The organism is Spirochaeta thermophila DSM 6192, assembly GCF_000147075.1.
In the GTDB taxonomy this organism is placed as follows: domain Bacteria; phylum Spirochaetota; class Spirochaetia; order Winmispirales; family Winmispiraceae; genus Winmispira; species Winmispira thermophila_A.
In genome coordinates this window covers 517,985-574,789 of record NC_014484.1, presented here as the reverse complement: position 1 = coordinate 574,789, position 56,805 = coordinate 517,985, and the positions used below count along the sequence as shown (strand labels likewise).

Here is a 56,805-nt window from a genome sequence, read left to right as displayed (position 1 = left end):
TTATTGATATATAGCTTCGTTCCCGTCTCTCCATGGGTAATGGAGCCGGACGCCTCTATGCGTGCATCCGCATCGAAGAGGAGCTTGCTCGAGCCGAAGGCGAGATCGGCCCCGAGCCCACCGCTCACATTGAGGATGAGCACCCTCATCCCGGTGGACACCTCCAACGGGATGGCCACGGTACCGGTCTGAACCCCCACCTCCACTGTCGGGACAGCGGTGAGGGTCACGGTGCCTGTCTCGAGGTAACCCCCATTATCGATGTCTTTATTTATCTCTTGTTCATACGACACGGGGTCCACATCGGCCTTGTACCTCACCTCAAGGCCCTGGTACACAAGGCCTGAGCCGATGTTCACGCCCCTCCATCGGATGAGCATCAGATCTACCGGCTTCACGAGCTGATAGCTGGCGAGCACACCTACCACCGAGAGAGAGCCCGAGAGCCCCTCGGGGAGGGCGTCCCCCATGCTCTCGGCGAGGGAGGTGAGGTCCATGCGGCCGAAGCGCAGCCCGAGAAAGAGCCCCTCCTTGAGGAACGAGGCGTTAAGGCCCACCTGCCCGCCCGCCTGAACCCCCACACCAGCGAACACATCCCCTCCTTCAGCCATGGCCTGGCCTATACCTTCGACATCGAAGGGATTGGCCGTGGGTGACTGGAACCCTATCGCGATCCCCGCCCCTACCTGGAGGAAGCCATACTCGAACCGCGAGCGCATCACGCCCACATGCGAGGCGAAGATGCCGGCGTTCGCCATGCCTTCTACGAACGAGGGCTGCTCAAAGGCCCCGATCTCCTCGTTGAGTTGTGACTCCGCCTGCTGAGCAAGGGCTTTAAGCACACCGTTCACATAGGCGTCAATGAGATCATACGAGGAGTTCGAGCCGAAATCCACGGTCGGCGGTGTGATCTTCACCTCTGCCCCCACGGCTGCTCCCGCCACAAAGAGCAGAGCCGTGCAGATTGCCAGTATCCTTCGCATGCATGCCTCCATAATAAATAAAATTTCTCTGTTCTATCAGTATAGCCCATCCTCCCCTGCGCTTCCACTTTTTCCATGAAAAAACCGCCCTCGTGAGAGGGCGGTTTCTCTCCCGGATGTCCATCAGAACATCGTCGCGATCGTGATACCGCCGGAAAAACCGCTCCCCTCATTGAAGTAGAGAAGGAGACTGGTTTCCAGTACCACCGGCCCCAAAAACCACCCCGTGCCCATGATGAGCTTGGGATTGAGGGTCACCGGAGCCGTGGTCACCGAACCCTTCACCTCCACGCTGCCCTCTGAAGCGACGAACGAGGAGAGGTCCTCTCCCGTTGCATCTATGTATCCTTTTACTTCAAAATTGGGATCAGCAGAGAGCCGGAGTTCGGAGGAGCCAAAGGCCAGATCCATCCCCAACCCGCCATAGACGTGCATGAACACTGCTTTTACTCCTGTGATCACTTCCAGAGGCACAACCACCTGCGAGCTTTCCATCTCAAGATGCACTGAAGGTCTCGCTTCCAGACTTTCTATCGTTACATAGTCTCCGGAAAAGGAACTCGGTTCATAGTAGTACCTGAAATCCCGTGAATACACACTCGAGAGGCTCTCGTATATCGCCCCTGCACCTATGGAGACACCCGACCATCCTGTACCGGCGGTTTCCACCCCTTTGAGTATCGGATAAGAGAAGACGAGCCCTACCATGGTGAGATCATGATCGAGAGAGACACTCTCTGCGAGCGGTACGGAGACCGCGAACTTCCCCAGTCTTATCGCGCCGTGCAGCCCAGGAAGGAGAAACGAGAGATTGATCCCCACCTGGGCCCCGAGCTGGATACCTCCCCCTGCGAGGACGTCGAACGTCTCCTCGGCCGCCTCGTAGAGGCTTCCTATATTGAAGGGCACACTTGTGGGATTCTGGAACCCGAACGATGCGCCGAGGCTCACCTGCATGAACCCATAGTCGAGCACCGATCGGATGCTCCCGGCGTGGGAGGCGAAGGCATTCGCCGTGGCGAACCCCTTCACGAGCGACACCGCTTGGATATCGGCATCTTCGAGTTCGGAAACGAACTCCGCTTCGATACTCTCCACGAGGGTTTCGAGCTCAGCGTTCACAGCCCCGTCTTCCGGCGTCCCCGAAACCTTCGGAGGATGTACCGTGATGTCGAAAGCCCCAAGGGAGAAGGGGAAGACGATCGAGCACACGATCACACACCATATGATGTTTCCTTTCATGTCACACCTCCTTATCCTGATGCCTTTACGTATTATACCACACAATTGGAAATCGACAAGAGGCCTCCTCGAAAGACGAGGAGGCCTCTTTTCTTTAGAGAACATCCAGATGCAGGCGATGAGGCATGGGATCCTATCGGGGACTTTCCCTCACCGCCTCACCGGGACGATGCCCGGGGTGTAGTCCTCGGGGGAGATGAAGCCCAGAAGCTCTATGCACGTGGTCCCGATGGAGCTTATCCCCAGCCCTTCCCTCAGGGTGGTATCGTAGTCACCCTGGTACTCGGGGTCGTAGATGATGAAGGGGACCGGGTTGAGGGTGTGCGAGGTCTTGGCCTTGGGCGTGCCGTCGGGGTTCCTCACCAGGTTTCCCTTCTTGTCATGCTCGTACATCTCCTCGCAGTTGCCGTGGTCCGCGGTGACCAGCAGGATACCGCCCGCCTCCTCCACGGCCTTGCGGATGCGGCCGAGCTGGATGTCCACCGCCTCCATGGCGCACACCGCTGCCTGGAAGACCCCCGTGTGCCCCACCATGTCCCCGTTGGGGAAGTTGGCCCGGATGAACCGGAACCGGTTCTCCTTCACCGCCTTGATCACCTCCTCGGCGATCTCGGCCCCCTTCATCCAGGGCCGCCACTCGAAGGGCACGATGTCGGAGGGGATCTCTATGTACTCCTCGAGCTCCTCGCTGAACTTGCCGGTGCGGTTCCCGTTGAAGAAATACGTGACGTGGCCGAACTTCTGGGTCTCGGAGACCGCCATCTGGGTGACGCCGCTCGCTGCGAGGTACTCCCCCACCGTGCGGTCGATGGAGGGCGGGGCCACGAGGTACTGTCTGGGGATGTGCTTGTCGCCGTCGTACTCCATCATGCCCGCGTACTCCACCTTGGGCCGGCGCTTCCTGTCGAAGTAGGGGAAGTCGTCCATTTCGAAGGCCATGCTCATCTCTATGGCCCTGTCCCCTCTGAAGTTGAAGAAGATGACCGAATCGCCATCCTGGATGGGTCCCACAGGTTTCCCGTCTTCGGCAATGACAAAGGGAGGAAGGTCCTGGTCGATGGCACCGGTCTCCTTCCGCAGGGTCTCGATGGCCTCGTGGGCCGAGGAGAACTGTCGTCCCTCTCCGAGGACGTGGATCTCCCACCCCCTGCGCACCATGTCCCAGTTGGCGCCATAGCGGTCCATGGTGATGACCATGCGCCCCCCACCCGAGGCGATGCGGTAGTCCACCCCCTCCTTGTTGAGCTGGGCGAGGAATTCCTCGAAGGGGTCCACGTACTCGAGGGCGCTCGTCTCGCCCACGTCGCGGCCGTCGAGCAGGATGTGGATCCGGGCTCGCTTCACCCCTTCTCTCTTGGCCTGCTCGAGCATGGCCTTGAGGTGGGCGATGTTGCTGTGCACGTTACCGTCGGAGAAGAGCCCGATGAAGTGGAGAGTGGACTCGTTCTTCTTCACATTGTCGATAAGCTTGCGCCACACAGGCCCCTCAAAGAGCCTGCCCGAGGCGATGGCCTCGTCCACGAGCTTTGCCCCCTGGGAGTAGACCCTTCCGCACCCTATGGCGTTGTGGCCCACCTCACTGTTTCCCATGTCACCGTCACTGGGAAGTCCCACCGCCGTCCCGTGCGCCTTGAGCGTGGTGTGCGGACAGTGCTCCCAGAGCCAGTCGAAGTGGGGGGTGAGGGCTCGCCTGAAGGCATCCCCCTCCTCGTATCGGCTAAAACCCACCCCGTCGAGGATGAGCAACACCAGCGGTCCCCGTCTTGGGGTGAACGCCGGATTCTTCTTGAGCGGATCGACCTTGATCTCCATACCGTGTGTACTCCTCTCTCAATGATCTATCCAAACCTACGTATCGTCATCTCAGGCGGCGCGCAGGGCGCCCCTGGTTCACTCCACGTACCACTCCGCCGGGGGAAGCGCCCCACCCACCGAGCCGGGCGCGTACTCCAGGAGCACCCCCAGGTAGGCCTCCACGGCCTGGCGGGCCTCCCGTGCCGGCACGAAGCTCAGCCTGCACCGCGGGATCGCCGCCCTGGCAATCTCAGAGGTGAGTCCGAGCTTCTCCACCACCGGCGAGGAGGTCGCCCCATCCGGGTCTGCCACCACCTGGTGGATCGACTCCTCGATGGCGCGCCGCACCTCCTTCCAGAACACGGGATACTCCTGGAGGAACTCGCCCTTCACCACGATGCACGTCTGGGTGAGGGGGGTTCCCACCTCGCGCTCCCACTCGGCCTGGAGATCGAACGCCACCACGAGATCCTCCCGCAGGGCGAGCACCCTGCTCACGAACGGCTCGGGGAGGAGGGCATAGTCCACCTTGCCGGCCGCCACTGCCTGGGCGAGCCCTGCAGGTGGCAGGCTGTAGTCGAGCTCCACCCCCTCTACCCCCCGCTTCTCGAGCAGAAACCGAAACACAAGATCGGGCGTCGCTCCCTTACCCGGCACGTAGACCCGCCTGCCGGCGAGCCCCTCGAGGGTGACCGGCTCAGGCGCCACCAGGTAGAGGAGGCCCCACAGGTACATCGCCGCCATGCGGTAGTCGGCTCCCCCGTTGTAGAGGCGCGCCGCGAGGTTCACCGGGAGCGCCGCCACGTCCGTCTCGCCTGCGAGTATGCGGGAGACCGCCACATCCGGCTGGGGCACGAGCTCGTAGGAGAGCGGCACCCCCGCCACCTCCCCTGCTTCAAGGAGGGGGATGAATCCCAAGGCGGTCGGCCCCAGGAAAAGGGTGAGGCGCACCTCATCTGGTACCGCCTCATGTTCAGATGCCCCACCCGCAGGAAGCAGCCCTGCAGCGAGGACACCTACGAGTACGACCAGGGCACCTCGTCTCCACATCACACACCTCCCCTCAAAACGTACCCGTAACGCACGGAAACGTCAATCGATACAAAAGGAATTATGAGAAAAAAGATCATCAAAGGACGCCCTCATCCCCCCTCCCCTTCCCGGCCCGTTTGTGGTATCACTCACCCATGGACATCGTACGACAGAGGATACGGGATCTCTTTCGCCTCCCTCCGGAAGGCCAACGGCTCGAGGTCTACGGCTGGATCCGCTCGGTGCGCGAGTCGAAGCAGGTGGCCTTCCTCCATCTCTCCGACGGATCCACCACCGCTCCCCTCCAGGTGGTGGTGGACACCCAACGACCGGACCTCGCCTCGGTGCTGAAGGAGCTACGGACCGGCGCAGCGGTAAAGGTGGAAGGCACCCTCCGGCCCTCGCCCGGGACCAAGCAGCCGGTCGAGGTACACGCAGAGGCGCTCACCGTGCTCGGCCCTGCGCCCGAGGACTACCCCCTCCAGAAGAAGCGCCACAGCTTCGAGTTCCTCAGGGAGATCGCCCACCTGCGCCCCCGCACCAACACCATAGGGGCGGTGATGCGCGTACGCAACACCCTCGCGTGGGAGATCCACCGCTTCTTCCAGGAACGTGGGTTCCTCTACGTCCACACCCCCATCATCACCACCGGCGACGCCGAGGGAGCGGGCGCCCTCTTCCGGGTGACCACCCTCCCCCCGGATGCGCCTTACGACCCGACCGAGGACTTCTTCGGCGCCCCGGCCTTCCTCACGGTGAGCGGCCAGCTCGAGGCAGAGGCCTACGCCCTCGCCTTCGTGAACGTCTACACCTTCGGCCCCACCTTCAGGGCCGAGAACTCCCACACCCCCCGCCACCTCGCCGAGTTCTGGATGGTGGAACCCGAGATGGCCTTCTGCGACCTCGAGGGAGACATGCACCTCGCGCAGGAGTTCATCACCCACCTCCTCAAGGCCGTGCTGGAGCGCCACCCCGAGGAGATGGCCTTCTTCGAACAGTGGATCGCACCGGGTATCACGGACCAGCTCGAGGCCGTGGTGAACACCCCCTTCACCCACATGACCTACACCGAGGCCGTCGAACACCTCAGGAAGGCACCGGTCTCCTTCACCTTCCCGCCGGAGTGGGGCATGGACCTCCAGACCGAACACGAGCGCTACCTCACCGAGGAACTGGTGAAGGGGCCTGTGATCGTCACCGACTATCCGAAGGAGATCAAGGCCTTCTACATGAAACAGAACCCCGACGGCAGGACGGTGCGGGCCATGGACGTGCTCGTGCCCAGGCTGGGCGAGATCATCGGCGGAAGCCAGAGGGAGGACGACTACGAGCGGCTCCTCGCGCGCATGCAGGAGCTCGGGATGCGCATCGAGGCCTACCAGTGGTACCTCGACCTCAGGCGGTACGGCGGAGCCCCGCACGCGGGCTTCGGGCTCGGATTCGACCGGCTGGTGCAGTACGTGAGCGGTATGCAGAACATCCGCGACGTCATCCCCTTCCCCCGCACGCCGGGAAACGCGGCCTTCTGAGCCTCGACCCCCCGCCGCACCCCCTTCTTCGGGCCTCTTCCGGTAAAAAAGCGGCGGCCTCCACGGCCGCCGCATCCGCATCATCCCTTCTCTAGGCCGACGTGCGCGCCCGCTCGCGCACCTTCTCCACGAAGGCGGCCACCTCGCGCTTGAGGCGGGAGAGGTCCTCGGCGGTGGGATTACCCCGGAAGTCGGCCTTGCCCACCACCTCCCAGCCGAGCTTGTGCCGCTCTGCGAGCTCGTTGAACTCGCGCTCGGCCCCGCCCGACCATCCGAACGAACCGTACCAGAAGACCGTCCTGCCCCGTACGTGCTTCCTGCCGAGGATGTCGATGGTGTGGGCCATAGGCGGGAACATGTGGTACTCGTAGGTGGGCATCCCCAGGATGAGGCCCTGGGACTTCCACGCGTGGGCGAGGATGTGGGAGAAGTCCTGCTCCGGCACCCGATACTCGTGGAAGGTGATCCCGCTCTCGAGGAGGGCCTCACGCACCGCATCCGTGGCCGCCGCGGTGTTGTCGTACATGGAGCCCCAAATGAGCGTCACCTCGGGCTCGGCGGGACCCTTGTAGTACGAGGCATAGCGGGCATACCGCTCCACGATCCGCTCCGGGTGGCGCCGCCAGATGATCCCGTGCGAGGGACAGATCGCCGAGATCTCGAGGCCTTCCAGGGCCTTGATCGCCCGCTCCACGAAGGGTGAGAAGCTCGCCACGATATTGGCGTAGTACCTGAGGCTCTCGAACTCGTAGAAGGCGTGTTCCTCCTCGGAGAGCTGATCGTCGAAGATCCGATCGCCTATCTTCCCGAACGAGCCGAAGGCATCGCAGGGGAAGAGGGCCTTGCTCGAAACCTCATAGGTGGCCATGGTCTCGGGCCAGTGGACGTTGGGGATCTCGTAGAACCGGAGGACCTTGCCGCCTCCGAGGTCGATCGAGTCGCCGGTCTTCACCACCCGCACGTTGTCGGTGATATGGTAGAAGGTATCGACGAGTTCCGCCCCCTTCTTGGTGGTCACGATCTCCACACCCGGGTTCCGCTGCTTGAACCCGGGCACCCATCCGGTGTGATCGGGCTCGAGGTGGTTGAGCACCAGGTACCTGATCCTCTGGATATCCACCCCCAGCTGGCCGAGCTGCTTCTCTATCTCACCGGGGGCATCCTCCCAGTCCCTCACCAGATCGATGAGCGCGATGTCCTTGCCCTCCACGAGGTAGGAGTTGAGGGAGACCCCATGGGGGATGGGCCACATACCCTCGAAGAGGTTGTCCTTGGATATGTTGGCACCGAGGTGCCAGATTCCCGGGAAGAGTTCGGTGGCATTCATGACAGGCTCCTTATTCTTTATCTTTTTGATAAAGATAGTACGATTCACCATAGCTGTCAACGTCTTCTCTCGGTCTTGACAAAGAGGGGATTTTACGCACATCTTTTACATGCTCCGGGCCTATAGCTCAGTTGGTTAGAGCAGCTGACTCATAATCAGCGGGTCGCAGGTTCAAGTCCTGCTGGGCCCATCCCTTCCCCACGTGGCCCCCGAAAGGGGGCTTTTTCTTGCCTCCCGTGGAAACAGAGAGCCTCGGGGATCGTGGTCCCTCGCTACACAGAATCCTCCTCACGCGGTATCCTTCTCCTAGATGCACCAGCTAAGGAGGCGCTATGGCGTTCTACGACCTTCCGCTCGAACAGCTCCTCACCTATGATCCAGGAGAAGAGGCACCAGAGGACTTCCTCGCCTTCTGGGAGTCCACCCTCGAGGAAAAGGCCCCCGAGGGCGGGAAGATCCTCTCCCTGGAGGAGCGACCGGACTTCCACCTCCAGGTCTTCCGCGTCTTCGACCTTGCCTTCTCGGGGTACGGGGGACAGCCGGTGAGGGCCTGGTACATCCTCCCCAGGGATGCGGGGAAGAGGCTCCCCTGCGTGGTGGAGTACATAGGCTACGGCGGAGGAAGGGGGTATCCCTACCACTGGCTCACCTTTCCCTCCGCCGGGTACGCCTACCTGGTGATGGACACCCGGGGACAGGGGAGCAGCTGGATCCATGGGGACACACCCGATCTTCCCGATGAGGGTAGCAATCCCTCCCGCCCGGGATTCATGACCCAGGGGATCCTCTCGCGGGAGACCTACTACTACCGCAGGCTCATGACCGACGCCGTGTGTGCAGTGGAGGCGGCCGCCCGCCTCGAGGAGGTCGACCCGGACAGAATCGCCGTCACGGGGGGAAGCCAGGGCGGAGGCCTCGCCCTCGCCGCGGCCGGGCTCTCCCGACGCGTGGCCCTCTGCCTCCCCGACGTACCCTTCCTCTGCCACTACCGTCGTGCCGTCACGATCACCGACCGGGAGCCTTACTCCGAGATCAGGGACTTCCTCAAGGTGCACCGCCACCGCGAGGAGCAGGTTCTCACCACCCTCTCCTACTTCGATGGGATACACTTTGCCTCGCACGCCAGGGCCCGTGCCTACTTCTCGGTGGCCCTCATGGACACCATCTGTCCACCGAGTACGGTCTTCGCCGCCTACAACCGTTACGCAGGTCCCAAGAAGATCGAGGTGTACACCTACAACGATCACGAGGGCGGCCAGCAACACCACCTTTACAGGAAGCTCGCATTTCTGAGAGAATCTCTGTGAAAAAAACATAGGAGAGGGGAATCATGCCTGAGAAAGAAGGAAAGCTCTCCGTCCTCGTCCTCTGCACCGGCAACTCCTGCCGGAGCCAGATGGCGGAGGCCTGGATACGCCACTTCCACGGGGACCGCATCTCGGTCCACTCGGCCGGGATTGAGGCCCATGGGCTCAACCCCTATGCGGTGAAGGTGATGGAGGAGGCGGGGGTCCCGCTTTCGGGACACACGAGCAAGACCATGGACGAGCTCCCGGTGAAGGAATTCGACTACGTCATCACGGTGTGCGACCATGCGAGGGAGGCGTGTCCCTATTTCCCGGCGCGGGTGAAGGTCCTCCATCGCGGATTCGACGATCCCCCCTCCCTCACCAGGGACGAGACCGACGAGGAGAGGCGCCTTGCTGTCTACCGAAGGGTGAGGGATGAGATACGGGAGTTCGCCCGCACCCTGCCGGCCTTTCTGGGCCTCTCCGACCAGGGAGCGTAAGACCATAAGAAGGGGCTGCGTACGCAGCCCCTTCTTTTTTCTTAGCTCACTCCTCGTAGGGAGAGAAGTCCTCCTTGGGCGCCCCACACATGGGGCACACCCAGTCGTCTGGGAGATCTTCGAACGCGGTTCCCGGATCCACTCCGTTGTCCGGATCTCCTTCGGCGGGATCGTAGATATACCCGCACACATCGCACACGTATTTCTTCATCGTACCGCTCCTTGGTGGAGAGTTTCACGGCGCATCGCACGCCGTCCTGTCCTCAATCCTAGCCCATACGGGAACGTGCTTCCAGCCCCTCCTCACCAGTTCTCGCCCAGAAGCTCGAAGTAGGCCTGGGGATGGGCACAGGCGGGACACTGCTTCGGCGCCTCCTCGGCCTCCACGATGTAGCCGCAGTTGATACACCGCCACATCACCGGCTTCTCCCTCTTGAAGACCCTTCCCTTCTCGATGTTCTCGAGCAGATCCCTGTAGCGCTTCTCGTGCTGCTTCTCGGCCACGCTCACGTGTTCGAAGAGCTTCGCGATACCCTCGAACCCCTCCTCACGCGCCACCCGGGCGAACTCGGGGTACATGGAGGACCACTCGTGGTGCTCTCCCTCGGCGGCCATCCTCAGGTTCTCCGCAGTGGTCCCGATCCTGCCGGCGGGGTAGGAGGCCGTGATCTCGAGATCCCCCCCTTCGAGGAAGGAGAAGAACCGCTTGGCGTGTTCCTTCTCCTGATTGGCCGTCTCCTCGAAGATGAGGGCGATCTGCACATACCCCTCCTTCTTCGCCTGGCTCGCGAAGTAGGTGTAGCGCATCCTCGCCTGGGACTCTCCGGCGAAGGCGATGAGCAGGTTCTTCTCGGTCCGGGTTCCTCTCACGCTTTTCATACACCCTCCTGGAATCGGTTGTAGTGTGTAGGATGTGTCACTATGTACTTAGTGTAATATGCTTCTCCCTGTTTTGGGAACAAAACTCGCCTCCACCCCCATGCTCCATCGGGTGAGGGCGAAGTCGTACCTGAGGGGGTCGCGAGGAGAGAGGGACCGAAAGAAGGAAGTGATCCGCTCTGCCGCACGAAACGAGGGGGAGGCAGACAGCCCCGCCACCCCGAGCCGCCGCGAGACCCTGAGGATGTGGACGTCCACCGGCATGAGGAGCGACTCCGGAGGGAACGAGGACCACAGCCCCAGATCCACCGCATCACGCCTCACCATCCAGCGGAGGAAGAGACACACCCGCTTCCAGGGCCCTCCGCTGCGGGGCAGGGGGAGGAGAATCCCGATATCCCCGGGCGCACATTCCCGGAACAAGGCGCTCATGAGCCGGAAGGTCTTCCTCATGTCCCCTTCCGCACGGTTACGGCACGAAGCCGCCCAGGTCTCCAGGTCGCCCCACTCCCGGAGGATCTCACCCGTGGCCGCAAGGAACGAGGCGAGCATCTCCGAGGAGAAGAAACGGTGAGAGAGGCCCCGGAGGCGCCTGAGGGCATCCCGGTACGAGAGGCGCGTCACCTCGCCGGGATGAATCCTCTCGAAGAGGATCCCCAGGCTCCTGTGTATGGCCTCCACCTTCCCCACCGCGAGCGAGGCCGCGACCCATCCGGCCACCTCCTGCTCCCCGCGGTCCCGGTACCGGTGGACCCACCAGACTGGGTCCGTGGGGAGGAGGTCCTCCTTCGTGTAGGCGGCATAGAGCGACTCGAGAAACTCGGAGAGGTCGCGCCCGCGGAGGTCCTGCGTTTCTTTGAACTTTACCTTCGCATCCATTATACTCTACCTTGAGCACCACTCTACTACAGGAGCATTCCGCAGTGAAGCAGGTGGCGGTGGTAATCGTGGAAGACGAGGCGGTCATCGCGCTCGACATCAAGCGACGGCTGGAAGACCTCGGGTATCGGGTGGAGGGAGTGTTCCAGAACGCGGATGAGTGTCTCGAGAAAATAGGGAATCTCCACCCCGACGTAGTCCTCATGGACATCCTCCTGGAAGAAGGTCAGGACGGGCTGGTACTTGCGCAGCGGATCTACGATGAGTACGGCGTTCCGAGCATATTCCTCACCGCCTACTCGGACTCCACTACCGTAGAACGCATAAAACAGGTCCGGGGGGCCATCGGGTACCTCCTCAAACCCTTCAACGAGAGGGAGATGGCCGTCACCATAGAACTCAGCCTCTTCCGACATCACCTCCACAGGGAGCTGGAAATTCAGCGCACCTGGCTTTCCTCGCTCTTCTCATCGATCGGGGAGGCCATCATCCTCCTCGACGAAGATGGAGGGATCCTCTTCCTCAATCCGGGAGCCGAGGAGCTCATCGACGCCACCTCCAATGAAGCCGTCGGGAAACCACTCGTCGAGTTCATCAGGTTCTACGATGTGGATACGGGGGAAGAGATCCCCTTTCTCTCCCTGGCCCAGGAGAGCCGAGGACGAGAGGGGGGGATCATCTTCGATCACATATACCTCCTCACCTCCACAGGGGAGCGCATCTTCGTCCAGGGGACCATCTCCAACCTCACGGGAGGGCTCCAGACAGGGAATCGAGGAGGAAGCGGACGAACCGAGGATGAAGAGCACCCCTACCCCCTCCCCTTCCCCTCGGTTTCGAGCGGGGGCTTCGTCCTCGTCCTCAGGAACATCACCGAGGTGCGGCGGCTCTCCACCATCGTACGGTACCAGAGCGTCCACGACCCACTCACCGGCCTCCTCAACCGCTCCCAGCTCCTCACCTCTCTCCAGGAGTCCCTGAGACAGGCCGATCCGGACACCCCCCTCGATACCTTCGCGTTCCTCGACATCGACCAGTTCAAGGTGGTCAACGACGTGTTCGGACACATAGGGGGAGACGTGCTCCTCAAGGAGACCGCCGATCTCCTCAGGAAGAAGCTCCCGGATGAGAGCACCATCGCCCGCATAGGAGACGACGAGTTCGGCATCATCCTCAGGGGAGTGAAGAGCGGCGATGCGGAGAGAATCCTGCGCCGGCTCGTCACCTCCCTGAGGAGATCTTTCATCTGGGAGGACAAGACCCTGCCCGTCACCGTGAGCATAGGGGCGGTGGCGATCACCCCCCGCCATGGAGATATCTACCGAGTGCTCGCCGCGGCCGACGCCGCCTGTGCAGTGGCCAAAGAAGAGGGAGGGAACAGGCTCAGGATCGTCTCCCCCGAGGACACCGACGTGCAGCACCGCCTGGGCGAACTCCACTGGATCGCCCGACTCCAGCAGGCCATCAGGGAGGAACGGCTCACCCTCTACGCCCAGGACATCATCCCCCTGGGAGCGCACAACGGATTCCCCAAGAAAGAGATACTCGTGAGGCTCAAGGAAGAGGAGACCCTCATCCTCCCCGGCGAGTTCATCCCGGTGGCGGAGCGGTACAACCTCATGCCCCTCATAGACCGATGGATCATCGAGGCGGTGCTCCAGTACGGCACCTCCACTCCGGACCACAGGGACACGGTGTTCGCGGTCAATCTTTCGAGCGCCACCCTCTTGGACGAGGGATTTCCGGACTTCTTCCTCAGACGGCTGAAGGAGACACAATTCCCTCCCTCACGGCTGTGTCTCGAAATCACGGAGACCACCGCGATACGGAACTTCAGGAAGGCATCGCTTTTCATACGTCGGTTCAGGGAGATGGGCTGTTCCTTCGCCCTCGACGACTTCGGGATGGGGTTTTCCTCGTTCGCCTACCTCAAACACCTTCCGGTGGACTTCCTCAAGATCGACGGCTCCTTTGTCCAGACCATCGTGGAGAACGAGGTGGACTACCAGCTCGTGAAGAGCATCCACACCATGGGGAAGATAATGGGCAAGAAGACCATCGCCGAGTTCGTCTCGAGCAGGGAGATCTACGAGAAACTCGCCACCATACCGGTGGACTACGTACAAGGATTCTTCGTGGGGGAACCGCACCCCCTCACCCCCTGAAGCCTCCGCTCCCACCCCACCACCACCCCCAGCACCCGCACCCACACATCCTCCCCTTCCGCTCCCACCCCCTCCCCCCACCACTCCCCCAGCCGCCCATCCACCCCCCTCACCCACTCCCACACCTCCCCCACATCCCCCCTCTCCACCCCGAACCCCAACCCCACCATGGATGCGAGCGCCGAGGCGAGCCGTTCCCCCTCGAACCGCACCCCCCACACGACCCCCCACCGCCTCCCCGCCGCCTCCACCTCCCTCCGCACCTCTCCCAGCACCCCCATCCCCGGCCGATCCCCCCCCACCTCCGCCCACTCCCCTGCGTGATGCAGCGCCGAAGCGAGACGCTGCACACCCACACGGAACCCCACCGCCCCCGTCGTCCACACCTCCGCCTCCCTCACATCCCGGGCCGCCTCGATCACCCTCCCGATCACCTCCGGTGTGGTGAACCGCCTCCGGTAGCCACACTGACGCTCCCAGGCCCTCCGTGCCGCCCGCTCCCGCACCCCCTCCAAGGCCCCTTCCACCCCTTCCCCGCCCACCTCACCCTCCTCCACGAGCGCCTCCCTCAGGAACCGCACCCCATACTCCCACTCACGCCCCTCCTCACCACGGAGACAGTGCACATAGGCGAACACCACACGAGCGGCCGCGAAAACGCAGAGCCTCGAGACATCCCTCTCTACCGAAGAAACCACGAACAAAGACTAGCCCACCAGGTGCGAAATCGCAACATCCCGCATCGGGTGCCCCAGGAGAAACCCCTGCACATAGTCGCACCCGCTCTCCCGCAGGATCTCGAGCTGCGCCTCCCGTTCCACCCCCTCCACCACCACCTCCAACCCGAGCCCGTGCGCCATGTGCGTCATCCCCTCGAGGATCGCCCGATCCCGCTCCGACTCCTCCACCCCGTGCAGGAACCGCCGATCCAGCTTTATCACATCCACCGGCATCCGCTTGAGGGACGCGAACGACGAGTACCCCGTACCGAAATCGTCCACCGCCACGCGGATCCCCTCGTCCCTCAAGGCGGAGAGGACCTGCACGGTCCGGTCCACATCCCCCACGAGGGAAGACTCGGTGACCTCGAGCATGAGGAGTTCCGGGGGAAACCCCGATGCATCCAGGACCTCCCGTACCACGTCCACGAACTCCGGATGGAGGAACTCCTGAGGAGAGATATTCACCGAGACGAAGAGCCCCCTCGCCTTCCAGAGCTCCCCCTGGAGCACGGCAAGAGCGAGCACCTTCCTCCCCAGGAGATGGATCACCTTCCCCTCCTCCAGGATGGGAACGAACTCCTCAGGGAGGACCAGCGCCCCATCCTCTCCACGGAGACGGGAGAGGGCCTCCACCCCTGCGAGCATCCCTGAAGTCACCCGGACGATAGGCTGGTAGAAGAGGTGGATGCGTCCCTCACGAACCTGATCGAGGACCTGCCGCTCCATATCCCATCGGTGCATTATTCTGCGCCGGACCTCTGGAGTACAGAACCACACGGTATCCCTATGTGCCTTGGCTGTGAGAAGGGCGGCGTCCGCGGCCGCCACGAGCTCCTCGAGGGAGAGGCCGTCCCGTGGAAACACGCCGGCACCGATGCTCGCGGAGAGGGAGAGGGCATGCCCTCCCACCACCATCCTCTCCCTGATCGAAGCGAGGACCCGGCGGGCGATCCCTGCAGGATCCGCCACGTCGCGGAGGAGGACGGCGAACTCGTCGCTCCCCGTTCGGGAGACCATGTCCTCGGCCCTGAGGTGACCGGTGATCCTCCTCGCCACGATCCTCAGCACCTCGTCCCCCACCTCCGGACCATAGAGATCGTTGATCCGCTTGAAACCGTCCAGATCGATCACCATGAGGACAAAGGAAGTCCCCTCGAACCTCGCACCCGCGAGGAGCGAACCCGCCTCTCTGAAGAACCATTCACGCCCCAGGAGTCCGGTGAGACTGTCGCGAGAGGAGAGCACCCCCTTCGGATCGGCGACAAGACGTTCAAAGGACCAGACTACTTTCTTCCCGTCGTGGAAGGACCAGCGCGTGAGTATCCGGAGAGAGAGCTGACCATCGGCCCCTTTCACGAACACCTCGGGCCGATCCTCTGCGAACATGAGGAGAAACTGTCGGATGAGCATGGACGAGGAAGTACGACCGTATCCTGTAAGGAGTGAGAAAGCCTCGTTCGCCCACAGAATCCTTCCTCCCTCGTCGGTGATGGCCACCTCCATGGGAAGAGAGGAGAGGACCTCGGAAAACAGCTCAGGCTCCATACCACCTGCTCCTGGCCCCCTTATGAAACCCCTTTCTAATAGCGAGTATATATCCAAAATCTCTAAAATGTCAAATATCTCTAACCGATGGAGAGAGGTTACCCGTCAAGGATCACCCTCCGGATCGCTCCCCGAACGGATCCCCCGGCAGAGCGAACGACCCGTCTCCGGCCGGGACGAGCCCCCTATTCAGGCTTTTTCGTGAGGAAGAGGACCTTCTGGCCCGTATCGTCCGCCACCAGCACCGCCTGTCTCGGTTTTCCGAGTTTCTCCCAGAGAGCCCTGGAGATCTCCACCGTCCCCTGCTTGCAGTTATGATCCAGAAAGAGCTGGGCCTGTATCCCGTCTCCCTCCCCCCGCGCGAACGCATCCAGGGAGACGTTCACGTAGAACCTCACGGAATAGCAGGCGCTGATGTACCCAAGATCCACCCCCTCATGCGGGGATATCACCACCTTGGAGAAGGGAAAACTGAAATCCGGAACGATCCTCAAAGGACCCGAGTGACGCATCACACACTCCTTCCCGGCACGTATCCTAATAGAACATAACCATTATACGATGAATCCTGCTTCCGGGGAAAGTGGGAAAATCGAACGGGGAGTCACCACATTCCCTGCTTCACGGTCACAAGGTGCTCCTCCATTTCTTGGGCTATATTCCCATATATTGTTAAAGAAAGATTCTCGCCTTGAGCACGCTTCATACGGCTCTCTCAAGGGAGTACCCACGATCCCGACGATCTTTACACCTCACAAGAGGCGAGAAGGGTTTTCATGTAATTTTCACCTTCCCCTCATCACCGTCACATCACCTCACGGTACAGACTCACCGGGAGGTATCCATGAAACGCATAGACCTGCACGTACATTCCATACATTCCGAACACCCTTCCGAGTGGTTCATGCAACGGCTCGGGGCAAAGGAGTCGTACACCGACCCGGAGACGGTCTTCAGGATGGCCCTCGAGAGGGGCATGGACTTCGTCACCATCACCGACCACAACCGCATCGAGGGGGCGCTCCTCCTCAAGGCGCGGTACCCGGACAGGGTCATCGTAGGGGTGGAGACCACCACCTACTTCCCCGAGGACGGGTGCAAGATACACCTGCTCCTCTACGGGCTCGACGAACACCGGTTCCGCATGGTCGAGAAGCTCAGGCCCAATATCTACCGGCTCAGGGACTACATCAGGGAAGAGGGGATCGCCCACTCGGTGGCTCACGCCACCTATCCGGTGAACAACAGGCTCACCGTGGCGCATCTGGAGAAGCTCATCCTCCTCTTCGACGTCTTCGAGGTGATCAACGGGGGGAGGAACAGCTACTTCAACAACGCATGGAAGGAGGTGCTCCTCAGCCTCACCCCGGCCCACATAGAAAGACTCCAGAGGAAGCACCACATCGCACCCTTCAGTAGCACCCCCTGGGTGAAGGGGTTCACGGCCGGCTCGGACGATCACGGGGGGCTCTTCATCGGGAACACGTACACCCTCGTGGAGGCCCATACCCCCGAGGAGGTCCTCGACCATATCAGGGAGAAGCGGACGCAGGCCGCCGGGGCCCACGGTTCCTATCGCTCCCTCGTCTTCTCGGTCTACAAGGTGGCCTACGACTTCCTCACGTCCGGAGGAGGAGGCGGGGGCCGCTCGCTCTTCCTCTCCCTCTCCCGACAGATATTCGAGGGAGCACGCCCCTCGCTCAGGGAACGGGCGCTGTACTCCCACCTCAGACGGAAGCTTCGCGGTCAAAAGATGGGGGAGATCCTCGACGAGCTCGTGAGAGACATCTCCGGGAAGGAGACGGCCCTCTCCGAAGCACGTCTGGAACGCGTCTTCCTCCACGTGCGGAGGGTCTCCGACGCCTTCCTCAGGATGCTCGCCGGCAGGGTGGCGGGCGCCCTCCTCGACGGTGATCTCGTCGACCTCCTCGTGGGCCTCTCCTCATCCCTGCCCGGTCTCTACCTCATCGCACCCTTCTTCTCCAGCCTCAGACACATGTATGCCCACAGGGACCTGGTCGAGGGCATCCGTTCATCCCTGGGGATCCAGAATTCCCCGTCCGCGGCCTCCCGGGTCCTCTGGTTCTCCGAGGACGGCCGACCCGATCCCTCGGTGATCCGGATCCTGGCCCCCCGGGCCCATGTCCTGCCCGTGACACCCTCGGCCTCCCTCCCGGGGACATCCCTCCCGATCGTTGCCGAGATCCCCCTCGACCCGGGCTTCAGCCTCCCCCTCCCCTCTCCCCTCGGCGCGGCCGAGCTCCTCTCTCGGGAACAGCCCGACCACCTGGTGTTCACCGCAGCCGACCCCGTGGCCCTCGTGTGCCTGTTCCTCGGCCGCCTCATCGGCGCCTCCACCACCTTCGTCTTCGATCCCCGCGGGGAAGGCCATCCGGTGGCGCACACCCTCACCACCCACCTCCTCCGCCACACCGAGCGCATCGTGGTCCACACGGAGGAAGCCGCGGCCCGGGCCGAAGGAGAGGGAGCGGATCCTGCCAAAATACACCTCGCTCCCCCCGCCGCCGAGCCGGTGGGGGTGTGAAGGAGCAGCCTAGAGGTAGCGGCCGAGGATGGTGAGGATCTTCTCCTTCCCCACGGTGAGGATGAAGCTCGCCGCCCGAGGCCCCCTGTCCTTGCCGAGGAGCACCCGGTAGAGCGAGGGGAAGAACTCTCGTGCCGCGATCCCCTCTTCCTCACAGAAGGCATATATGGCCTCCCCGAGCTTCACCTCGTCGAGGGAGTCCCACCCATCCGCAAGGAGGTGGTAGAGCCGTTGCACCACCCTCCTGTGGGCAACGGGGAGGTCCTCTATGCTCTCATCCCCCACCCTGAGGCTGAACCGGAACTCCTCCGGGGCGTAGGTGGTCACCCAATTCCACGCGCACTGCGCCCGCCTTCGAAGCCGCCGGGCCTCCTCCCCCGAGACCGAGGGGAACTCCTGCGCCATGAGGGCATCGAGATCGCCCTCGTAGATCTGCACCAGGGTGGTCATGTGCCGGAACGGGACCTGGAGGGGCATGGAGGCAGGAGCGCGTTCCACCTGGGAAAACTCGTACGTCCTCCGTTCCCGCTCGAGCTTCTTGGGGTCGACCTGTTCCTTCCCGAAGTAGATCCGCTCGCACTTGTCGTAGTCCTCGTAGATCTTTATCACATCGAGATCGAAGGAGATGGCGAACTCGGTATCGGGCCTGGTCCCTGCGAAGAGGTAGCGGACCACCTCGGGCTGGTACACCTCGAGCACGTCTTTGAGGCTTATCACGTTCCCGGTGGAGGACGAGATCTTCCCCCCTTGCCCCTTGATCCCTATGAAGTCGTACTTAAAGGTGACAGGCGGCTCGTGGTCGTACACCTCACGCACGATCTGTTTCGCAGTGTCGAAGGACCCACCGTCCGAGTGGTGCTCCTTACCGGCCGGTTCGAAGTCCACCTGCTCCTCGCGCCACCGCATGGGCCAGTCCACCCTCCAGCGCAGCTTCACGTTCCCCTGTCTCCTGAAGTCCAGGGCCTCCTTGAACCCGCAGGAACTGCAGGTGTACGAGAGCCCGTAGGTGCCGTCCCAATGCTCCACGGTGGTGGTGTCCTTATGACACGAGGCGCAGAAGATCACCACCGGCCACCACGAGTCCGGAAGCGGCTCTGCGCGGTACTTGTCGAGGATACGGCGGATCACATCACGTCGTTCGAGGGCCCGACGGATCCCCTCGGCATACCGGCAGGAGGTGTATTCCTTCGCCTGATAGATGTACTCAGGGAAGATCCCCACCTCGGGGAGGATCGCCTCCACCTCCTTCTCGTTGGCACGCGCGTAGCTCTCCTCCTTACCCCACGGATCTGGCACCATGGTGATGGGCATGCGGAGGTACGTCTCGAGGTCCTCCCTGTTGGGCATGTTCTTGGGCACCTTGCGGAATACGTCGTACTCGTCCCAGGAGTAGATGAAACGTACGTCCTTCCCCAGATCACGGAGGGCGCGCACCACCAGCTCCACGCTGATGATCTCCCTGAAGTTCCCTATATGGACCGTGCCGGAGGGGGTGATCCCCGAGGCACAGACGTATCGGGGCTTGTCCCCCTTCTCCTTGATGATCCTGAAGGCGGTGACGTCCGCCCAGTGGGAGCTCTTCGGCTTCTGTGGTATACTCATGGCGAGGCATTATAGCGGCCCGGGGAGGAATGTGCAATGCAGAACACCCTGTGTGTCACCTGGCTGGGAAGACAGCCCTACCGCCCGGTGTGGGAGCTCCAGCACGCGCTCCGAAGGAAACGGGCGGCCGGTACCATACCCGACGTGCTCCTCCTCCTCGAACACGACCCGGTGATCACCATGGGCACGAGGGAAACATCCCACGAAATCCTTCTCCCCCCCGAGGAGCTCGCCTCACGAGGGGTAGCGGTCTTACAGGTGGAACGGGGGGGCGAGGTCACCTACCACGGGCCGGGACAGCTCGTCGCCTACCCCATCCTCTCCCTCCGCCACCACCCCCGGTCGGTGAAGAAGCTGGTGCACCATCTGGAAGAGGTGGGGATCCGTGTGGTGGCCCGCTACGGCATACGGGCGGAGCGCGATCCGCGCTATCCCGGCCTCTGGGTCGAAGACCGGAAGATCATGGCCATCGGCATCGCCATACGGGAGGGGATCACCTTTCACGGAATCGCCCTCAACGTGCACACCGACCTCGAGGCCTTCTCGTGGATCGTTCCATGCGGGATCCGTGACAGGGGGGTGACCTCCATCGCACGGGAGACGGGAAAGCAGCTCTCAGTGGAAGAGATCGCCCGGGCCTGGGAAGAGACATTCCTCGAGGTCTTCGGGTACAGGGGGGAGCGAGTCTCCCTTCAGGAGCTCCTGGAGGGGGAGGTGCAGCCCGCGGAGGAGTGAGGGCTCATTCCACGGGTATCGTGAAATAGGAGCAGGCATTCCGATAGCACACCCCCTCCACGATGGTACGGAGGGTCTCCCTGTCGTACGGGTATTCTCCGGCCTCCACCCAGCCCCCCAGGAGGTTGCAGAAGATCCGCCTGAAGTACTCGTGGCGGGGGAACGAGAGGAAGCTCCTGGAGTCGGTGAGCATCCCCACGAAGGTGGACAGCACTCCGAGATTGGCGAGGGCCCGGAGGTGCGCTTCCATACCGTCCCGCTGGTCGTTGAACCACCAGGCCGAGCCGAACTGCATCTTGCCGGGCATGCTTCCGTCCTGGAAGTTGCCGATCATGGTCCCGATCACATAGTTGTCGCGGGGATTGAGGACGTAGAGGATGGTCCGCGGCAGTCGTCCCTCACGATCCAGACTGTCGAGGAACCGGGAGAGAGGCTCCGCGATGGCCCGGTCCGCGATGGAGTCGAAGCCCGTATCTGGTCCCAGTGTCTGGAACATCCTGGTGCTGTTGTTCCGCAGCGCTCCCATGTGGATCTGCATGGCCCATTCCCGTTCGGCATAGAGTCTCCCCAGGAACCGCATGGTGTGGGTATAGAGGGCCTCCTGATCCTCGCGCTCGAGGGCGCGCCCCTCTCTGAGGCGTACGAAGGCCGCACGTATCGTGCTCTCGGGCGCCTCCCGGTACACCGGGGCCACCATGGCGTGGTCGGAGATCCTGCACCCCACCGAGTGGAAGAACGCAACCCGCCGCTCGAGGGCCTCCAGATAATCCTGGAGGTTGGCAATCCGCATCCCTGCGGCATGAGCGAGCTCCTCGATGTAGGCGTTCCAGCGGCCGGGGTCGCCGTAGTCGAGGGCCTTGTCGGGCCTGAAGGTGGGGAGCACCTTCACCTCGAAGCCCTCCTCGGCGAGGGCCCTGTGCGGGGCGAGGTCGCTCACCGGATCGTCGGTGGTGCACACCACCTTCACCCCCATCTTTCGGAGGAGGTTACGCACCGAGAACTCCGGGGTTCTGAGGAGGGAAGTGGCCTCCTGATAGATCCTCTCGGCCGTCTGCGGGGAAAGGACATCCTCGATACCGAAGTAGCGCTTGAGCTCCAGGTGGGTCCAGTGATAGAGGGGATTGCCCACGAGGAAGGGGACGGTCCTCGCCCAGGCCAGGTATTTCTCCTTGAAGGAGGCGGAGCCGGTCACCAGGTCCTCGGGTATCCCGAAGGACCTCATCGCCCGCCACTTGTAGTGGTCCCCGCCGAGCCAGACCTCCCCCAGATCCTCGAATATCCTGTCCTCGAGGATGGCCTCGGGAGGCAGGTGCGTGTGATAGTCGTAGATGGGCAGGGAGGCCGCCGTCTCGTGGTAGAGTTCCCTCGCCACCTCACCCTGGAGCATGAAGTTCTCGTCCATGAAGGCTCTCATGGCATTCCGCCTCCTTCCCTAGATGTTGTCCACCAGGAAGCCGCCGTCCACGGGGATGGTGACGCCTGTAACGAAGCCCGAAGCCTTCCGGCTCGCGAGGAAGATCACCGCGCCGTAGAGGTCCTCCTCCTCGCCGAAGCGTCCGAAGGGAGTCCGGGCGATGATCTGCCGTCCCCGGTCGGAGAGCTTACCTGCCTGGTAATCGTCGTAGAGGAGCTCCCTGTTCTGGTGGCCCACGAAGAACCCGGGAGCGATGGCGTTCACCCTGATGCCGTGTGGTGCGAGTTCCTTCGCAAGCCCCATGGTGAGGTTCATCACCGCGGCCTTGGCTGCGGCATAGGCGTAGACCCCGGAGAGGGGCTTGTACGAGGCCATGGAGGCGATGTTCACCACGCTCCCCTGCACCTTCTTCTCCACCCACCTGCGACCGAAGACCTGGGTGGGGATCACCATGCCACTCATCAGGTTGAGCCGGAAGACGTCCTCGAACCAGGAGACATCCATCTCGAGGAAGCCCGCCTTACCACGGTTCCCTCCCACGCCATTGATGAGCACCGTGGGAGTGCCGAGCCTCTCCTCGACCTCCTGGAAGCCTCGCTCCACGGCCTCCATGTCTCCCGTGTCCACGGCGCATCCGATGACCTCTCCCTCCCCTTCGAGGCGCTCCTTCACCTCCTCCACCGATGCCTCCACGGGTACGGTCTTACCCCGTCCCCATATCGCCACCTTCGCTCCCGAGCCTGCGAGGGCCACGGCAAAGGCCTTACCGATCATGCCGGTACCGCCGGTGATCACCACCACCTCGTCGGAGAGATCCCAGAGGGGCTGCATCTTCATCGTACACCTCCACACCACATGACACAGTCGGACTCGGTCCGCTGTTAGATATTAGATATTACAGTAGAGAAGGTACCACGCAACCACGGACCAGTGCAACCATCCGGTGCGGGCTCCTTCTAAGATCCTCCTGCCGATGAGAGGTGGGCACACTCAAGGCGAAGCGGGCACTCCCCGCAGAGGGGCCGTTTCCTGCAGAACCGCTTGGCGTGCTCCACCAGGAGGGCGTGAAACTCGTTGTAGCACACGTGATCGGGCGGTACGGCCTCCTCCACCGCGGAGCGTACTTCCTCGTAGGGGGTATCGTCTGAGGCGAGCAGACCGAGCCGGGAGAAGATGCGCCGGGTATAGGCGTCCACCACGAACACCGGCACCCCGTAGCCGTAGAGCAGGATGGAATCGGCCGTCTCCCTGCCCACGCCCCACACACCGAGGAGGGCATTCCGCTCGGGGAGGCCGTCACAGGAGAGAAAGAAGCGGGCGAGGTGGGCGAGCCTGCGCGCCTTGAGGGTGTAGTACCCGCATGGTCGGATGAGACGGGCGAGGGCCTCCTCCTCCAGGCCGAGGATACGCTCCGGAGAACAGAGCGACCTTTCGAGGAGGACAGCGAGGGCCCTGCGGGCGTTCGTCCAGGCCGTGTTCTGGACGAGCACAGCGCCCACCGCGATTTCGAAGGCACCCATGCCGTCCGGGACCTCGTAGATCCCGGGATGGTACCCTTCATCGTCGTAGCCCGGAGTCCCCGCCTTTGAGAGGAGAGGCCACCACCCCTGTGGACCATACCACGAAAAGAGTATGTCGTAGAGCCGTGGTATGGTACGCGCTGCAGCAGAGGCCTTCTCAACCTCGACCCCTTCTCCATCACACCCCCGGGTGATCATGGACTCGAGTCTAGCATGCCTCAGGCCGATAAAAAAGCGCCGCCTCCGGCGGCGCTCACAAACCACACCAAAGGCCTGTCACTTCCTGTTCCGGATGACCGCCTGGGCCGCGGCGAGACGGGCGATCGGCACGCGGAAGGGCGAGCACGAAACGTAGTCGAGTCCCACCCGATAGGCGAAGTCGATGGAAGCCGGATCTCCGCCATGCTCGCCGCAGATCCCGAGCTTGATGCCGGGTCGAGCCTTCCTTCCCTTCTCTGCGGCAAGCTTCACAAGCTGGCCCACGCCCTCCTCGTCGAGCGAGGCGAAGGGATCGGTCTCGAGGATCTCCATCTGGAGGTAGGCCGGCAGGAAGGATCCCACGTCGTCCCTCGAGAACCCGAAGGTCATCTGTGTGAGGTCGTTGGTACCGAAGGAGAAAAACTCCGCGTGGGAGGCTATCTTCTCCGCGACGAGGGCCGCGCGGGGCACCTCGATCATGGTACCCACCCGGTAGGACACCTGCACACCGGAGGAGCTCTTCACCTCCTCCATCACCTTCACGATGCGCTCCTTGAGAAAGACGAGCTCCTTCTCCATGCCCACGAGCGGGATCATCACCTCGGGATAGACCGGCTTGCCTTCCTTCGCCACCTCGCAGGCAGCCAGCATGACGGCTCGTGCCTGCATCTCGTAGATCTCGGGATAGGTGATCCCCAGGCGGCACCCTCTGTGCCCCAGCATGGGGTTCATCTCGTGGAGGGCCTCTATCCGCTGCCTGATCTTTTCCGCAGGCACGCCCGAACTCCTGGAGAGCTCTTCGATCTCGGTCTCGGACATGAGCACGAACTCGTGGAGAGGCGGATCGAGGAGGCGTATGGTCACGGGAAGACCCGCCATCTCATGGAAGATACCCACGAAATCCTCCTTCTGGAGGGGGAGGAGCTTCTCGAGGGCCTTCTTCCTCGCCTCGAGGTCTTCTGCGATGATCATCTCGCGGAAGGCCTCTATCTTCCCCTTGTCAAAGAACATGTGCTCGGTGCGGCAAAGGCCGATCCCCTCGGCCCCGAACTCCCTCGCCCGCCGGGCGTCCTGCGGGGTGTCCGCGTTGGTCCTCACCCTGAATCCCTTCTCGGGGCAGTTCTCGCGCACGGCCGAGAGACGGATCTCGTCCACCCACCCGAGGAACTCCTGGAGTTCCCCTCTTATCTCGGGCACCACGAGGGGGATCTGCCCCTCGAACACCTCACCCGTGGTCCCGTCGATGGTGATCCAGTCCCCTTCCTTGAACTCCCTGCCGCCGATCTCGCACCGCCCCTCGTCGAGGATCACCACGTCCTTGCACCCCACCACGCTGGGCTTGCCCATACCCCTGGCCACCACCGCGGCGTGGCTCGTCATACCGCCGGTGGAGGTGAGGATGCCCTGGGCCGCGTACATGCCGCCTATATCCTCGGGCGAGGTCTCCTTACGGACGAGGATCACCTTCTCGACGCCCGCGAGCTCCTCCGCCCTACGGGCGGTGAACACGATCTTCCCCGTGGCCGCGCCGGGCGAGGCGTTGAGCCCCTTCGCGAGGGCTCTCGCCTTCTTCTTCGCTTCGGGATCGAGCATGGGGTGGAGGAGCTGATCGATGTGCTCGGGCGAGACCCGCATGACGGCCTCTTCGCGGGAGATGAGCCCCTCCTTCACCATGTCTACTGCGATCTTCACCGCAGCCCGACCGGTGCGCTTCCCGTTCCTCGTCTGGAGGAGGAAGAGCCTGCCCTTCTCGATGGTGAACTCCATGTCCTGCATGTCCCGGTAGTGGCGCTCGAGCCTGTTCTTGACCTCCTCGAGCTGCGCGTACACCTCGGGCATCTTCTCCGCGAGCCCGGAGAGCTTCTCGGGTGTGCGGATCCCGGCCACCACGTCCTCGCCCTGGGCGTTCATGAGGAACTCGCCGTAGAACACGTTCTCGCCCGTGGAAGGATCCCGGGAGAAGCACACGCCCGTACCGGAATCGTCCCCGAAGTTGCCGAAGACCATGGCCTGCACGTTCACGGCCGTGCCCTTCAGACCGCGGATGTTGTTGATCTCCCTGTACTTGCGGGCCCTCTCGTTGTCCCATGAGTCGAAGACCGCATCGATGGCGGCCCACAGCTGGGCCTTCACATCCTGGGGGAACTCCTCACCCACCTTTTCCTTGTAGAGTTTCATGTAACGGGAGACGAGCTCCTTGAGGTCATCCGCGGTGAGTTCGGTATCGAGCTCCACACCACGTTCCTGCTTCAGGCCCTCGAGGACCTTCTCGAACTCCTCGTGAGGGATGCCCTTCACCACGCTCCCGAACATCTGGATGAATCGCCGGTAGGAGTCCCAGGCCACACGGGGGTTTCCCGTCTGCCGGGCGAAGCCCTCAACGGTCTGATCGTTCATCCCAAGGTTGAGGATGGTCTCCATCATCCCCGGCATGGAGATCGCAGCACCAGAGCGCACCGAGACGAAAAGTGGATTCTCAGGATCCCCCAGCTTCCGTCCCATGGCCTTCTCGAGCTTGGCGAGAGCCTCCTCCACCTGTTCCCTCACTTCGGGAGGATACTGTTTGTCGTTCTTATAGTAGAGCTCACACACCTCGGTAGAGATCGTGAACCCCGGCGGCACGGGGATCCCTATCGAGGTCATCTCCGCGAGGTTCGCCCCCTTTCCACCCAGAAGATCGCGCATCTTGGCGGAGCCTTCCGCCTTTCCCTGACCGAAAAAGTACACGTACTTAGGACTCATCTTTCCCCCTCAATACGTTGAGATAACAATTCCGATTATATTCATCTGTGTACCGGATTATATTAGCATGGAAAGGGCAAACACACAAGACAAATTAAACTTTTCTAATAGATCAGGAATTAGAACAGGCGTTCACTCCCGGGGTCGGCCGCCCGGCCTCCCCGTACCCCGGACAATCGGACGAGGGTATATGGTGAACCGGCCTGCCGTCCGCGGAACGACAGGCCGGGGTCTCTCATGAAGCGAGGTACGTCTCGAGGATCTTCGCCTTTTCCGACTGCTGTATCTTCTTGAGCGCCTTCTTCTCTATCTGGCGTATGCGCTCCTTGGTGAGGTTGTACAGGTCCCCTATCTCCTTGAGCGACATGGGATGCCTGCCGTTGAGACCGAACCGGTACTGGATGATCTCGGCTTCCTTCTCCGTGAGCGTGGCGAGCACCTCCTGGATCTCCTCCTGGAGGGTCTTCTCGAGGACCACGTCCTCGGGGGGACGAGAGGCCTCGTCTTTGAGGTAGTCGCCCAACATCGCGGAGTCCCGATCCTCGTAGACCGGCGTGTCGAGGGAGACGTACTCCTTCGAGAGGTTGAGGAGGTTCGCCACGTGATCCTCGTCGTAGTCCAGGGTCTCCGCGACCTTCTTTATCTCATTGTGTTCTCCGCTCTCGGTCTGCACGAGCTTCCGCGCCTTCTCGATCTGTACCAGCTCGTTCGCCCTGTTGAGCGGGAGCCGGATCATCCTGGATTTCTCGCTTATGGCCTTGAGGATGGCCTGCCTGATCCACCAGACCGCGTACGAAATGAAGTGGTAGCCTTTGTCGGGATCGAACCGTTCTATGGCGTTCAAGAGGCCTATGTTCCCTTCGCTTATGAGGTCGGCGAGAGGAAGCCCCTGATTCTGGTACTTCTTCGCCACGTTCACCACGAACCTGAGGTTGGCGGTGACGAGTTTTTCCTTGGCATGCTGATCACCCTGTGCCGCGAGGCGGGCGTAGTGGTCCTCTTCCTCCCGGGTGAGGAGGGGTATCCTGTTGATCTCCTTGAGATACAGGGAGAGCACATTCGCATCCCCTGAATCCTGCACTCGTCTTTTCTTCTTTCGCTTGACAGTTTCCATGGCTTCCTCCGCCGCTATACTAGCAAAATCCATGCCACCAAACGCACCCTTGTCATCTTTTTACTCTGAAAGAAGATAGACAAAAGACGCGTTTCCTCGTCGATCGATGTATCCGGGTTGCTGTGTCGATTTTATGCACGAGTCTCCGGCGGGCGGAAAAACCGTGTCAAAATGACCCGATCCAGAGCTCGTCGGGGTTTTTCGTGCGCCCGCAGCAGAGCGTGAACGGGAGGCCACTCCCACACGTACACTTCCGGCCGGGCGTGCAACCGGGGGTCGGGACATCCAGAGGTGTAGCCTCGGGGGGAATGAAGACCATCCAGGGGAACACGATCTCGACGTCGTGGAAGACCTGCAGCTTCTGAGCCGTGGAGAGCGAGGAAAGGTCGTACATCCGGCGGACATCCCTCCAGTACTCCCAGATGAGCTGGTCGATCATGTCCTTCTCGGCGCGCGAGGAAAAGTGGGCGCTCCGCTTCGAGGAGAGATACCGCCGCACCTGGATGGCGTAGAACGCCTTCCAGTCGTCCTGCTCGGGGGTGTCCTGCTTCAGCATGCCGTACTCGTTGAGGCTGGAGAGGATCCTGCGGCGGAGGCGCGGTCCCTTCCGGATGCGATATGCGGCGAGCCAGGCGCGGAGCGCGGGGCCGCACGCCCCCATCCGGCGGAGGGAGATCCCCAGGAGGTGGAAGGCCCGTCCCAGGAACGACTTCTCTTCCGACGGACAGAGCGTGACGCATCGCTTGAGGAGGGAGAGGGCCTCCCTCGTTCTGTGCCGCGCAAGATGGCGCACCGCCTTCCTCAGCAGTCGTTCGTGCTCCCTCACATCCTTAAAGGTACCAATCACGATTCCACACGGCAACTCCCGCCGGAGAGACGAGAAAAAAACGAGCTACTGCTGGAATATCCACCCCCGACGGTGCATGCTATAGATGAGGAGGACATATGGCTGGATACGATCGTCCTGCGAACGACGATAACCTCAGCGCGTGGGTGGTCACGGTGGACATGGGGCTCGGGCATCAGCGGGCCGCCGCCCCCTTCGCCCCCATCGCAGAGGAAGGGATCATCACGGTGGGAAGCATCTCGGCCACCGATCAGAGCGAACGGGCCCTATGGCTCAGGATGCAGCGCACGTACGAGTTCCTCTCCCGCGTGAGGAGCGTGCCGGTGATCGGGCCTCCCCTCTTCGGGATCCTCGATGCCTTGCAGAACATACCCCCCCTCTACCCCTTCAGGGACATGTCGGCCCCTTCCTACCAGGTGAAGCTCCTTTCCTCCCTCATCAGAAAGGGGCTCTGCAAGGGGATGATCGAGAAGGTGAAGGAGAAGCCGCTCCCCATCCTCGCCACGCACCCCGCACCGGCGCTCGCCGCCGACATGGCGGGATTCCCGAGGGTCTACTGCATCGTGTGCGACGCCGAGGTGAGCCGCGCCTGGGTGGCGGAAAACCCCAGGGAGAGCAGGATCCACTACATGGTCCCCTGCGGGAGGGCCCTGAGGCGCCTCAAGCTCTACGGTGTACCCGACGAGCGGATCTTCCTCACGGGCTTCCCTCTCCCGCTCGAGGTGCTCGGCGACGAGAACCTGAGCACGCTCACGCAGGACATGGGACAGCGGCTCCACTACCTCGACCCCAACAACCGGTTCTGGCCGCTCCACGAGATGAACGTACGCCATTTCCTCGGACGATCCAACCTCAAGTGGCGAAAAGAGAGGGTCTTCACCGTGACGTTCGCCGTGGGGGGCGCAGGGGCCCAGGTGGAGATAGGGTGCGCGATCCTCAAGTCGTTGCGCAAGAGGATCGCTGCAGGCGAGGTGATGCTCAACCTGGTGGCCGGGGTGCGGGAGGAGGTGCGCCGGATCTTCGAAGAGGAGAAGGCGCGGTGGGCGCCCGACTCCCCCCTCGTGCAGGTGGTCTACGCTCCCACGAAGGAAGCGTACTTCGCCAGGTTCGCCCAGGTCATCCGCCGCACCGACGTGTTGTGGACCAAGCCGAGCGAGCTTTCCTTCTATGCGGGTCTCGGCATCCCCATCATCATGGCGCCCGAGATCGGTGCGCAGGAGCGCTACAACAAGGCCTGGCTCATGGAGATACAGGCGGGGATCCCCCAGGAGGATCCGGCCTACACGGACCAGTGGCTCTGGATCCTGCTCGAGGAAGGGAGGCTGGCCGAGTCGGCCTGGGACGGGTTTCTCAAGGCCCGCAAGTACGGTACGTACAAGATCATGGAGGTGCTCAAGACCGGGACCATGGTGAGGGAGACCTCTCCCCTCAAGCGCTAGGGAGCGGCTCCCCGCCCCCTTCCAGGATCGAGGCGATGAGGTCGGCGATCTGGTACACTCCCGTGGTGAAACCGGCCTCCTGGATGCGGGCTCTGGCGTGCGCCACTCGCGCGGGGAGATCGGCCCTCGAGAGGAAACGGAGCGAATCCCTCACCCCGGGGATGTACCACCCGTATCCGTGGTCGAGGAAGTAGCGGATGATCGCGTAGTCGTTCTGCGCGATCCACTCGGTGAAGAGCATGGGTCGACCGACCACGAGGGCCTCCATGGCGGTGGAAGCGCCTGCCTTGCCCACCACGAGGTCGGCCGTGTGGTAGAGATCGGCCATGCGGTCGGTGAACTCGACCACCGCGAGGCGGGAGCCGGGGCCTGAGAGGGGCCGCATCCGCTCGTAGAGGGCTCTGTTCCTCCCCGTGAGGAGTACGATGTTGAGAGGGAGTCGGGCGCGTACAAGGGCTTCGACATAGCGGCCGATCTTTCCCAGACCCATCCCGCCCCCGGTGCACAGGAGGACGGGGAGGTCAGGGCCGAGTCCCAACGAGAGGCAGACCTCTTCCCTCGTCGCGGAGGGGGTGAGGATCTCGGGTCGCACGGGGAAGGGGGCGATGCGGATCCTGGAGGGATCGATGTCATAGCGGACGAGGCCCTCCCTCGCCTCCTCGCTCGCCACGAGGAAAAGGTCAACGCCTCGGGCGGCCCACCAGGGATAGGCGTCGAAGGGGTCGACCACATAGGTGAGGAGGGGGAATCGAAGGCCGTGATCCGCGCGGGCCTCGAGGGCCACCATGGAACAGAGCGGGTGCGTGGAGACCACCAGGTCGGGGCTCCTGGAGACGAGGTAGGGGATGCCTGCCTCGAAGAGCTCCCGGTAGTGCCAACGGGCGAACTCGAGGCCGGTACGGGGAAGGCGTGTGAGGAGCCAGTAGAGGATGCGCATGGGCGCAGGGTGTCGGGCGGCCTGGATCCACGCCCGGTTGAGCCGCTCGTCGATCCGGGAGGCACCGGCGGCGCGGGGGAGGTCCACCACCTCGACGGCCAGTCGGTCGGGGAATCGGGCTTCGAGGGCCGACGCCATGGCCCGTGCAGGGGCGATGTGGCCCCCTCCCACCCCCACGGTGAGGAAGAGTATGCGGTGCATACCATCAGTGTGAACCAGCGGCAGCGGAAACGCAAGAGGAGATCAGCGAAGCGCTTCCCAGCGGTACACGAATATGTACGAGGATGGAAAGGGGTAGTACCTCCTGCACAGGACTGCGGCAAGGATGCGGTAGGGCCTCTCCTCCCGGAGGGCCGAGAGTGCGCCGTCCTTCAGGCCGGCGAGGTGGTAGAAGGGCCCGGAGCGGGTCATACCCTCGTAGTAGAAGAGCTGTCCGAACTCGAACGGGCCTGTGAACGAGCCTTCGAGGTCCACCCAGGAGGAAGGGGTGTAGGAAGCCGGATCCTCCCGCTCGAGTCGGGCCTTCTCCTCGGAAAGGCGCGAGATGAAGGTTGCGATGGCGTCGTCTTCCTGCCGGTCTCCCGAGAGGAGGGTCTCGAGTCGGGCGATCTCCTGCGCGAGCGCGGCGAGATGGGCCTGCCGGATCTCCTCTCGCTCGGTCGGGGTGAGCACAGGAGGCTCGATGTGCCCCGGGGAGGAGGGTCTGCCGGCGGGAAGAGCGGACACAGGGCGTGCCGCAGGCTCCGCGGTCCGAACCGCGTCCTCGCCGGAGGTGGTCACACACCCGGCTGCGAGAACTACAATGGAGAGGAAGAGAGGGACTCTCATGCAACACCTCCTTTCGGGTTTCCATGAGTATAGAACGATTCTGTGCTTCTGTCATGTATGAGGACATCGAGGTATCGGCAACCGCTTCGTCCGCCTGGGCCCATCGGGATCAGCACGCGTCTATCGATAGCCCACACGAGATTGCATATTTATCGAAAACACGGGCCCCTCGTTCGGGTTTTACCGTACCAGGTTTCCTTTTTTGCATGTTTATGCTATACACTGCGTACCTCATCGAAAGGAGACGTCATGGGGAGCGTGAAGGATCTCGAGGTGGTGAAAGCCCCGAGCGACCGGGAGCCGGGAGAAGGCCGGTTCAGGTTCTCGGACAGGTACTCGGTCTTCGATTGGGGCAAGATGCCGGACGACATCGCCCACAAGGGGGCTGCGATCTGTATCGCCACGGCCTACTTCTTCGAGCGGCTCGCCGAAGAGGGGATCCCCTCCCACTATCTGGGTGTGGTGGAGGACGGGAGGGTGGTGCGTCTCTCCGAGGCGAGGGGGCCGGTGAGGGAGCTCGCCTGCCGACTCTTTCGGGTGGTGCGGCCGTCCCGCAGGAATGGCGAGTACGACTACGGGATCTTCGCCGGCCTTTCCGGCAACTTCCTCATCCCGCTCGAGGTGATCTACCGGAACAGCCTCCCGCCGGGATCTTCGGTGTTCAGGCGGCTCGCCTCGGGGGCGCTCACGCACGAGGATCTGGGGCTTGCCGGCCCGCCTGAGCCGGGGATGCGGCTCGATCCTCCCATGCTGGATGTGTCGACCAAGCTCGAGGAGACCGACCGCTACCTCTCGTGGGAGGAGGCGCAGCGGATCGCAGGGCTTTCGGAGGAGGAGGTCTCGGCACTCAAGGAACGCACGCGCTTCCTGGATAGGCTCATCACAGAGGAGACGAGGAGGCTGGGGCTCGATCACGAGGATGGCAAGGTCGAGTACGCCTTCGACGAGGGGAGGCGGCTCGTCCTGGTGGATGCCCTGGGGACCCTGGACGAGTGTCGCTTCACCTACCGGGGGATCCCGGTGAGCAAGGAGGTGGCGCGGATCTTCTATCGTAGGACGGAGTGGTACCGGCGGGTGGAGGAGGCGAAGCAGGAGGACAGGGTCCACTGGAAGGAGCGGGTGGGTATGGAGCCGCCGCCGCTCCCTCGGGAGTTCGCCCAGGCGATCTCGGAGATGTACATGGCCTATGCGAACGAGCTGACGGGGAGGGAGTGGTTCAGGGTGCGGCCGCTTTCCGAGGTGCTCCGCGTGATAGGGGAGTTCGTAGGGTGAGAGAGACAAGGGTGTTGCCCGCCACGGATGAGGCGATAGAGGAGGCGGCGCGCCTCCTGCGCGAGGGGGAGGCGGTGGCCTTTCCCACCGAGACGGTCTACGGGCTCGGGGCGAATGCCCTGGATGCGGTTGCGGTGGCGAGGATCTTCGAGATAAAGGAACGGCCCCTCTTCGATCCGCTCATCGTCCACATCGCGGAGGAGGGGATGCTGAAAGAGGTGGTGCGGGAGGTGCCTTCGATCGCGAGGAGGCTCATGGCGCGGTTCTGGCCGGGTCCGCTCACGCTGGTGTTGCCGAAGGGGGAGCGGGTGCCGGGGATCGTGACCGCAGGGCTCCCCACGGTGGGGGTCCGGATGCCGGCGCATCCCGTGGCGCGGAGGCTCATCGAGCGGGCAGGGGTGCCGATCGCCGCGCCGAGCGCGAACCGTTTCGGGTCGCTGAGTCCCACGAGGGCGGGGCACGTGGCGGGTCAGCTCGGGGGAAGGGTGGCGTTGGTGCTGGACGGGGGGGCGTGCGAGGTGGGGGTGGAGTCGACGGTGGTGCGGGTGGAGGGGGGGAGGGTGCGGGTGCTCCGGCCGGGCGGGGTGGCGGTGGAGGCGCTGGAGGAGGCGGTGGGCCGGGGTGCGGTGGTGGTAGGGGGACCGGAGCGGGAAGGGGCGCAGGAGGCGCCGGGGATGCTGCCCTGGCACTATGCGCCTTCGGTGCCGGTGGTGGTGCTGGAGGGGGGAGCGATGCCGGGGGCCGAGGAGGCGCGCGAGGCGGGGCTGCTGGCGTGGAGAGAGGTGCCGGCGCGGCCAGCGTTCCGGGCGGTGGAGGTGCTCTCGCCGCGCGGGGATCTGCAGGAAGCGGCTGCCCGGCTGTTCGAGGGGCTGCACCGGCTGGAGGAGGCGGGGGTGGCGCGGATCTATGCGGAAGCGGTGCCGGAGGTGGGGCTGGGAAGGGCGGTGATGGACCGGCTCAGGAAGGCGGCGAGGCGGCGTCCCTCCTAGCCGCCTCGCCCTTGCTCCACCGGACGGTCGCCACTACGGGACTACTCGATACACCCAGGGGATCACAGCTGGGAGAAGAGGTTGGCCATTTCTATGGCGCTCACGGCGGCGTCCCATCCCTTGTTTCCCGCCTTGGTGCCCGCACGCTCGACGGCCTGCTCGATCGTGTCGGTGGTGAGGACTCCGAAGATCACGGGCAGCCCGGTCTCGAGGCCTGCGAGTGCCACGCCTTTGGCGACCTCGGCCGCCACGTAGTCGAAGTGGGGGGTGGCGCCCCTGATCACCGCACCGAGGCAGATCACGGCATGGTACTTCCCCGAGGCGGCGAGCCGCTTGGCGGTGAGGGGGATCTCGAACGAACCCGGCACCCACACGAGATCCACCTGTGCAGGGTCCACATCATGTCGAACCAGGGCGTCCATCGCCCCTTCGATGAGCTTGGTGGTGATGAACTCGTTGAACCTGCTCGCCACGATGGCGAACGAGAGGCCCTTGCCTATGAGTTTCCCTTCCACGATCTTCCCTGGATTCATCGTTCCTCCTCGTGGGGGTCACCTCCGGTCCGCACGTTTCCCTGGTGAAGGGGTTCGGACGAGGCGTCCTTCCCCTGCACCACCGCCAGGAGGTGTCCCATCTTTATCTTCTTCGTCTCAAGATAGTATTGGTTGCGGGGATTCGGTGGCACCTCGATAGATTCCCGTTTCGTCACCTTGAGGCCGTACCCCGAGAGACCCGCGATCTTCTTGGGATTATTGGTCATGAGGCGGATCGAGGAGAGACCCAGATCGACGAGGATCTGCGCTCCTATCCCGTAGTCTCGGAGATCGGGCGGGAACCCCAGGGCGATGTTCGCCTGGACGGTGTCGTGGCCCTGGTCCTGGAGCGCGTAGGCCTTGATCTTGTTGGCGAGGCCTATGCCCCTCCCCTCCTGACGCATGTAGAGAAGCACACCCAGGCCTTCCTTCTCTATGCGCTCGAGTGCGGCCGCGAGCTGCTGCCCGCAGTCGCACCGGAGAGAACCGAGCGTATCTCCCGTGAGGCACTCGGAGTGGACCCGCACGAGGACGTCTTGCTTGCCCGCGACGTCCCCTTTCACCAGGGCCAGGTGCGTCTCCCCCGTGAGCACTTCGGTGTAGGCGATGGCACGGAACTCGCCCCACTTCGTGGGGAGGAGGGCCTCGGCCTCTCTTCGGACCAGTTTCTCCTGGCGTCTCCGGTAGTCGATGAGCTGGGCGATGCTTATGAGCTTGAGGCCGTGTCTCCTGCAGTAGTCCACGAGGTCGGGAAGCCGGGCCATGGAGCCGTCGTCCTTCATGATCTCGCAGATGACTCCCGCGGGATAGAGCCCCGCGAGCCGGGCGAGGTCCACGGCCGCCTCGGTGTGTCCGGCGCGCCGCAACACCCCGCCGGGTTTGGCCCGGAGCGGGAAGACGTGTCCGGGACGGCGGAAGTCCTCCGGCCTGGCCTCGGGGTCCACAAGCTTCCGTGTGGTGAGGGCCCTGTCATGAGCGGAGATCCCGGTGCCCGTACCCACGGCGTCGACCGACACGGTGAAGGCCGTCTCCAGGGTATCCTGGTTCTCAGGGGTCATGGGCTCGAGGTCGAGCTCCCTCGCACGCTCCTCCGTGATGGCCACGCAGATGAGGCCCCGGGCCTCCTTGGCCATGAAGTTGACGAGCTCGGGGGTGATCTTTTCGGCCGCCACGATCACGTCGCCCTCGTTCTCCCGTTCCTCGTCGTCGACCACTACGAGGGGGCGACCCGCCCGGAATTCCTCTATGGCCTCCTCGATCGAGGCGAATATGTCATGCGTCTCTTCATTCGCCATGTCCATCCCTCACTTCTCTCGTTCTGTCGTCTATAATACTCCAATCCTTTTGTATCGAAAAGGGAGGCACGTCTAGAACCCGAGATCGCGGAGCCGTTCGATGGTGAGGTCGCCCGTGCCCGGGCCCCCCTCGAGGAGGAGGCTCTCCACGTACTTGGCGAGGATGTCGCACTCGAGGTTCACCATGTCTGCCCGGCGGCGATCGGCGAGGGTGGTCACCGCGAGGGTATGAGGGATGACGACCACGCTGAAGCCCTCCGGAAGCTTCTCTGCGACGGTGAGGCTGACCCCGTCGACCGCCACCGAGGCCTTGGACGCGATGTACTTCCTCAGCTCCGGCGGTACCCAGAAGGCGAAGTACTCGCCCCCGCTCCGTCGCTCCCGCACCATCACCCGCCCCACACCATCCACGTGCCCCGACACCAGGTGCCCTCCCAACCGCTCACCCACCGCCAGCGCCGGCTCCAGGTTCACCCGCCGCCCCACCCGCACCCCCCCCAGCGTACTCCGCGCCGCCGTCTCATAGCTCACATCCGCAAGGAAGGTGCGCTCATCCAGGGCCGTGACCGTGAGGCACACCCCGTCCACCGCCACACTCGCCCCCACCTCCAGCACACCCACGACCCCGGGCCCCTCCACCCGCACCACCAGCCCTCCCCCCTCCTTCCTCACCTCACGCACCACACCGATCTCACGAACGATACCCGTGAACACCGTATCCCTCCTCGTACAAGACTCCTACACCCACCCCCGCCGCACGCACCGGACCATCACATCCTCACCCACCCTCCTCACCTCACGCACCTCCCACTCCCGTTCCCCCAACCCCTCCACCACGCGCCCCTCCACCCAACCCCTCCCCTCTCCCAGGACCCTCGGCGCCACGAACACCACCAGCTCGTCCACCATCCCCGCCTCGAGGAACGCCCCCGTCACCCCCGCCCCCGCCTCCACCATCGCGACATTCACCCCCTCCTCCCCCAACCACCTCGACACCGCCTGTACATCCACCTTCCCATCCCTGATCCCCACCTCCACCACCCGCACCCCCCGCCTTTCCACCTCCCCGCGCCACCCCGCATCCACCCCCGGCCCCACCATCACCACCGTACCCTCCCGTACGACCCGGGCCCCCACCGGCAGCCTCCCCCGTGTATCCAAGACCACCACCCCAGGATCCCTCCCCTCCCCCCCCGGAACCCGCACCGTGAAGGCCGGATCGTCGGCCAGCACCGTGCCGATCCCGGTGACGAGCACATCGCTCCCCGCGCGCAAGCGGTGCACCTCCCAACGCGCCTCCTCGCCCGTGATCCACTTCGAACGTCCATCCGGCAGGGCGATCCTGCCATCGAGAGAGGCGGCCACCTTGGCCACCACCCACGGCCTTCCCCGCTCCATCCTCGAGATGAACCCCCTGTTGAGCCACCGCGCCTCCCGGGAGAGCACCCCCACCTCCACCTCCACCCCCGCTTCGGCGAGGATCGAAAGCCCCTTTCCCGCCACCTGCGGATTCGGGTCCCTGCACGCCACCACCACCCTCCGCACCCCGGCCTTGAGGATCGCATCCGTACACGGCGGGGTCCTCCCCCAGTGACAGCACGGCTCGAGGGTCACGTACATCTCCGCACCCCGCGCCTCCTCCCCCGCCTCGGAGAGGGCCGCCACCTCGGCATGCGGGAGCCCGGCCCGCTCGTGGAACCCCTCGCCCACCACGCGCCCATCCTTCACGACCACGGCACCCACCATGGGATTGGGCGACGTCCGCCCCTCGGCCCTCCGTGCGAGGGCGAGCGCCCGCCTCATGAACACCACATCACGCTCCGCCACACCAGCCTCCTATACGAACAGGGGGTACAGGGCGTACCCCGTCACCTCGACCACCAAGGCAACGAGGCCCGCACAGACCGTCCGCACCGGAAGCCCCCTGAGCGGCCCGGGCACCTCCGGCCCCTCCACCCGGTGGAGGATCCCCACGAAGAAGAGGAGCCCTGCGGTGAACCCCACACCCGCCCAGAGGAGCCCCCAGAGCGACCAGCCGAGCGACCCCTCGCCCTCGAGCACCACGAGCACCCCGCCCAGCACCAGCGCCACGAGATCGCCCCGCCTCACCAGCTCGAGCCACCGACCGTCCTCTCCCGGCGCGACCCGCCGGAGGAGCAGGAAGAGGAGGACGAGCACGCCTCCGAACCCGAGGAGGAACCCCATGAACCTGAAGGCCCGCACATCCAGGACCGAGAGGACCCACCGCTCGAGGACGTACTGGTAGAGCCCGGCGAGGAGCAGGAGACCCGTCACCACCCCGCCCAGGAAGAGCGCATCCCTCACACGGGAGACACCCGAGAACAGGAGTGAGAGCCCCAGGAAGAAGGCGAACGCGAGGTGTGAAGGTCCGAGATAGAGGAGCGCATCAGCGGGCATCACCATCCCTCCCTGCGAGCCGCACCAGGGCGGCGAGGTAACCGAAGACGAAGAAGGCGCCCGCAGGGGCCACCGCCGCCCGCAGGGGCAGGTCCCCGAGCCCCGGCACCACCAAGGCCGCATCGGCGAAGGGCACCAGGCTGAGAGCACCGTAGCCCAGGAGCTCCCTCACGAAGGCCATCACCACCACGGCCGCCGCATACCCCCCGCCCACACGCATCGCCATCCGGAACGTGCGCTTGGGACGATAGGAGAGACCGTAGGCCACCCCGTAGCCCCACACGAGCGAACCCACCACCAGGACCGGCAGGTACAACCCGAGCACCCTGAGCACCTCCGGTGCCCAGGCCCTGAAACCGAGCTCCATGAGACTCACCGTGGTTCCCCCCACGATGAAGAAGACCGCGAGCTGCATCTCGCGGTTGCGCAGGTACTCCCTGAACGAGGAGAAGAGGAGCGAGAGGAAGAGGAGCAGGCCCCAGGCCACGAGTCCGAGGAGGAGACCGTAACCGAACCTCGTGGTGAGTGCGAGCGCCGGGGCGAGCCCGCACCCTGCGACCAGGAGGATGTTGCCGTGAAAGAAACCCGCCCTTTCCATCTAGAGGAGACCTCCTTCCTCGAGGAGCGATCGTCCGAGGCGCACCGCCTCCTCCACCTTCCGGAGCAGGAGAGGATCGACCCCTTTCACCTCGTGCCACAGACGACGGGCACTCCGATCCAGGAGGAGCCGCCTGAGACGATCCGTATCGTACGGATCGTCCCCTCCCGCCTCGAGCCCGTAGGGGAACCGCACATCCACGACCGCGCCCGTTCCATCATAGAGCACCACCACGAGGCCCGCCTCGCGCCACAACACCGGAAGCGACACAGCCCACACCGCCTCCCCATCGCCCGAAACCCGATACACGCTCCCTGCGGAAAGAGGAAGCCCCATCTCCTCCACCTGCAGCCCCTCCCCGCCGAGCACGAGACGCACCCCTCCCGCATCCCGGTCCTCCAGCCTCCCACCCAGGAAGACATAGCCGCTCCCTATCAGCGCGAGCGTCGAGAGGAAGAAAAGCACCACCAGCCCCACATCGAAGCGTTGATCGAGCACGTGCCTCATGCGCGCCCTCCCACACGGGCTACGGAAAGGTGATCCACGAGCGGGACCGTGAGGTTGAGCACCGCGGCGCAAAGGAGCCCGGGATAGGGGAAGACCCCACCCAGGGCGAAGAACCCGGCCAGGAGACCTCCCGCAACCGCATACCAGGGGAGGAGTCCCGCCCTGGAAGGCCGGGAGACCTCATCGGGAATGAGGAAGAACGCGGCGAGCACCACATCGGTCGCCCCCAGATAGAAGAGCACGTCGGCCCCTCCCTCCGGCCCCCTCCCCGCGACGAAGACGAGGAGGGTGTAGGCCCCCAGGAAGAGGAAGGGGAGGTCCACCCGCACCACCTCCTCGTACACGAGGAACAGGGCACCGAGGAAGACGAAGAGCCCCATCTGCGCCCCCACCGCACCCGGCACGTTCCCCAATGCGAGATCCACGTATCCGTCGGGAAGGTACGAACGAAGGGGCACGAAGATCACATCGTTGAGCACACCCGTGACCCGCACGTCGATCGCGCTCGGGGTGAGACCCACCACCTGGAGGATGCTCCCCCCCCTGAGCCCCGAGAGGAGACGCTTTGCTTCGACGAAGAGCGGGAGTCCCTGCACCCTATCCCCGAAGAGCGGCGGAAGATAGCTTCCCGCATCGAAGGGAAAGGAGACCACGGCGAAGAGCACGGCCGCCACCGCGGGGTGGAACCAGGCGCGAGCAGGGCCGCCGAAGGTCCAGCGCGCCACCACCTGACCGAAGACCGCGGCGAGGAACCCGGCAACGGGATGGAGTCCGGGAGGCAGGAAGAGCCCCACGAGGAGCCCGAGCCCCACCGCATCCCACGAGGGCCGTGCCTTCCGGGAGAGGAGCTGCGCCATGAGGAGGTCCGCACCGAGGCTCCCCACCACCGTAGACGCGGTCGTCAGGAGCCCCTCCGGACCGAAGAGCACCGCCATACCCCCCACCACCGGGAGCAGGGCGAGCACCTTCTTCCGCTCATAGACCTGCCTGGAACCCAGGACGAGGCGCCCACCGTCAACCCTCTCCATGACCTTCCCTCTCCTTCTCGAGATAGTCCCTGAACCGGTCGGCGAGGGGAATGGCCGAGGGACAGACGAAACTGCAGAGGTTGCAGCCTATACACCCCTCGATCGCCCCTCCGGTGAGGAGCCGCCCGTCCCCCCTTCCGAGGGCCTCGTGGAGGAGCCAGGGCTCGAGCCCCCTCGGACAGACCTGGGCACATCGGCTGCAGTGGATGCACGGTTCCTCCCCCCCCGTCGCCCCTCTCCCGAGGAGCGTCACCACATCCACGCCGGGAAGCAGCGGTGCCCCGAGCCATGAGACCTCCCTGCCGGAGAGAGGTCCTCCCAGGAAGACCCTCGGATCCGCATCGGGACCGAGCATCGTCCCCTCCTGGGAGAGGAGATCGAATACGGGCATACCCAGCCGGACCTTCACGAGGACGGGGCGCTGCACCGCATCCCCGCCCACCAGGACCACCTGTTCGAGCACAGGCCTCCCCCCGACGACCGCATCCCTCACCGCGAGGAGAGTGGAGGGTTCTGCGATCACGAATCCCTCGTCCACGGGAAGCCTGCCCCAGGTGAGACGGGCCCCTCCCACCAGCTCGAGGAGCATCTCGTCCGAGGTGAAGGGATACCGTCTCGCGACATGGTGGACCCGCACGGGGATACCCGGATCCCCCAGGTCCCTCACGAGGAGGCGGGAGATCGTCCGTTCCTCTTCGGGAACGACCAGATGCACCTCCTTGGGCATCACGGTGCGCACGAGGATGCGGAGCCCCTCGGCCACGGCCTCGCGCCGGAGATCGAGGAGCAGCTCCTCGGTATACCGCCACGGCTCCGCAGAGAAACAGGCGCAGACCAAGGCCTCGGCCTTACGCCCCGGCGGCGGGAGGAACCTCCCGATCGGAAGGGGGACGTTCCCGTGCCGGATCACCCCCGACGAGAAGAGCCGCTTCCAGAGCTTCTCCGGCGTCATGTCCGCCCAGTCGGAGGTCCGGACCTTCGCGCGACGCTCGAAGGTCCCGGCGAGATCCAAGATCACGGCCTCCCGTTCACCCTCCGGGAGGGAGACAGGGACGATGTCCCGCACCCTCCCCGGCACCGAGGAGTAGAGGGGCGCCCCCATGACGCTCGCCGGTTTCGCGAGCAACTGCCCCTCCTTCACCTCGTCGCCCGGCTTCACCACAGGATGGGAAGCCTCCATCATTCCCCATGCGAGGGGGATCACCACCACCTTGGGAAGGGATGCGTTCACCACCCGACGATCCACCGTCTGTACATAGGAACGGAACTCCAGACCGCCTCTCATGCGGCCGGCAAGGAGCGACCTCATGCGACCTGCCTCCCCTCCTTCCGGATGGCTGCTCTCATACCATACCTGGTTTCAAAAGTCAAACCCGCCCCCCTCTTGAGAACCTCGGGCAGCAGCAGAAGCAGAAGGACGAGGAGTCCCGCCGCCTGCACAGGCCAACGCCACTGCACCCTCGTCGGAGAACCCACGAAGGAGGTCTCCACACCGGCCTGAAGGAACAACCGCTCGATCCTGTGTGGAGGGAGATCCTCCACCCTGCGGAACCAGGCCTCGTCGAACCTGAGGACCACCTCATCCTCCCTCACCACCTCGTCGCCCTCTATCCGTAAACGGGGGAGGATCACCGCATCTCCCCTCATGGGCATCTCGAACGGCACGTTGAACAGGAAGCCCTCCTGGAAGGCCCGGTGTGCGAGGTACCCGCCGGCCCCCTGCCACCACGGCCCCTCCCCGGGAAGGGGGATCCGGACTTCGCCTCCCGCGAGCCCCGCCCCGGCAGCGACCGTGGCGCATACCAGGAGGAAGAGCCCCCATCCCCAGCGGGAAAGGCTTCTGCCGGCGTCGGTGCGGGTGCGTCTTCTGAGGGGCACCGGACGAAAGACCCGGTGTGAGAGCCGGCTCCGCCACCACGTGAAGTAGGCGACCATCATCCCCACCACTCCGCACTCCACCAGCAGGGCCGCCGCCACCTCCCAGCTCCCGAGGAAGACCGCCCATCCCACCACCACCGTGAGATGGATCACTCCCCACCACACGACCCCGCCCCACTCCTCCCACCTCCATCCCCACAGGACCCCTCTCTCCAACATCTCGGCAACCGGCGGCAGGAGGAGCAGAAAACTCACCATCCCTGAGGCGGCGGCGGGCACCATCCCCACCCCCCCGGTCCCCACCGACACCACCCAGCCCACCCCGCCCGCCACGGCCCACACACCCCATCTCCCCCAGGCCCACCACACAAGGAGCCCCAGGAACACCCCGGCGAGGAAGAGCCTCACCGGCCACCCCTGCCCCATGAGCACCACCTTTCCGGGAAAGGCCCGGAGCACCGGGAGGACCTCGAAGAGGAACCAGAGGGCGCCGTGTCGTTGCGGCACGTAGAGGAGGGAGACGACCTCTTCACCCACCCTCCCCTCGAACATCGAAGGCAACCATGAGAGGTAGGGATCGTACCTCGGATCGGCCGGATCGAGTCTCGAAGGGAGATCCCTGAGCCTGTACCGCCCCAGCTCCCGTCCCTCCCACAGCTCCACCTCCTGGCTCCCCTCCCACACCACCGGCCCCAGGCCCCTCCTCTCGAGCGCCTCCACCACCACCTCCGGAGCCACGCTCTCTCGTATCCCCAGCACCTGGACCCCCTCCCAGCCGCCCGACCCGCCCGACAGGAAGATCATGAGCACGAGGGCCCCCACGAAGAGCACGCCCCCTCCGACCCCACTCCAGTACGCACGTACCTCCTGCACCTCCCTCCTGGGCACCGGATCCCTCCTACGAGAGAAGACTCACCACCAGGGCGATGGAGAAACCGAGGACCATACCAACCCCCACCTCAGGGAAGGTGTGGCCGTGGGTCACCTCCTTCACCGGCGTGAACTCCACCCCCAGCCTCTCCTGCACGCCCTCACCGAGACGATTGAGGACCTGTGCCTGCTGACCCGCCGCCTTCCGCACCCCCACCGCATCCCTTATGATGATGGCGGCGTAGAAGACGCTCAGGAAGAAGAGCGAGGAATCAGCCCCATCATGAAACCCGATCGAAGTCGCGAGGGCGGTCACCAGCGCCGAATGGCTCGAGGGCATCCCACCCGTCTTCCAGAGGACCACAGGGAGCAGGGGAGAGGCGAGCCTCCGCCTCCGCTTCAACGCCTCCACCAGGAGCTTGATCACCTGCGCACAGAACCAACTCAAGAAACCGGACAGGAACACCGGATGAGAGAGCACGCGAACGAGACCGTTTCCCATCGTACCTACTTCCTTATGATGGTGTAGTGAATAGTCTCTTATTAGTGGGGGGATTTGTCAAGAGAAGACAGGTCCCCTCTCCTTGACACGCAGGTGAGCCGCCGTATACCCATGGGACATGGAAGACTACCAGGTCTTCGAGTCAGGACCGGACGACCACGGGAAGCGGCTCGATCGTATCGTCCGCACGCTCCTCTCCCACATCCCCCTCTCGCGGGTCTTCAGGGCCCTCCGAACCGGGGAGATACTCCTCGAGGGGAAACGCGTCCCCCCTTCCACACGGGTCTCGAGAGGAGCTCGCATTCACATCCACCGTTCCCTCCTCCCCGAGCGGGAACCTCGGCAGAAGTGGGAACCCCGCGCACTTCCCATCCTCCTGGAAACCGATCACCTCCTCATCCTCAACAAACCACCCGGCGCCGTGGTCCACGGCCCCGGATCCCTCACCGATCAGGTACGGTCCTACCTGAAAGACCGCATCCCCCCCTCGCTCGCCTTCACCCCCTCCCCCCTCCACAGGCTCGACAGGCTCACCTCGGGAATCCTCGTCTTCTCCCGCAGCATCCACGGCGCGCGATGGTTCACCCGGGCCCTCAGGGAAGGCGGGATCGAGAAGACCTACCTCGCCCTTCTGGAGGGAACCCTTGCCGAACCCGCCAGATGGGAGGATCTCCTCACCCGGGAGGGACGGCGGAGCAGGCCTTCACCCCACGGGAGGCCCGCACTCACCGACGTGCGCCCCCTCCTCGCTGCCCCCACAGCCACCCTCGCCCTCTGCATCATCCACACCGGGCGGATGCATCAGATACGCGTCCAGGCGGCCCTCCGCGGGCACCCCCTTCTCGGCGACACCGCCTATGGAAGCACCCGGCGCATCCGTCCCGTACTCCATGCCTGGAGGCTCAGACCCCTCTCTCCCTCCCCCCTCTTCCCTGCGGATGGGCTACAGGCCCCCCTCCCGGACGAGAGCGAGACCATCCTCTCCCGCATCCTCCCCGGATGGGAGGATGCCCTCCCCTGAGGTGGGTGACGACAGTATTGCCCCCCCACCATCCCTCGGGTAGAATCCCACCATGAGGTCACTCTTCCGCAATCTCGGATGGATCTTCAAGGGCGTGAAAGTCTACGCCCTCATCGGGAAGAGCGGTACGGGAAAGAGCTTCCGCGCCCGCCTCGTGGCGGACAAGTACGGTATTCCCCTCATCGTGGACGACGGACTCCTCATCAAGGGGGAAAAGATCCTCGCAGGTGAGTCCGCAAAAAAGGAGACGACATACCTGGGTGCGGTCAAGGTGGCCCTCTTCCAGAAGGAATCGCACAGGAGGGCCGTCATCCAGGCCCTCAGGAAAGAGGAGTTCAACAAGATCCTCATCCTCGCCACCTCGAAGAAGATGGCCGACAAGATCGCACGCACCCTCGACCTCCCGCCTGTCCACAAGTACATCACCATCGAGGAGGTGGCCACCCCCGAAGAGATAGAGATCGCGCGACACTACCGGAGGACCCAGGGCAAGCACGTGATCCCCGTACCCTCCCTGGAGGTGAAGCGGACCTACCCCCAGATCCTCGCGGATTCCCTGAGGCTCATCATCAAGCGCGGTTTCGGATTCTTCAAGAAGGAGCAGGTGGTGGAAAAGGCGGTGGTGAGGCCCACTTTTGCCCAGAAGGGCACGGTCACCATCTCCGAGAGCGCCCTCACCGAGCTCATCCTCCACTGCCTCGCCGAGTACGATCCCGACCTCCGGCTCCTCAGGGCTCAGATCACCACCGAGGGGGGGGCCTACCACATCACCATCTACCTCTCCGTGCCCTTCGGCAAGGAACTGGCCTCCCCGCTCCACGAGCTCCACCGCTACATCATCACCAACCTCGAGCGGTATACCGGCATAATAGTGGAAGAATTGCACATGGTTGTCGATAAGATAACGAAACCCGTCGAGGGATAGGAAAAACGATTTGACACCCGCTCGAGGAGGGCTTACTATGAAAGGGGAGGTCACGATGAAGCGCTATGCGGTCCTCTTCATGCTCGTCACAGGGGCGATGACGCTGATCGATGCCCAAGAAACCGCCCCCACCGAGGCGCTCACCGAGTACTCGAGCGAACACTACCTCGTACGTACCGACACCCCGGAGGAGCGTGCGCAGTCCCTCGCCTCGAGGATGGAGGCCGCATTCCACCTCTTCAACCGCTACTACCGGTTCGATCCCGAGGCCCTTCCCGCCCCCCTCACCGTGAGGATCTTCTCCTCCAAGGCGGACTACGACGCCTACCTCCGAAAGAAGACCGGCACCACCCGAGAGAGCTTCATCTACCTCCACTACCAGAATCCGGCAAAGCGGGAACTGGTCGGGTACCTCCTCGATGACGAGACCGAACTGAACCGTCAGCTCCTTCACCAGGGATCCATCCAGTTCCTCAGGGCCTTCGTGAACAACCCGCCCCTCTGGCTTCAGGAGGGGATGGCCGTGTTCTTCGAGGCCTGCGAGTACGATCCCGAGACGTCCTCCATGATCTACCGGGAGAACCTCACCTGGCTCGACCCCCTGAGGACGCTCGCCTCCCAGACGGGAGGGCTCATCCCCCTCTCAGAGTTCCTCCACATGGACCTCGAGGCCGCCTCCCGGAACCTCGAGCTCTACTACCCGCAGGCCTGGGGCTTCGTGTCGTTCCTGGTCTACGAGTGGGACAAGGAGTACAACCGCATCCTCTGGGACACGATCCGACTTCTCTCCCCCTCGGCCACCTACGAGGAGAATCTCGAGACCCTCGATGCACGGGTCTTCTCCTGGTACGACATCGATCAGATGAAGGACCGTCTCCTCAGCTATCTCGAGGGGAAGAAGTCGTTCAGGGTCCTCCTCGAGGAGGGGATCGAGGCCTACCGGTCGGGCGACCTCCAGAAGGCCGAAGAGGCCTTCACGCGGGCCTCGAAGCTGGATCCCGACCACTATGCGCCCTACTACTACCTCGGTCTCATCGCCTACACCCGTGGTACCCACTCGCTCGCCGAATACTACTACACCACGGCCCTCGAACGGGGAGCGGAGGAGGCCGCCACCACCTATGCCCTCGGCCTCAACGCGTTCGCGGCCGACCGGATGGAGGAAGCGCGGACCTATCTCGTGAAAGCGCAGACCCTCGCTCCCGACAAGTACGGAGAGAAGGTGCAGGCGCTCCTCGAGCGGATGGGATCGGAGGGGATGTAGCCGTCCGAACTCTACGGGCACCCATCTCAAGCAATGATCTCTTTATGTAGAAAAGAAATTTCTTCATATTGCGCTCAAGGGGTTTTTTCCATAAACTAGGGGGTAGACACCTTATGAGGAGGCAGTATGGCTACCCCCGGTTCCCTTTCGTTCCCCCGGTATTCGATCGGCACGGGAGACCGCTTCGGCCACGAGGCCGAGGCCCAGCTTCGTGCGGTCATCGAGGCTGGACGCCTCGGCAGAGCATTGGGTATCGTGTGGAACAAGTCGTACCGTGAGCACACCATCATAGGCTCCCGCCCCGAGGACGTCAGACGTATGGCGGACAGGGCCGTCTCCTCCCTGGGATGGGAGGGACCATACTTCGTGGATGCGGATCACATCACCACGAAGACCGTGGACCTCTTCCTGGATTCGGCGGACTTCTTCACCATCGACGTGGCCGAGGCCATAGGAAAGGGAGAGGTCAGCCCTCAGGAGGAAGAGGACCTGCTCGCCTCACTCGGCGACCTGCTGAACCGCGAGCTCGCCATCCCGGGGCTCTCCAGCCCGCTTGCGATCTCGGAGGAGACGGCGCGTGGAACCATCCGCGCCTACTGGCCCGCGGTTCGCGAGGCGGCCCGGATCTACCGGAGGATCGAGCAGGGGGCCTCCCGCCCCTTCGTGGTGGAAGTCTCCATGGACGAGACCGACGAGCCCCAGCGCCCACCCGAACTCCTGCTCATCCTGGCGATGATACGGAAGGCCGGGATCCCGGCCCGTACCATAGCCCCCAAGTTTTCGGGCGCCTTCTACAAGGGGGTGGACTACGTGGGCGATCCACACACCTTTGCCCGTGAGTTCGAAGACGATCTCTGCGTGGTGAGGTACGCCCGGGAGCAATTCGCTCTCCCCGAGGGACTCAAGCTCAGTGTGCACTCCGGAAGCGACAAATTCTCCCTCTACCCCCTCGTCAGGGAGATCCTCTCACGTCATCCCCAGGAAGGAGTCCACCTCAAGACCGCAGGCACCACCTGGCTCGAAGAGGTCGCGGGGCTCGCAGAGGCGGGAGGAGAGGCCCTCGCGCTCGCAAAGGAGATCGCCCTCACCTGCTATTCCATGATCGAGGAACTGTGCGCCCCGTACGCCGCGGTGATCGACATCGATCCCGAAAGGCTTCCCTCCCCCGGTGAGATCGAGGAGTGGTCGTCCGGCAGGTTCGTGGAGGCGCTCGAACACGATCCTTCGAACCCCTCCTACAACCGCGATTTCAGGCAGCTCATCCACGTGGGATACAAGGTGGCCGCCCAGATGGGCGAGCGATTCCACCAGGCCCTCGAGGCACACCGGGAGGTGATAGCCGCGAGGGTCACCCGGAACCTCCTCGAACGGCACATCATCCCGCTCTTCCCGGGAGACATCCCATGAGGCAGGAACGACTCAACCTGGGGATCCGGCTCCACGACGTGGGAAGGGGCTCGCCCAGGGAACTGGCGGCACGCGCCTCACGGGCGGGATACTGCACCGTGCACCTCGCCCTGCACAAGGCCTTCGAGGGGTTTCCCCCCGAGCCTGGTCTCCTGAGTCCCGGGTTCGCCCGCTTCATCCGCCGCACCTTCGAAGAGTACGGTCTGGAGATCGCGGTGCTGGGGTGCTACATCAATCCCATCCACCCCGACCCCCGGGTGAGGGAGATACACATCCAGCGGTTCCTGGAGCACATCCGCTATGCGAGGGACTTCGGCTGCTCCATCGTGGCCACCGAGACAGGATCCAGGGCACCCGATTGTTCCTTCCACCCCGAGACGCGAAGCGAGGAGAGTTTCTCCCTCCTCCTCTCCACCGTGGGCAGGCTGGTGGAGGCCGCCGAGCGATACGGGGTACTGGTGGCCATCGAACCGGTGGCCGATGTCCACACCATCGATTCCGCCTCCAAGATGAAACGCCTTCTCGACATGGTCTCATCCGACCACCTCAAGGTGCTCTTTGACCCCGTGAACATCGTCCCTGCCGCGGAGTGGGAACGCCACGAGACGATCGTGTCCTCCGCCTTCGAGCTCCTCGGAGACGACGTGGTGGCCGTACATGTGAAAGACTTCGTGGTGGAAGAGGGGAAGAAGCGGGCCGTACCCCCCGGCCACGGGGTGATGGACTTCAGACGCCTCTTCAGGATGATCCTCGCCAAAAAACCCTACATACACATGTTGGCAGAGAACATTTCATCTGATATAATAGATCTCACATACGGGTTTCTGACGGAAGCGTTCGAAACCATCAGAACGGAGGATGTACCCCTATGATTCCCAGAAGAGAGATCTATCGTATCATGGTGGAAGAGGGACTCATTCCCGTCTTCTTCAACCCCGACCCTGAAGTGGCGAAGAAGATCGTGGATGCCTGCGCGAAGGGCGGGGCGCGCTGTATCGAGATGACCAACCGCGGTGAGAACGCGGTGGCCGTCTTCAGGGAGCTGGTGGCCTTCTGCCGGGAGCACCATCCGGATCTCATCCTCGGGGTGGGGTCGGTGGTCGACCCCTACACTGCCGGGATCTACATCGCCGAGGGCGCCAAGTTCGTGGTGGGGCCGGTCTTCGACAGGGAGATCGCCCTCCTGTGCAACAGCAGGAAGGTCCCCTACATCCCCGGGTGCGGGAGTGCCACGGAGATCCACGAGGCCGAGAAGTACGGAGCCGAGATCTGCAAGGTCTTCCCGGGGAAGGAAGTGGGAGGCCCGGGCTTCGTGAAATCCGTACTCGGCCCCTGCCCCTGGACCGAGATCATGCCCACCGGCGGGGTGGACACCACCGAGGAGTCCCTCAGGGCGTGGTTCGAAGCGGGGGTCGTGGCGGTGGGTATAGGCTCCAAGCTCATCACCAAGGAACGGGTGAAGCACGGGGACTTCGATGCCATCGCCGAGGACGTGAAGAGGGTGAAGGCCCTCATCGCAAAGATTCGAAGTGAACGAGGAGGAACGTGATGGAACCGATCGTCGTGAAACCGAAGGGATCGTGCATGTGGGATGCGGCGGCGCTGGGAGAGATCATGCTCAGGCTGGATCCGGGTGAGGGTCGTATCCGCACCGCCCGCACCTTCACCGTGTGGGAAGGTGGCGGGGAGTACAACGTGGTGCGGGGCCTTCGCCGGTGCTTCGGGCTCAAGACCACGGTCGTCACCGCCATCCCCGACAACGACCTGGGGTATCTCCTCGAGAGCCTCATCGGCGCGGGGGGGGTGGACTCCTCCCACTGCATCTGGCTCCCCTATGACGGGATCGGGAGACAGCACCGCCAGGCCCTCAACTTCACCGAGAGGGGATTCGGCATCAGAGGGGCGAAGGGAGTCTCGGACAGGGCCCACAGCGCCGCCTCGGCCCTCAAGCCCGGGGATGTGGACTGGAAGAAACTCTTCCAGGAGGAGGGAGTGAGGTGGTTCCACACAGGGGGCATCTTCGCCGCCCTCTCCGAGACCACTGCGGAACTCACCGTGGAGGCGGTGAAGGCCGCAAAGGAAGCGGGCACGGTGGTGAGCTACGACCTCAACTACCGCCCCTCCCTCTGGAAGTCCCGCGGCGGAGAGAAGGAGGCCCAGAGGATCAACAAGATGATCGTCCCCCATCTCGACGTGCTCATCGGAAACGAGGAGGACTTCATCGCGGCCCTCGGGTTCGAGGTGAAGGGGGTCGGCAAGGAAGTGGTGGGGCTCAATGTCGAGAGCTACAAAGAGATGGTGCAGGAAGTGGCGAAGACCTACCCCAACCTGAAGGCCATCGCCACCACCCTGCGGGAGGTGAAGACCGCCACCATCAACGGCTGGAGCGCCCTCCTCTACTATCAGGGACAATTCTACCATTCCATAGGCTGGGAGAACCTGGAAATCCTCGACAGAGTGGGAGGCGGGGACAGCTTTGCCTCTGGACTCATCTACGGATTCCTCGAGGGCTTCGATCCCCAGACGTGCGTGAACTACGGGGCGGCACACGGCGCCCTCGCCATGACCACGCCGGGCGACACCTCCATGGCCTCCAAGGCCGAGGTGGAGAAGATCGTCAAAGGTGGGTCGGCGCGTGTGGAACGCTGAAGCCTGTTCCGGATAATAAATGGAGGGGGAGCGCAGGCTTCCCCTCCATCGTCTATACTCGCAGCCCGACAGGCCGGGCTAGGGGGATCGCCCCGTCTCCATCCCCTCAATCGAGGCGGCGTACCGAACAAGAATCTTCCACCAGGAAGGCAGGCTCCTCCGCCCCTTCGATCCGTACACCCCTGAACTCCGCATCCTTGAGATACTTCCCTCGGAATCCTCCCCGACGCGTGGCGGTGGGGAAGAACGCCATGGCCGGTTCCCCCTCCTGGCCTTCCTCGTCCATGAACACCCGATAATCGCTCAGCACCAGCCCTTCTATGGGCCGCTCCGGGAGCCCGAGGAGGAATCCGGCCGAGGACTTCACCCCGGTGGCGAGCACCTGACTTATGGAGATGTTCCGTACCGCGGGCGTGGTCTCGTCCACGGGGAGGGGTAGGAGGGACGCGAGCCGGGAGACGATCTCCTCCTCCCCGGGATCTATCCCACACCGGTAGTAGAGGTTGACGACCAGGGGAACCAGCACGCGTTCCATGACGATCTGATGAATCATCACGTTCTCCACGAAGCCGCCCCTTCCCCTTCGGGACTTGATCCGTATCCCACGATCGGTGTCCTGGAAGATACACCCCGTGACCACCACGTTCCTCACTCCCCCCGCGATCTCCGAGCCGCACACGATCCCACCGTGGCCGCGGCGCATGATGCATCCCCGGATCACCACGTGCTCGGTGGGTCTGCCCACCCGCCTCCCGTCCTCGTCGATGCCCGACTTGAGGCCCAGACAGTCGTCCCCCACGTCGAACGTACAGTCCTCGATGCGCACGTTCCTGCTGGAATCCACATTGAGCCCGTCCGTGTTGGGAGCGTCGGGAGGGTTCTCGAAAGAGACGCCCCGTATCCACACCTCGTCGGAATAGAGGATGTGGGTATTCCAGAAGGCAGAGTTCCGCAGGACGATCCCCTCTATCACCACCCGCCGGGAATCCTTCACCTGGAGGAGGGGCGGTCTGAGGAAGTGGGATTCCCTCCCCCCTCCTCCGGAGGCCTTCGTGGACAGGTGGGCGTTCCTCCTCGCGATCTCCTCCACCGACGAGAAAGGAAAACGGGTGAGCCGCCCCTCCCGGTAGTCTCGATACATCCTCCACCAGGACGCTCCCTGGCCATCGATCACCCCTCCCCCGCTGATCCGTACGTCCTCGGCACCCTCCACGAAGAGCATGGGAGCATAGGCGTGGCACTCGACCCCTTCCCACCTCGTGAAGACCACAGGATAGCGGTCGGGGTCCTGGACGAAACGGATCCTCGCCCCCCGTGCCACTTCGAACTCGAGGTGTGAACAGAGCCGGAGGGGACCGACCAGGTAGTCCCCCGGCGGGACGTGGAGGCGCCCCCCTCCCGCCGCTTCTATCCTGGAGAGAGCCTCCCGGAAGGCGTCCGTGCTCTCCCTCAGACCGGTGGGATCGGCGCCGAGGGTCGTGACATCCACGTGCATCTGAACCTCCCTTCATTCGTCCTGTGGAGCAAAAAACGAGGTGCCCCGGAGGGCACCTCGACATGGATCGCTTCCGCCATCAGCCGTTGAGTTCCGCGAGGACCTCGTCGATGTGGAGTTCCTTCGCCTTCTGCTGGTACATCTTGAGCCCCTCGTCCACCGAGTACTCACCGGTCACGATCTTGGAGAAGATCTCCTGCTTGAGTGTCCTGATCTCACCCACGTATCTGGAGAAGAGGTCTCCACCCTCGGGAATCCCGAGCTGCACCGCATACGTGTTGTGGATATCCACCGAGAGCTTCATCTTCTCCTCGAACTCGATGGGCAAGGCCCAGTCGTTGAGGGTCAGGTGAGGATCGATGAAGGACTTTTGCATGGGAGTAGAAGGATTGGACGGCTGCGGGAGCATCTCGATCTTGTTCTCGCCCACGGTCTTGTAGTGCAGGCCTTCCACTCCGAAGGTCCAGAGCATCTGGCCCTTCCCCTTGTCCCACATGGTGCCGATGATCGCATCGAAGACCGCTTTGGGGTTCTTCGCGGCAGTGGTGATACCGAACACCGGGCCCACCCTGCTCACGTAGTGAGCACCCTTGATAGGTGGAACGGCGATGACTTCGGCGTTGGGATTCGACGATTTCGCGCTCGCATCCATCCTCGTGCCCCAGGTACCGGCCCAGTACTCCATGAAACCGGCCTGCCCCTCATAGATCTTGGTGCGGGCCGTGGAGGTCTTGTTGGTGAAGAACTCCCTGTCCAGGAGCCCCTCGGAGTAGAGCTGCTGGAAGCGCTGGAGGGCGGCCTTCATCTCGGGCTGGGTGAAACCATCCACCCACTTGCCGTTCTTCTTCTGGAAATCGAAGTAGGCGCCCTGCATGATGAACCGGTTGTAGTAGTCGAACTCGTTCACGGGCACCTGGAACGGCAGCGTCATACCCACTGTGTCGTCCTGGCCATCGCCGTCGGGATCATTGAAGGTGAAGGCCTTCAATACGGTCACAAACTCGTCCCATGTGGTGGGCACTTTGAGCCCCAGCTTGTCGAGCCAGTCCTTGCGGATGTAACCCACGCACCCGCCGCCCTTGTAGGTGGGGAAGCCGTAGATGTGCCCGTCCTTGAGTCTGTAGGCCTCGTAGTACTGACTATCGATCGATTTCACCACCGGAGAGGCTTTGATGAAGTCCTCGAGGGGAACCAGCTTTCCCGATTTCGCATAAGGCACATAGTCGGCCGTCTGGATCTCGCAGATGTCGGGGAGATCGTTCGCCGCGAACATGGTACCGAGGATCTGAGAATACTGGTTGTGCGGGGGTTTGGTCACGTTGAGCTTTATGCCGAAAAGCTTCTCATACTCGGCAACCCACTGATCGAGCCCGTCCTCGGGCATGAGTATCCGGTCGAGGACGATGTCGATCTCCTTGATCTGCGCGGCTCCCGCCTGCTGCTCCGCCTGTGGTCCCGCCCATACGGTGGCGGCCACGAGCAGACACAGCGCTGCACACACGAGTTTTCTCATACTTCCCTCCTCATAGGTATGGTATATGTTCACCAGGGCAACGCCCCGGAATCATCATCCCTTCACCGCCCCGATGTTGATCCCCTTCACGAAGTACTTCTGTACGAAGGGATAGGCGATGAGCACGGGGATCATCGAGGCCACCACCACCGCATTCTTGAGGCTCTGCGTGGCGAAGGCGAACCCCTCGAATCCCTGGGTCTCCGACTCGATCACCACGTTTCGGAGGAACACCTGGAAGTTGTGCCACTGCGGCTTCGTGGGGAGGAAGAGGATGTACTCGAAGAACTGACTCCAGTACATCACGAGGTAGAAGAGACCGATCGCCGCGAGGCCCGGCTTCGACAAGGGGAGCACGATCCGCCAAAACACCGTGAAGGGCTTACAGCCGTCGATCTCCGCGGCCTCCATGATGCTCGTGGGAATGGTCTTGAAGAAGTTGCGGAGCAACAACAGGTAGTACGCATCCACGCACCGGGAGAGGATCACCGCCCACACGTTGTTGAGGAGCCCTATGTCCCTCACCACCAGGAAGAGCGGGATCATCCCGGCCCTGAAGACCATGGTGATCAGGGCCACCATGAGGAAAAACCCCTTGCCCGGCAGGTTGTCCTGGGCCAGGGCGTAGGCGAAGAGGGCGGTGGTCATGAGGGCGATGATGGTGCCCAGAGTGGTGGTGTAGAGGCTCACCAGGAACGGGCGATAGAGCGCAGGTCTCGAGAGCAGGTTCCTGTAGGCGTCCAGGGTGAACTTCTCCGGAAGGAATCGAAAGATCGTCTCCGCCGCTCGTGCGTCCACGGAGTCCACGAAGACCTTGAGCAGGGGGATGACGATGAGCATCACGATGAAGAGGAGGAAGAGGGTGTTGACTATCACGAACACCGTTCTGGGAAGATTGGCTCTGTTGAACCGTTGTACAAGTGTCATGCTTCATCCTCCATATGTAGATCACACCACGGCTTCGCCACGGATCCGCTTCACGATCCAGTTCGAGGCCATCACCAGGGCAAATGCGATCAGCGACCTGAAGAGCCCCACCGCGGTGGCGTACCCGTATCTGAACTCCACGATACCGGTCCTGTACACATAGGTCTGGAGCACGTCGGCCACGCTGTACACCAGGGGGTTGTACATGACCAGGACCGACTCGAAGAGATTGAAGATCTTCGAGAGGTTCATCACCAGGACGATGACGATCACAGGGACAAGGCTCGGAAGTGTGATGTGGATGGCCTGGCGGATGCGACCCGCACCGTCGATCCACGCCGCCTCATAGAGCTGTGGATCGACACCGGAGAGGGCCGCGAGGTAGACGACGCTGGCCCACCCCACCTCTCTCCAGGCGAGGGCGAAGAGATATACTCGCCGCCACCACACCGGATCACCAAAGAAATAGATGGGCTCCCCTCCCAGCTTCTGGACGAATGCGTTCACCATGCCGCCCTGCGAAAAGATGAGCACGAAGACCGAGGCCACCACCGGCCAGGAGAGGAAATGAGGGAGGTAGATGATGGTCTGCACCCCTCGCTTGAAGAGCTGATTGGTCACCTCGTTGAGGAGGAGCGAGATGATAATGGAAGCGGTCATCTGGATGACGATGTTCGCACTGCTCAGGATGAGGGTGTTCCAGAAGGCCCTCCTGAATCCCTCGCTCGCGAGGGCCGTCTTGAAGTGTTCGAGTCCGATGAACTCCCCCACTCCCCTCAGGTCGAATTCATAGAATGACCAACGCAAGCCCAACATGGGCAGGTAGTGGAAGACCACGAAGTAGAGGAAACCGGGGAGGAGGAAGAGATAGAACACTTTGTACTTTCGGATGTTCCTCTTCACCTCCGGGGGAAAGAGGGAGAATCCTTTTGCCGATCCTCCTGCGACATGTTCAGCCATGCGGGAACCTCCCAAACAGGATGTTGACACTCCACTCTCTTCATACACCAGTTCCCCATCCAGCGATGGGAATCCCTAATATCTAATATAATATCATAAGCTGTTTTTGGAGTTTGTAAAGGTAAAATTTTGCTATCTTTGCTCCGGATTCCTGTCGAGGAGGGCATAGAAGAAATAGAGGGCGGCCATCGCGTCTTCCCGCACAGGTGCACCGGAGAGCTTCTCCCTGAGCGCCGAGCCGAAGGCATGGATAACCCCTCGTACTCCCTCGTTCGCGGAGATCCCTCGGATGCATTCCTCCACCCACAGGAGGATGTCTTCCCACTTCTCCTCACGCATGGACCGCCCTATCCTGTCCCTCTCCCGCCAGAAGGGTACGAATCGCACCGCCTCCTCGAGGAACCGGGAGACACCCTTCCCTCTCCCGGATTCCTCCTCCATGAAGAGATCACCCAGAAGGGGGGCGGTGCCCAAGGCAGAGGAGATCGCACTGTAGACGGTCATCCTGTAGTACGGTCCTTCCCTCTTCTCGGCGAAGGTGAAGATACGGCGGAAGAGGAATTCCTCTTCTTCGGCAAGACCGAGGGCGATGAGGTAGTCCACCTCCTCCCTCACCACGGGCGCGTGGAGGAATCGGCGGAAGAGGTCGGCGGGATCCACGGGATAACCTGCCCGTACCAGCGATTTCGCGGCCGCCCCCCTCACCGCCGGATCGGGGTCGTCGAGAGCCGTACGGAGGACCCGTTCCACTTCCGGCCCCCGATAGGCTCCCAGGGCGAAGATCGCCCGCTCCCGGTGCACGTACCCCTCCTCTCCCGCGAGGGTGAGGACACGGGGGAGAAGGGCCGGTTTCGGATTCACGAACAGACGGTTGAGGACGAACTTGGATTCCACGGAGAACGGATGACGCAGGATGCGTTCGATCTCCCGTTCGGCGAGGGGGGAAG

52 protein-coding genes and 1 tRNA gene (2 of these 53 only partly in view) are annotated in these 56,805 nt (G+C 63.3%); 17 read left to right on the top strand and 36 right to left on the bottom strand.

Annotation, left to right across the window (positions count from 1 at the left end):
- The 4 genes from STHERM_RS02370 to STHERM_RS02355 form a co-directional block, all read right to left on the bottom strand.
- Positions 1-983, bottom strand: the 5' portion of a protein-coding gene (locus STHERM_RS02370) for an Lsa36 family surface (lipo)protein (protein ID WP_013313291.1). 190 nt of this gene lie to the left of the window's left edge; only the first 983 of its 1,173 coding nucleotides appear in the window; the start codon lies at positions 981-983; its stop codon lies off the left edge, out of view.
- A 123-nt stretch (positions 984-1,106) separates the two neighbouring features.
- A complete protein-coding gene (locus tag STHERM_RS02365; RefSeq protein ID WP_013313290.1) occupies positions 1,107-2,225 on the bottom strand; it encodes an Lsa36 family surface (lipo)protein in 1,119 nt (372 codons plus the stop codon).
- Positions 2,226-2,375: 150 nt separating this feature from the next.
- Positions 2,376-4,037, bottom strand: a complete 1,662-nt coding sequence (gpmI, locus tag STHERM_RS02360) for a 2,3-bisphosphoglycerate-independent phosphoglycerate mutase (RefSeq protein ID WP_013313289.1) — start codon at positions 4,035-4,037, stop codon at positions 2,376-2,378.
- Positions 4,038-4,115: 78 nt separating this feature from the next.
- Positions 4,116-5,069: an ABC transporter substrate-binding protein gene (locus STHERM_RS02355; RefSeq protein WP_013313288.1), complete on the bottom strand. Its 954-nt coding sequence runs from the start codon at positions 5,067-5,069 to the stop codon at positions 4,116-4,118.
- Positions 5,070-5,206: 137 nt separating this feature from the next.
- Here STHERM_RS02355 and asnS point away from each other — a divergent pair, with 137 nt between their 5' ends.
- Positions 5,207-6,580 (top strand): asparagine--tRNA ligase, encoded by a 1,374-nt coding sequence (gene asnS, locus STHERM_RS02350; RefSeq protein WP_013313287.1) that lies wholly within the window; start codon positions 5,207-5,209, stop codon positions 6,578-6,580.
- Positions 6,581-6,671: 91 nt separating this feature from the next.
- On the opposite strand, the gene STHERM_RS02345 is transcribed toward asnS, so the two are convergent.
- The gene (locus STHERM_RS02345; protein WP_041623173.1) at positions 6,672-7,907 is read right to left on the bottom strand and encodes an FprA family A-type flavoprotein; all 1,236 of its coding nucleotides are present in this window, start codon (positions 7,905-7,907) and stop codon (positions 6,672-6,674) included.
- A gap of 116 nt (positions 7,908-8,023) precedes the next feature.
- Here STHERM_RS02345 and STHERM_RS02340 point away from each other — a divergent pair.
- The 3 genes from STHERM_RS02340 (at position 8,024) to STHERM_RS02330 (ending at position 9,696) form a co-directional block, all read left to right on the top strand.
- A tRNA-Ile gene (locus STHERM_RS02340) sits at positions 8,024-8,097 on the top strand.
- Positions 8,098-8,239: 142 nt separating this feature from the next.
- On the top strand, positions 8,240-9,214 hold the full coding sequence (locus tag STHERM_RS02335; RefSeq protein WP_013313285.1) for an acetylxylan esterase: 975 nt from the start codon (positions 8,240-8,242) through the stop codon (positions 9,212-9,214).
- 23 nt (positions 9,215-9,237) lie between these two features.
- Complete coding sequence (locus tag STHERM_RS02330; RefSeq protein ID WP_013313284.1) at positions 9,238-9,696, top strand: arsenate reductase ArsC; 459 nt, start codon at positions 9,238-9,240, stop codon at positions 9,694-9,696.
- 46 nt (positions 9,697-9,742) lie between these two features.
- Here STHERM_RS02330 and rd read toward each other — a convergent pair whose 3' ends face one another.
- The 3 genes from rd to STHERM_RS02315 form a co-directional block, all read right to left on the bottom strand.
- Entirely contained in the window at positions 9,743-9,907 is a 165-nt protein-coding gene (gene rd / locus STHERM_RS02325; protein WP_013313283.1) for a rubredoxin, read from the bottom strand.
- 92 nt (positions 9,908-9,999) lie between these two features.
- Positions 10,000-10,575, bottom strand: coding sequence for a rubrerythrin (rbr, locus tag STHERM_RS02320; RefSeq protein ID WP_013313282.1), 576 nt, complete (start codon positions 10,573-10,575; stop codon positions 10,000-10,002).
- Between the two features lie 48 nt (positions 10,576-10,623).
- Positions 10,624-11,454 (bottom strand): DUF2400 domain-containing protein, encoded by an 831-nt coding sequence (locus tag STHERM_RS02315; RefSeq protein WP_013313281.1) that lies wholly within the window; start codon positions 11,452-11,454, stop codon positions 10,624-10,626.
- A gap of 44 nt (positions 11,455-11,498) precedes the next feature.
- Here STHERM_RS02315 and STHERM_RS02310 point away from each other — a divergent pair, with 44 nt between their 5' ends.
- Positions 11,499-13,619 carry an EAL domain-containing protein gene (locus tag STHERM_RS02310; RefSeq protein WP_013313280.1) on the top strand — a complete coding sequence of 707 codons (2,121 nt, stop codon included), beginning with the start codon at positions 11,499-11,501 and terminating at the stop codon, positions 13,617-13,619.
- Here the strand turns inward: STHERM_RS02310 and STHERM_RS11685 are convergent.
- The 3 genes from STHERM_RS11685 to STHERM_RS02295 form a co-directional block, all read right to left on the bottom strand.
- On the bottom strand, positions 13,571-14,317 hold the full coding sequence (locus tag STHERM_RS11685; RefSeq protein WP_148223851.1) for a hypothetical protein: 747 nt from the start codon (positions 14,315-14,317) through the stop codon (positions 13,571-13,573). The two genes, STHERM_RS02310 and STHERM_RS11685, sit on opposite strands and share 49 nt — an antisense overlap.
- 9 nt (positions 14,318-14,326) lie before the next feature.
- Positions 14,327-15,886: a sensor domain-containing phosphodiesterase gene (locus STHERM_RS02300; protein WP_013313278.1), complete on the bottom strand. Its 1,560-nt coding sequence runs from the start codon at positions 15,884-15,886 to the stop codon at positions 14,327-14,329.
- A gap of 185 nt (positions 15,887-16,071) precedes the next feature.
- Positions 16,072-16,398 carry a hypothetical protein gene (locus STHERM_RS02295; RefSeq protein WP_013313277.1) on the bottom strand — a complete coding sequence of 109 codons (327 nt, stop codon included), beginning with the start codon at positions 16,396-16,398 and terminating at the stop codon, positions 16,072-16,074.
- A gap of 332 nt (positions 16,399-16,730) precedes the next feature.
- Here STHERM_RS02295 and STHERM_RS02290 point away from each other — a divergent pair, with 332 nt between their 5' ends.
- Entirely contained in the window at positions 16,731-18,431 is a 1,701-nt protein-coding gene (locus tag STHERM_RS02290; protein ID WP_013313276.1) for a PHP-associated domain-containing protein, read from the top strand.
- 9 nt (positions 18,432-18,440) lie between these two features.
- Here the strand turns inward: STHERM_RS02290 and lysS are convergent, their stop codons facing one another.
- Positions 18,441-20,033, bottom strand: a complete 1,593-nt coding sequence (gene lysS, locus STHERM_RS02285; RefSeq protein ID WP_013313275.1) for a lysine--tRNA ligase — start codon at positions 20,031-20,033, stop codon at positions 18,441-18,443.
- Between the two features lie 36 nt (positions 20,034-20,069).
- On the opposite strand from lysS, the gene lipB reads away from it, so the two are divergent.
- Positions 20,070-20,768: a lipoyl(octanoyl) transferase LipB gene (lipB, locus tag STHERM_RS02280; RefSeq protein ID WP_013313274.1), complete on the top strand. Its 699-nt coding sequence runs from the start codon at positions 20,070-20,072 to the stop codon at positions 20,766-20,768.
- A gap of 4 nt (positions 20,769-20,772) precedes the next feature.
- On the opposite strand, the gene uxaC is transcribed toward lipB, so the two are convergent.
- The 6 genes from uxaC to STHERM_RS02250 all read right to left on the bottom strand — a co-directional run bounded on the left by uxaC (position 20,773) and on the right by STHERM_RS02250 (position 28,603).
- Entirely contained in the window at positions 20,773-22,182 is a 1,410-nt protein-coding gene (gene uxaC, locus STHERM_RS02275) for a glucuronate isomerase (RefSeq protein WP_013313273.1), read from the bottom strand.
- Between the two features lie 18 nt (positions 22,183-22,200).
- Complete coding sequence (locus STHERM_RS02270) at positions 22,201-23,019, bottom strand: SDR family oxidoreductase (protein ID WP_013313272.1); 819 nt, start codon at positions 23,017-23,019, stop codon at positions 22,201-22,203.
- Between the two features lie 119 nt (positions 23,020-23,138).
- Entirely contained in the window at positions 23,139-23,900 is a 762-nt protein-coding gene (locus STHERM_RS02265) for an endonuclease III domain-containing protein (RefSeq protein WP_013313271.1), read from the bottom strand.
- A 78-nt stretch (positions 23,901-23,978) separates the two neighbouring features.
- Complete coding sequence (gene ppdK, locus STHERM_RS02260; protein ID WP_013313270.1) at positions 23,979-26,642, bottom strand: pyruvate, phosphate dikinase; 2,664 nt, start codon at positions 26,640-26,642, stop codon at positions 23,979-23,981.
- 235 nt (positions 26,643-26,877) lie between these two features.
- On the bottom strand, positions 26,878-27,756 hold the full coding sequence (locus STHERM_RS02255; RefSeq protein WP_041623170.1) for a sigma-70 family RNA polymerase sigma factor: 879 nt from the start codon (positions 27,754-27,756) through the stop codon (positions 26,878-26,880).
- A 166-nt stretch (positions 27,757-27,922) separates the two neighbouring features.
- On the bottom strand, positions 27,923-28,603 hold the full coding sequence (locus STHERM_RS02250) for a hypothetical protein (RefSeq protein WP_013313268.1): 681 nt from the start codon (positions 28,601-28,603) through the stop codon (positions 27,923-27,925).
- A 98-nt stretch (positions 28,604-28,701) separates the two neighbouring features.
- Here STHERM_RS02250 and STHERM_RS02245 point away from each other — a divergent pair, with 98 nt between their 5' ends.
- Positions 28,702-30,042: a DUF6938 domain-containing protein gene (locus tag STHERM_RS02245; RefSeq protein ID WP_013313267.1), complete on the top strand. Its 1,341-nt coding sequence runs from the start codon at positions 28,702-28,704 to the stop codon at positions 30,040-30,042.
- Here the strand turns inward: STHERM_RS02245 and STHERM_RS02240 are convergent.
- Positions 30,032-31,180 (bottom strand): glycosyltransferase, encoded by a 1,149-nt coding sequence (locus STHERM_RS02240; protein WP_013313266.1) that lies wholly within the window; start codon positions 31,178-31,180, stop codon positions 30,032-30,034. The two genes, STHERM_RS02245 and STHERM_RS02240, sit on opposite strands and share 11 nt — an antisense overlap.
- 42 nt (positions 31,181-31,222) lie before the next feature.
- Positions 31,223-31,807 (bottom strand): hypothetical protein, encoded by a 585-nt coding sequence (locus STHERM_RS02235; RefSeq protein WP_013313265.1) that lies wholly within the window; start codon positions 31,805-31,807, stop codon positions 31,223-31,225.
- 249 nt (positions 31,808-32,056) lie between these two features.
- On the opposite strand from STHERM_RS02235, the gene STHERM_RS12150 reads away from it, so the two are divergent.
- Both STHERM_RS12150 and STHERM_RS02225 read left to right on the top strand, forming a co-directional pair.
- Positions 32,057-33,079 carry a phosphoribosylaminoimidazolesuccinocarboxamide synthase gene (locus STHERM_RS12150; RefSeq protein WP_013313264.1) on the top strand — a complete coding sequence of 341 codons (1,023 nt, stop codon included), beginning with the start codon at positions 32,057-32,059 and terminating at the stop codon, positions 33,077-33,079.
- Entirely contained in the window at positions 33,076-34,068 is a 993-nt protein-coding gene (locus STHERM_RS02225; RefSeq protein ID WP_013313263.1) for an L-threonylcarbamoyladenylate synthase, read from the top strand. The genes STHERM_RS12150 and STHERM_RS02225 overlap by 4 nt, the downstream gene beginning before the upstream one ends.
- Positions 34,069-34,130: 62 nt before the next feature.
- On the opposite strand, the gene ribE is transcribed toward STHERM_RS02225, so the two are convergent.
- From ribE to STHERM_RS02170, 11 genes are all read right to left on the bottom strand, one after another.
- Positions 34,131-34,601, bottom strand: coding sequence for a 6,7-dimethyl-8-ribityllumazine synthase (gene ribE / locus STHERM_RS02220; protein ID WP_013313262.1), 471 nt, complete (start codon positions 34,599-34,601; stop codon positions 34,131-34,133).
- Positions 34,598-35,896, bottom strand: coding sequence for a bifunctional 3,4-dihydroxy-2-butanone-4-phosphate synthase/GTP cyclohydrolase II (locus STHERM_RS02215; RefSeq protein ID WP_013313261.1), 1,299 nt, complete (start codon positions 35,894-35,896; stop codon positions 34,598-34,600). The genes ribE and STHERM_RS02215 overlap by 4 nt, the downstream gene beginning before the upstream one ends.
- A gap of 72 nt (positions 35,897-35,968) precedes the next feature.
- Positions 35,969-36,610 carry a riboflavin synthase gene (locus STHERM_RS02210; protein ID WP_013313260.1) on the bottom strand — a complete coding sequence of 214 codons (642 nt, stop codon included), beginning with the start codon at positions 36,608-36,610 and terminating at the stop codon, positions 35,969-35,971.
- Positions 36,611-36,634: 24 nt separating this feature from the next.
- Positions 36,635-37,723: a bifunctional diaminohydroxyphosphoribosylaminopyrimidine deaminase/5-amino-6-(5-phosphoribosylamino)uracil reductase RibD gene (gene ribD / locus STHERM_RS02205; protein WP_013313259.1), complete on the bottom strand. Its 1,089-nt coding sequence runs from the start codon at positions 37,721-37,723 to the stop codon at positions 36,635-36,637.
- A gap of 9 nt (positions 37,724-37,732) precedes the next feature.
- Positions 37,733-38,314, bottom strand: a complete 582-nt coding sequence (locus STHERM_RS02200; protein WP_013313258.1) for an Rnf-Nqr domain containing protein — start codon at positions 38,312-38,314, stop codon at positions 37,733-37,735.
- Positions 38,304-38,912, bottom strand: a complete 609-nt coding sequence (locus STHERM_RS02195) for an Rnf-Nqr domain containing protein (protein WP_013313257.1) — start codon at positions 38,910-38,912, stop codon at positions 38,304-38,306. The genes STHERM_RS02200 and STHERM_RS02195 overlap by 11 nt, the downstream gene beginning before the upstream one ends.
- Entirely contained in the window at positions 38,913-39,419 is a 507-nt protein-coding gene (locus STHERM_RS02190) for a hypothetical protein (RefSeq protein WP_013313256.1), read from the bottom strand. It lies immediately after the preceding gene.
- Positions 39,416-40,447: an RnfABCDGE type electron transport complex subunit D gene (locus STHERM_RS02185; RefSeq protein ID WP_013313255.1), complete on the bottom strand. Its 1,032-nt coding sequence runs from the start codon at positions 40,445-40,447 to the stop codon at positions 39,416-39,418. The genes STHERM_RS02190 and STHERM_RS02185 overlap by 4 nt, the downstream gene beginning before the upstream one ends.
- Positions 40,434-41,756, bottom strand: coding sequence for an NADH dehydrogenase (locus tag STHERM_RS02180; RefSeq protein ID WP_013313254.1), 1,323 nt, complete (start codon positions 41,754-41,756; stop codon positions 40,434-40,436). Before STHERM_RS02180 ends, STHERM_RS02185 begins: the two co-directional genes overlap by 14 nt.
- Positions 41,753-43,213 (bottom strand): hypothetical protein, encoded by a 1,461-nt coding sequence (locus STHERM_RS02175; RefSeq protein ID WP_013313253.1) that lies wholly within the window; start codon positions 43,211-43,213, stop codon positions 41,753-41,755. The genes STHERM_RS02180 and STHERM_RS02175 overlap by 4 nt, the downstream gene beginning before the upstream one ends.
- 10 nt (positions 43,214-43,223) lie before the next feature.
- On the bottom strand, positions 43,224-43,697 hold the full coding sequence (locus STHERM_RS02170) for a divergent PAP2 family protein (RefSeq protein WP_013313252.1): 474 nt from the start codon (positions 43,695-43,697) through the stop codon (positions 43,224-43,226).
- 118 nt (positions 43,698-43,815) lie between these two features.
- Here STHERM_RS02170 and STHERM_RS02165 point away from each other — a divergent pair, with 118 nt between their 5' ends.
- The 7 genes from STHERM_RS02165 (at position 43,816) to STHERM_RS02135 (ending at position 50,963) form a co-directional block, all read left to right on the top strand.
- The gene (locus STHERM_RS02165; protein WP_013313251.1) at positions 43,816-44,718 is read left to right on the top strand and encodes an RluA family pseudouridine synthase; all 903 of its coding nucleotides are present in this window, start codon (positions 43,816-43,818) and stop codon (positions 44,716-44,718) included.
- Between the two features lie 52 nt (positions 44,719-44,770).
- A complete protein-coding gene (locus STHERM_RS02160) occupies positions 44,771-45,643 on the top strand; it encodes a hypothetical protein (RefSeq protein ID WP_013313250.1) in 873 nt (290 codons plus the stop codon).
- Positions 45,644-45,680: 37 nt separating this feature from the next.
- Positions 45,681-46,907: a tetratricopeptide repeat protein gene (locus tag STHERM_RS02155; protein ID WP_013313249.1), complete on the top strand. Its 1,227-nt coding sequence runs from the start codon at positions 45,681-45,683 to the stop codon at positions 46,905-46,907.
- A gap of 126 nt (positions 46,908-47,033) precedes the next feature.
- Positions 47,034-48,314 (top strand): tagaturonate epimerase family protein, encoded by a 1,281-nt coding sequence (locus tag STHERM_RS02150; RefSeq protein WP_013313248.1) that lies wholly within the window; start codon positions 47,034-47,036, stop codon positions 48,312-48,314.
- Entirely contained in the window at positions 48,311-49,186 is an 876-nt protein-coding gene (locus STHERM_RS02145) for a sugar phosphate isomerase/epimerase family protein (protein WP_013313247.1), read from the top strand. Before STHERM_RS02150 ends, STHERM_RS02145 begins: the two co-directional genes overlap by 4 nt.
- Positions 49,183-49,863, top strand: coding sequence for a bifunctional 4-hydroxy-2-oxoglutarate aldolase/2-dehydro-3-deoxy-phosphogluconate aldolase (locus STHERM_RS02140; RefSeq protein ID WP_013313246.1), 681 nt, complete (start codon positions 49,183-49,185; stop codon positions 49,861-49,863). The genes STHERM_RS02145 and STHERM_RS02140 overlap by 4 nt, the downstream gene beginning before the upstream one ends.
- The gene (locus STHERM_RS02135; protein WP_013313245.1) at positions 49,863-50,963 is read left to right on the top strand and encodes a sugar kinase; all 1,101 of its coding nucleotides are present in this window, start codon (positions 49,863-49,865) and stop codon (positions 50,961-50,963) included. Before STHERM_RS02140 ends, STHERM_RS02135 begins: the two co-directional genes overlap by 1 nt.
- Positions 50,964-51,069: 106 nt before the next feature.
- On the opposite strand, the gene STHERM_RS02130 is transcribed toward STHERM_RS02135, so the two are convergent.
- From STHERM_RS02130 to STHERM_RS02110, 5 genes are all read right to left on the bottom strand, one after another.
- Positions 51,070-52,458 (bottom strand): glycoside hydrolase family 28 protein, encoded by a 1,389-nt coding sequence (locus STHERM_RS02130; RefSeq protein ID WP_013313244.1) that lies wholly within the window; start codon positions 52,456-52,458, stop codon positions 51,070-51,072.
- 79 nt (positions 52,459-52,537) lie between these two features.
- Positions 52,538-53,971: an extracellular solute-binding protein gene (locus tag STHERM_RS02125; protein WP_013313243.1), complete on the bottom strand. Its 1,434-nt coding sequence runs from the start codon at positions 53,969-53,971 to the stop codon at positions 52,538-52,540.
- 54 nt (positions 53,972-54,025) lie between these two features.
- A complete protein-coding gene (locus STHERM_RS02120) occupies positions 54,026-54,898 on the bottom strand; it encodes a carbohydrate ABC transporter permease (protein WP_013313242.1) in 873 nt (290 codons plus the stop codon).
- Positions 54,899-54,919: 21 nt separating this feature from the next.
- Positions 54,920-55,858, bottom strand: coding sequence for an ABC transporter permease (locus STHERM_RS02115; protein WP_013313241.1), 939 nt, complete (start codon positions 55,856-55,858; stop codon positions 54,920-54,922).
- A gap of 132 nt (positions 55,859-55,990) precedes the next feature.
- A protein-coding gene (locus tag STHERM_RS02110) for an MFS transporter (RefSeq protein ID WP_148223850.1) crosses the window boundary here: on the bottom strand, positions 55,991-56,805 show its 3' end. Its footprint extends 1,384 nt past the window's final position; 815 of the gene's 2,199 nt are visible here — the last part of the coding sequence; its start codon lies beyond the right edge, outside the window — the gene reads right to left on this strand; its stop codon occupies positions 55,991-55,993.

What these genes read in the sequence shown, in the direction of transcription:
- gpmI (WP_013313289.1), bottom strand. Translation starts at nt 4,037, where the DNA reads ATGGAGATCAAGGTCGATCCGCTCAAGAAGAATCCGGCGTTCACCCCA.
- STHERM_RS02245 (WP_013313267.1), top strand. Translation starts at nt 28,702, where the DNA reads ATGGCTGGATACGATCGTCCTGCGAACGACGATAACCTCAGCGCGTGG.
- STHERM_RS02125 (WP_013313243.1), bottom strand. Translation starts at nt 53,971, where the DNA reads ATGAGAAAACTCGTGTGTGCAGCGCTGTGTCTGCTCGTGGCCGCCACC.
- STHERM_RS02180 (WP_013313254.1), bottom strand. Translation starts at nt 41,756, where the DNA reads ATGAGGTCGCTCCTTGCCGGCCGCATGAGAGGCGGTCTGGAGTTCCGT.
- uxaC (WP_013313273.1), bottom strand. Translation starts at nt 22,182, where the DNA reads ATGAGAGCCTTCATGGACGAGAACTTCATGCTCCAGGGTGAGGTGGCG.
- STHERM_RS02200 (WP_013313258.1), bottom strand. Translation starts at nt 38,314, where the DNA reads ATGCCCGCTGATGCGCTCCTCTATCTCGGACCTTCACACCTCGCGTTC.
- STHERM_RS02355 (WP_013313288.1), bottom strand. Translation starts at nt 5,069, where the DNA reads ATGTGGAGACGAGGTGCCCTGGTCGTACTCGTAGGTGTCCTCGCTGCA.
- STHERM_RS02300 (WP_013313278.1), bottom strand. Translation starts at nt 15,886, where the DNA reads ATGGAGCCTGAGCTGTTTTCCGAGGTCCTCTCCTCTCTTCCCATGGAG.
- STHERM_RS02345 (WP_041623173.1), bottom strand. Translation starts at nt 7,907, where the DNA reads ATGAATGCCACCGAACTCTTCCCGGGAATCTGGCACCTCGGTGCCAAC.
- lysS (WP_013313275.1), bottom strand. Translation starts at nt 20,033, where the DNA reads ATGAGTATACCACAGAAGCCGAAGAGCTCCCACTGGGCGGACGTCACC.
- STHERM_RS02135 (WP_013313245.1), top strand. Translation starts at nt 49,863, where the DNA reads ATGGAACCGATCGTCGTGAAACCGAAGGGATCGTGCATGTGGGATGCG.
- rd (WP_013313283.1), bottom strand. Translation starts at nt 9,907, where the DNA reads ATGAAGAAATACGTGTGCGATGTGTGCGGGTATATCTACGATCCCGCC.
- STHERM_RS02270 (WP_013313272.1), bottom strand. Translation starts at nt 23,019, where the DNA reads ATGAAGATGCAGCCCCTCTGGGATCTCTCCGACGAGGTGGTGGTGATC.
- STHERM_RS02150 (WP_013313248.1), top strand. Translation starts at nt 47,034, where the DNA reads ATGGCTACCCCCGGTTCCCTTTCGTTCCCCCGGTATTCGATCGGCACG.
- STHERM_RS12150 (WP_013313264.1), top strand. Translation starts at nt 32,057, where the DNA reads ATGGGGAGCGTGAAGGATCTCGAGGTGGTGAAAGCCCCGAGCGACCGG.
- STHERM_RS02165 (WP_013313251.1), top strand. Translation starts at nt 43,816, where the DNA reads ATGGAAGACTACCAGGTCTTCGAGTCAGGACCGGACGACCACGGGAAG.
- rbr (WP_013313282.1), bottom strand. Translation starts at nt 10,575, where the DNA reads ATGAAAAGCGTGAGAGGAACCCGGACCGAGAAGAACCTGCTCATCGCC.
- STHERM_RS02315 (WP_013313281.1), bottom strand. Translation starts at nt 11,454, where the DNA reads ATGGATGCGAAGGTAAAGTTCAAAGAAACGCAGGACCTCCGCGGGCGC.
- STHERM_RS02195 (WP_013313257.1), bottom strand. Translation starts at nt 38,912, where the DNA reads ATGGAAAGGGCGGGTTTCTTTCACGGCAACATCCTCCTGGTCGCAGGG.
- STHERM_RS02115 (WP_013313241.1), bottom strand. Translation starts at nt 55,858, where the DNA reads ATGGCTGAACATGTCGCAGGAGGATCGGCAAAAGGATTCTCCCTCTTT.
- STHERM_RS02160 (WP_013313250.1), top strand. Translation starts at nt 44,771, where the DNA reads ATGAGGTCACTCTTCCGCAATCTCGGATGGATCTTCAAGGGCGTGAAA.
- STHERM_RS02290 (WP_013313276.1), top strand. Translation starts at nt 16,731, where the DNA reads ATGAAACGCATAGACCTGCACGTACATTCCATACATTCCGAACACCCT.
- ribE (WP_013313262.1), bottom strand. Translation starts at nt 34,601, where the DNA reads ATGAATCCAGGGAAGATCGTGGAAGGGAAACTCATAGGCAAGGGCCTC.
- STHERM_RS02170 (WP_013313252.1), bottom strand. Translation starts at nt 43,697, where the DNA reads ATGGGAAACGGTCTCGTTCGCGTGCTCTCTCATCCGGTGTTCCTGTCC.
- STHERM_RS02235 (WP_013313265.1), bottom strand. Translation starts at nt 31,807, where the DNA reads ATGAGAGTCCCTCTCTTCCTCTCCATTGTAGTTCTCGCAGCCGGGTGT.
- STHERM_RS02190 (WP_013313256.1), bottom strand. Translation starts at nt 39,419, where the DNA reads ATGAGGCACGTGCTCGATCAACGCTTCGATGTGGGGCTGGTGGTGCTT.
- STHERM_RS02335 (WP_013313285.1), top strand. Translation starts at nt 8,240, where the DNA reads ATGGCGTTCTACGACCTTCCGCTCGAACAGCTCCTCACCTATGATCCA.
- ppdK (WP_013313270.1), bottom strand. Translation starts at nt 26,642, where the DNA reads ATGAGTCCTAAGTACGTGTACTTTTTCGGTCAGGGAAAGGCGGAAGGC.
- asnS (WP_013313287.1), top strand. Translation starts at nt 5,207, where the DNA reads ATGGACATCGTACGACAGAGGATACGGGATCTCTTTCGCCTCCCTCCG.
- STHERM_RS02240 (WP_013313266.1), bottom strand. Translation starts at nt 31,180, where the DNA reads ATGCACCGCATACTCTTCCTCACCGTGGGGGTGGGAGGGGGCCACATC.
- STHERM_RS02265 (WP_013313271.1), bottom strand. Translation starts at nt 23,900, where the DNA reads ATGATCACCCGGGGGTGTGATGGAGAAGGGGTCGAGGTTGAGAAGGCC.
- STHERM_RS02365 (WP_013313290.1), bottom strand. Translation starts at nt 2,225, where the DNA reads ATGAAAGGAAACATCATATGGTGTGTGATCGTGTGCTCGATCGTCTTC.
- STHERM_RS02330 (WP_013313284.1), top strand. Translation starts at nt 9,238, where the DNA reads ATGCCTGAGAAAGAAGGAAAGCTCTCCGTCCTCGTCCTCTGCACCGGC.
- STHERM_RS02295 (WP_013313277.1), bottom strand. Translation starts at nt 16,398, where the DNA reads ATGCGTCACTCGGGTCCTTTGAGGATCGTTCCGGATTTCAGTTTTCCC.
- STHERM_RS02185 (WP_013313255.1), bottom strand. Translation starts at nt 40,447, where the DNA reads ATGGAGAGGGTTGACGGTGGGCGCCTCGTCCTGGGTTCCAGGCAGGTC.
- STHERM_RS02145 (WP_013313247.1), top strand. Translation starts at nt 48,311, where the DNA reads ATGAGGCAGGAACGACTCAACCTGGGGATCCGGCTCCACGACGTGGGA.
- STHERM_RS02255 (WP_041623170.1), bottom strand. Translation starts at nt 27,756, where the DNA reads ATGGAAACTGTCAAGCGAAAGAAGAAAAGACGAGTGCAGGATTCAGGG.
- lipB (WP_013313274.1), top strand. Translation starts at nt 20,070, where the DNA reads ATGCAGAACACCCTGTGTGTCACCTGGCTGGGAAGACAGCCCTACCGC.
- STHERM_RS02130 (WP_013313244.1), bottom strand. Translation starts at nt 52,458, where the DNA reads ATGCACGTGGATGTCACGACCCTCGGCGCCGATCCCACCGGTCTGAGG.
- STHERM_RS02120 (WP_013313242.1), bottom strand. Translation starts at nt 54,898, where the DNA reads ATGACACTTGTACAACGGTTCAACAGAGCCAATCTTCCCAGAACGGTG.
- STHERM_RS02155 (WP_013313249.1), top strand. Translation starts at nt 45,681, where the DNA reads ATGAAAGGGGAGGTCACGATGAAGCGCTATGCGGTCCTCTTCATGCTC.
- STHERM_RS02140 (WP_013313246.1), top strand. Translation starts at nt 49,183, where the DNA reads ATGATTCCCAGAAGAGAGATCTATCGTATCATGGTGGAAGAGGGACTC.
- STHERM_RS02215 (WP_013313261.1), bottom strand. Translation starts at nt 35,896, where the DNA reads ATGGCGAATGAAGAGACGCATGACATATTCGCCTCGATCGAGGAGGCC.